The following is a 57671-nucleotide window of genomic DNA, read 5'->3' as shown; positions in this document are numbered from 1 at the left end:
GCCGGATCGAACGGCCCATGGGCGCGTAACCCGTAGCGCGTGCCGGGCTGCAAGTCCGGCACGAAGCCGAAGCGCACGCCCTCCTGCTCGCCGGGAAGGGGAAGGCGCTGGACCTCCTTGGTGCCGGTGTCGTCGAACAGGCAAAGCTCGACGCGGTCGGCATTGTGGGAGGTGACGGCAAAGCTGACGCCGCGCTTCTTCGGTGTCGCGCCGAGCCGCTTCGGCAGCCCGCGCTCGGAGGTGATCTGAAAGGTCATGGGGCGAGGTTAGCGACTTCGCCGCCGCGATGCCATCGGGGCGGGGGCCGTTGCGCATATGACAGTGCTTGCCGCTTCCCGGGCGACCCGGTCGCGATTTTGAAACAGGGTACTATGACTCTGTTTCAACAACGCGAGTCCGAAGGACCGGGATGAGTGCAAAGTCGACCGTCGGCATTTGCGAAGAGCGAAGGTGAAACGGACAGTCCACCGCATTCCCCGCTCGCGCTGTTCGGCAGCCTCATCGTTCGCGGGTTCTCGGGTTCGCTGATGCGCCGGAAAACGGGTGGGTGGGCGAGGCAGCCGCGTTTAATTGATGCGCTCCTTTCCTTCAGGAGTGCTGCCATGACACTGTTATCGAATAAAGTCGCCATCATCACCGGAGCCAGTTCCGGCATCGGCCGGGCGACCGCCAAGCTTTTTGCGGAAGAGGGCGCCCGTCTTGTCATCTGCGCACGACGAGCCGGACCTCTCGATCAACTCGCAGCCGAAATCCGGGATGAAGGCGGAGACGTGGTGGTCGTCGCTGGCGATGTCGCACATGAGCAAACGCATGAAGCCTGCGTCATCGCGGCCGAAAGCACGTACGGCTCGGTGGACATCGCCTTCAACAATGCCGGAACCGTTGGCATGGTGCGCCCGCTTGCCGAGCTGGCGTCGAGCGAGTGGGAGAATGTCCTTCAGACCAACCTCACGGCGGCCTTTCTGGGAGCGAAGGCGCAGGTGCCTGCCATGCTGAAACGTGGCGCCGGATCGTTGATCTTCACTGGCAGCTTCGTCGGCAATAGCGTCGGCCTGCCGGGAATGGCGGCCTACGGGGCGGCGAAGGCCGGCCTCATGGGTTTGGTCAAAGGGTTGACCGCCGATTACGGCGCGCAAGGCATTCGGGCCAATGCGCTTCTGCCGGGCGGCACGGCAACCGCCATGGCGGGGAACGCCGAGCAACGTGAATGGGCAGCAGGCCTTCACGCCATGAAGCGGATTGCGCAGCCGGAGGAAATCGCTCGCGCCGCCTTGTTCCTAGCCAGTGACATGTCGAGCTTCGTGACAGGCTCAGCCCTTTGGGCTGATGGCGGGAATGCCGCTGTAAAGATGTAAGCAGACGAGGCCTCCCACTTCTCTGACGGACGGAGAAGCGGGAGGCGTCCCCACAACCAGATGAATGGTGGTGGGTGCCTTCGAAGCTGCCGATCGTCGCGTCGTTGATTCTGAAACGGAATGAGCAATTCTGATTCGCCGGCCGGCCGTCGACCTGCGTGGCGGACGATCCCGCGGCCACTTGATGCGTCTACGGCAGTAATCACGCCGCGTGCCAATCGAGGAACTCCGAGCGATCTATGGCGCAGTGGTGATCGCTACCGATCGATCGGCGAGCGGTCCTGCCGGTCTTCGGCGTTCCGCTATCGAGGTGGGTTTGCAGAAGGCCTCACTGTGACGGGCGACACAGCGGCCCTGCGGGACAATCGGTAACGTCTGGTCATCGGCAGGCCAGACGGGCCGCCGGCAATCAGAGGGAAGCCGACCCGTGTTTAACAAATCCATCCTGCCGACCATCGCCTTTATCACGGCCGCTGCGATCACCCCCACCGGCGCCTCGGCCGCCATGGCCACCGCTCTGTCCACGGTTTCGGCCGCCACCGCCGCCGGCGAGCCGTCGATCGGCAGTCGCGTCTTCAACAATGGCGGCCGGCAGCAGAACCGGCGCGTCGAGATCGTCATCGCCAAGCCGTAGAGGTCTATCATCGGACCGCCGCGGGCTTTGGATATCTTCCATCGCCACGCCCGGTTCGCCGGAAGCCTTCGGGCAACAGCACCGGGGCACCGAAGCAACGAGGCCGGCGCTACCTTACGTCACCACGTCCGGTTGGCTCCGGCCGGTGCGCTTCTTGATCTCGCCGATGACGTCCGCCGTGTCGATCAACTCCTTCAGCGCCTCTTCGGGCGGCAGCGCGTGTTTCGCCGGATCGGATTCGAAGCGCTCGATATAGACGCGCAGGGTGGCGCCGCTGGTGCCGGTGCCCGACAGGCGATAGACGATGCGCGAGCCGCCGGAGAAGATGATGCGCACGCCCTGGCTGGTCGCCACCGAGCCGTCGATCGGGTCCTTATAGGAGAAGTCGTCGGCCTCCGAGACGACGAGGGTGCCGAAGCGCTGGCCGGCCATCGAGGCGAGGCGGTCGCGCAAAGACTCCATCAGCCCGTTGGCGGCCTTGGCGTCGATCTCTTCGTAGTCGTGGCGCTGGTAGAAGTTGCGGCCGAATTCGGCCCAGTGCTTCTGAAGGATCTCGGCGACGCTCTCGCGCCGCTCGGCGAGGATGTTCAGCCACAGGAGCACGGCCCAGACGCCGTCCTTTTCGCGCACGTGATCCGAGCCCGTGCCGGCTGATTCCTCGCCGCAGATCGTCACCTTGCCGGCGTCGAGGAGATTGCCGAAGAACTTCCAGCCGGTCGGCGTCTCGTAGATGCCGATGCCGCGCTTCTGGGCCACCCGGTCCGCCGCCTGGCTGGTCGGCATGGAGCGGGCGATGCCGGCGATGCCCTTGGCATAGGCCGGGGCGAGAGGGGCATTGGCGGCCAGGACGGCAAGGGAATCCGACGGCGAGACGACGACGCCCTTGCCGACGATCAGGTTCCGGTCGCCGTCGCCGTCCGAGGCGGCGCCGAAATCCGGGCCGTCCTCGGCCATCAGATGGGCAATGAGGTCGGCGGCGTGGACGGCATTGGGGTCGGGATGGCCGCCGCCGAAATCTTCCATCGGAATGTTGTTGACGACGCTGCCCGCCGGCGCGCCGAGCCGGTTTTCCAGAATCTCGGTGGCATAGGGCCCGGTGACGGCATGCATCGCGTCGAAGCGGAGGCCGAAGCCCGACGCGATCAGGTCGCGGATCTTGGAAAAATCGAACAGCTCTTCCATCAGCTCGGCATAGTCGGCGACGGGGTCGATCACCTCCACCACCATGTCGCCGAGCGTCGTCTCGCCGAGCTTCGAAATGTCCGGCGCCGTGGAGGCGAACACCCGGTAGCGGCTGATCGTCTTCGTCTTCTCGAAGATCTTTGCCGTCACGCTTTCCGGCGCCGGGCCGCCGTTCGCGCCGTTGTACTTGATGCCGAAGTCGCCGTCCGGGCCGCCGGGATTGTGGCTGGCCGACAGGATGATGCCGCCCGAGGCGCCGCGCTTGCGGATGAGGTTGGAGGCGGCCGGCGTCGACAGGATGCCGTTCTGGCCGACGACGACCCGGCCGTAGCCGTTGCCCGCCGCCATTCGGATCGCCATCAGGATCACTTCGCGATTGTAGAACCGGCCGTCGCCGCCGAGGACGAGGGTCTCGCCGCCGTCGAGCGGCAGGGCGTCGAAGATCGACTGGATGAAGTTCGCCGCATAGTTCGGCTGCTGGAAATGCGGGACCTTCTTGCGGAGCCCCGAAGTGCCCGGCTTCTGATCGTCGTATGGCGTCGTGGCGATCGTCTCGATCATCGTCTACTCTTTCATCAGATCGCGGTAGAGGCCCGCATAGATCCGCGCGCTCTTTTCCCAGGAAACGTCGGACTTCATAGCCGCGGCTTGCATGTTTCGCCAGACGCCGGCGTCCTCGTAGAGTTCGAGCGTCCGGTCGACGGCCGCAAGCAGCGATGCCTCGTCCGGTGGCGAGAAGATGACGCCGGTCGCAGCGCCCGCGGCGACCGCCGCATGGTTCGCGTCGACGACCGTGTCGGCGAGGCCGCCGACCTTGGCGACGACCGGGATGCAGCCATAGCGCAGCCCGTAGAGCTGGGTCAGGCCGCAGGGCTCGAAGCGCGAGGGAACGAGGATCGCGTCGGCGCCCGCCTGCACCCGGTGCGACAGCGGCTCGTCATAGCCGATCCTGACCCCCACCCGGTCCGGATGGCGGGAATGAGCCGCCTGGAAGGCACCTTCGATCATCGCCTCGCCCGAGCCGACGACGACGAGGCGAATGCCGCGCGAGACGATCTCCGAGCAGATCCCGGCGACGAGATCGAGGCCCTTCTGCCAGGTCAGCCGGCTGACCACGGCGAAGATCGGGCCATCCTCACGCCTGAGGCCGAACTCGCCCTCGATCGCCCGCTTGTCGTGGATTCTTGGCCGTATGTCGGTGGCCGAATAATTGGCGGCGATCGCCGGATCTGTCTCGGGGTTCCAGAAGGTCGTGTCGATGCCGTTGACGATGCCGACAAAGCGCGAGCCGCGCCCGCGCAATAGGCCGTCGAGCCCCATGCCGCCGCCGTCGGTGACGATTTCCTTAGCATAGGTCGGACTGACGGTGGTGACGACATCGCAGGCGTGCAGGCCGCCCTTCAGGAAGCCGACATTGCCGTAATACTCGACCCCCTCGATCGACCAGGTGGCGGTCGGAAGGTCGAGTTCGGGAAAGACCTGCGAGGGATAGTTACCCTGGAACGCGAGGTTGTGGATCGTCAGCACGGTCCGCGGGCGAGGGCGGTTCGAGGCGGCGAGATAGACCGGCGTCAGCGCCGCCTGCCAGTCGTGGGCGTGGACGATGTCGGGTCGATAGCCGGCGATCGCCCCTTGGGCGATGCGCGCGCCGGCCTTGGAAAGCGCCGCGAAGCGCCTCCAGTTGTCGGAAAAGTCATGACCGCCGCTGTCGGAATACGGGCCACCGAGGCGGTCGTACAATTGCGGACAGTCGAGGACGAAGAGTTTCAGGCCGGCAAGTTCGCAGGCGAGAATCCGCGCCTCGCAGCCGAGCACGGGGGCGAGCTGGAAGGCCTCCACCTCAGCCTTCGCCCGCGCGATCTCCTGCATCACGACGGGATAGCCCGGCAGCATGGTGACGACGTCGCAGCCATGGGCGGCGAGGGCGCCGGGCAGCGCACCCGCGACGTCGGCCAGGCCGCCGGTCTTGATCAGCGGAAAGACTTCCGAGGCAATCGAGAGAATGCGCATCTGTGGTCAGTAGCTCAGCCGGTCGATCATCGGCTTGGTAACAAGGCAGATCCCCGATTCGGTGCGGCGAAAGCGCTTGGCATCCAGCTCGGGATCTTCGCCGATCACCAGCCCGTCGGGAATGACGACACCGCGGTCGATGACGGCGTTCTTGACCCGCGCGCTGCGGCCGATGTGGCTGTGCGGCAGAGCGATGGCATGGTCGAGCTGGGAATAGGAATGGACCCGGACGCCGGTGAAGACCAGCGAACGATTGAGCGAACCGCCGGAGATGATGCAGTCGCCGGAGACCAGCGAGGAGATCGCCGTGCCGCGCCGTCCGTCCTCGTCATGGACGAATTTCGCCGGCGGATTGATCTCGGCATAGGTCCAGATCGGCCAGTCGCGGTCGTAGATGTCGAGCGGCGGCACGATGTCGGTGAGGTCGATATTGGCCTGCCAGTAGGCGTCGACCGTGCCGACGTCGCGCCAATAGGCCTCGTTGTCGGGCTCCATCGCCGAGCGCACCACCGAGCGGTTGAAGCGGTGGGCGACTGCTTTGCCATGCCGGACGATGTGCGGGATGATGTCCTTGCCGAAATCGCGCTGCGAGTTGGGATCGGAGGCGTCCCGGCGCAGCTGGTCCATCAGGAAGTTCGTCTCGAAGACATAGATGCCCATCGAGGCCAGCGCGACGTCGGGTCGCCCCGGGATCGCCGGCGGATCCTTCGGCTTTTCGACGAACTCGGTGATCTCGTAGTTCTCGTCGACATGCATGACGCCGAAGCCGACCGCCTCCATGCGCGGCACTTCGAGGCAGCCCACCGTCACGTCCGCACCCGAGTCGACATGCTGCTGGAGCATGATCTCGTAGTCCATCTTGTAAATGTGGTCGCCGGCGAGGACGACGATGTGCTTCGGCGCGTAGGACTCGATGATGTCGATGTTCTGGTAGACCGCGTCGGCCGTGCCGGCATACCACTGATCCTCCGAGACGCGCTGGCTGGCGGGGAGAATGTCGAAACTCTCGTTGCGGCCGGGCCTCAGGAAGTTCCAGCCGTTCTGAAGATGCCGGATGAGGCTGTGGGCCTTGTACTGGGTGGCGACGCCGATGCGGCGGATGCCGGAATTGATCGCATTCGACAGAGCGAAGTCGATGATCCGGGTCTTGCCGCCGAAATAGACGGCGGGCTTGGCGCGGCTGTCCGTCAGTTCGAGCAGCCGGCTCCCGCGCCCGCCCGCCAGGACATAGGCCATGGCGTCGCGAGCCAGGGGTGCGAACGGTCGTGAATCTGCCATTGTCCCTCCCTCGATGGCGAATTGCGCGCTCTCGCCGCGCTTCTTTTTGCTACCGCCTGCCCGAAACGGCCGGCGGGCGCCTTCGCCTCGTCAACTCAGAGTGAAGATAGGGCGGCGAGAGTCAAGGAGCATGGGGTCTGCGACGAACGAACATCGCCGCCGATCCTGCCGTTATGAAAGCTTTCGCTTCCTGCCGACGGCGCGGGAAAAGGCGCTCGCCGAAGATCCCACCCCGGCGACTGCCGCCACCACCGGCTTCAGCGCACCTTGCCGGGCCCCGCCTGCCAGATGTCCTTGGCATATTCCCGGATCGAGCGATCCGACGAGAACCATCCCATGCGGGCCGTATTGTGCACCGCCTTCGACTGCCACGCATCCTGCGTCAGGAACAGCCCATCGAGTTCCCGCTGGGTGTTCCAGTACGCTTCGAAATCGGCGCAGATCATCCACCAGTCGTTGTTGTAGAGGTTGGAGACGAGACTGTGATAGCGGGCCGGACTCTCGGGCGCGAAGACACCCGCGGAAATCGCGTCCAGCGCCTCGCGCAACAGCGGCGTCTCGTCGATGATCGAACGGCCGCTATGGGCCTCGCGCCGGCGCTGGGCGACCTCGTCGGCCGTCAGGCCGAAGATGAAGATATTGTCCTCGCCCAGATGTTCGAGCATCTCGACATTGGCGCCGTCGAGCGTACCGATGGTGAGCGCCCCGTTCAGCGCGAACTTCATGTTGCCGGTACCCGACGCTTCGAGGCCGGCTGTCGAGATCTGCTCGGAAAGGTCCGCAGCCGGCATGATGATTTCGGCGAGGCTGACATTGTAGTTCGGGATGAACACGATCTTCAGGAGATCGCGCACCGAGGGATCCGAATTGACGACCCGCGCGACGTCGTTGGCGAGATGGATGATCTCCTTCGCCTGGACGTAGCTCGGGGCGGCCTTGCCGGCGAAGATCTTGACGCGCGGCGTCCAGTCCTTCTCCGGATGGGCGCGGATCTGGTTGTAAAGGGCGATCGCCTCGATGATGTTGAGGAACTGGCGCTTGTATTCGTGAATGCGCTTGACCTGGATGTCGAAGATCGCACCCGGGTCGATGGTGATGGCGAGCCGGTCGGAGATGAGATCGGCGAGCCGCCCCTTGTTCGCCCGCTTCACGGCGGCGAACTTCTCCCTGAAGGCCGCATCGTCGGCGAGACCGTCGGCGTCCCTGAGCTTCTCGATGTCGTCGAGGAAACCGGGCCCGATCGCCTCGGTCAGGAGCCCTGTCAGGCCAGGGTTGCACTCCATCAGCCAGCGACGAGGCGTCACGCCGTTGGTCTTGTTCTGGATGCGCTCGGGATAGAGTTCGTGAAGGTTGCGGAACACCGTCTCCTTCATCAGCTCGGTGTGGAGGGCCGAGACGCCGTTGACCGCGTGGCTGCCGACGAAGGCCAGCTGCCCCATGCGCACACGCCGGCCGTTGCCCTCGTCGATCAGCGAGATCGCCGAGATCTGGGCGCCGTCGAAGCCGGTCTGGGAGGCCTCGCGAATGACGTCGGCATTGATCTGGTAGATGATCTGCATCTGGCGTGGCAAAAGCCGCTCGAACAGGTTGATCGGCCAGTGCTCCAGCGCTTCGGGCAGGAGTGTGTGGTTGGTGTAGCCGAAGGTCGCGCGGGTGATTTCCCAAGCCTTCGCCCACTCGTAGCCGTGGACGTCGACGAGCAGCCGCATCAGCTCGGCGACCGAAACGGCCGGGTGGGTGTCGTTGAGCTGGATCGCCACCTTGTCGGCGAGGTTGTCGAGACTGTCGTTCTCGCCGAGATGGCGGCGGATGATGTCCTGCAGCGAGGCGGCGGAGAAGAAATACTCCTGCCTGAGGCGCAGTTCCTGGCCGGCCTGGTGGGAATCGGCCGGGTAGAGCACCCGGGTGATCGCCTCTGCCTTGTTGGATTCGACCAGGGCGCCGATGTGATCGCCGGAGTTGAACGCGTCGAGCAGGATCGGATCGACGGCCTGGGCGCTCCACAGGCGCAGCGTGTTGACCTGGCTTCCGCGCCAGCCGACGATCGGCGTGTCGAAGGCGACGGCGAGAACCCGCTCGGCCGGCCGCCAGACGTGGCGGGGCGGCTTGCCCGGCTCCTGTTGGGTCAGCACCTTGCCGCCGAAGCCGATCTCGTAGCTCGAATCCCGCCGCTCGAATTCCCACGGATTGCCATGGACGAGCCAGGTCTCGGGCAGTTCGACCTGGGCGCCCTCGGCGATCTCCTGGCGGAAGAAGCCGTGGACGTAGCGAATGCCGTAGCCGACACCGGGCACGCCGGTCGAGGCCATCGATTCCATGAAGCAGGCGGCGAGCCGCCCGAGGCCGCCATTGCCGAGAGCCGCGTCCGGCTCCAGCAGCTCGACCATGTCGAGCTCGACATTGTAGCGCTTCAGCGCCTCGCGGATCGGGCCGGTCAGCTGCAGATTGTTGATCGCATCGCGCAGCATGCGGCCGATCAGGAACTCCATCGACAGGTAGTAGACCCGCTTGTCGCCGCTGTCGCGAACCCTGTCGGTCGAGGGAAACCAGTGATCGATGATCCGGTCCCGGACGACCAGCGTCACCGCCCGCAGCCAGTCGTATTTTCGCGCCTGTTCCGGGTGTTTGCAGATCGAATAGGTCAGCTTCTCGACGATCTGACGCGCGAGCGTGTCCGGGTCGTTCTGGCGCGGCTCGGGAACTTTCGCGCCGATCGGTTCGATCTTCGGTGTGGCTGACATCAGTGGTTCCTCATCGACTGGATTGCTGCGACGAGCCCGCGGGTGGAGCCGTCCCGGCCCTCGGCCGAGGCCTCCCCGGTGACGACCGGGACGAGATTATTCGCCAGTTCCTTGCCGAGTTCCACGCCCCACTGGTCGAAGGCGTTGATGCCGAAGAGCTGCGCCTCGACGAAGACCCGGTGTTCGTAGAGCGCGATCAGCGCCCCGAGCGTCGCCGGATCGAGCTTCGAATAGAGGATCGTGATCGACGGGCGATTGCCGGGAAACACCCGGTGAGGCGCGATGCGCTCGGCATCCTCGGGCGCGCGGCCGGCATCGAGAAGCTGCTGGCGGGCCTCCTCCAGCGTTCGGCCCTTCATCAGGGCTTCGCTCTGGGCGAGGCAGTTGGCGAGGAGGAGGTCTTGGTGAACCGCCATGTCGGCGCCCTCGTCGGCATTGGCACCGATCAGGAATTCGACGGGGATGACGTCCGTTCCCTGGTGGATCAGCTGGAAGAAGGCGTGCTGGCCGTTGGTACCGGGCTCGCCCCAGACGACGGGCCCGCTGATCGGAACCGCCTCGCCGTCGAGGCCGACGCGCTTGCCGTTCGATTCCATGTCGAGCTGCTGGAGATAGGCCGGGAAGCGGGCAAGGCGCTGGTCGTAGGGGATGATCGCCCGGGTCGGATGTCCCATCAGCGCCCGGTGCCAGTAGCCGACGAGGCCGAGAAGGACGGGAAGGTTCTCCTCCAGCGGCGCGGTCTTGAAGTGCTGGTCGATCTCGCGGGCGCCGGCGAGGAACGCCCGGAAGTCCTCCGGGCCGATCGCCAGCATCAGCGGCAGGCCGATCGCCGACCAGATCGAATAGCGGCCGCCGACCCATTCCCAGAAGCCGAAGGTCCGCTCCGATCCGATGCCGAAGGCGTCGACCTTGTCGAGGGCGGTGGAAACGGCGGCGAAATGGGCGCCCACCGCCGCTTCGCCGAGCGTGGCGACGATCCAGCGGCGGGCCGTCGCCGCGTTGGTCATGGTCTCGATGGTGGTGAAGGTCTTCGAGGCGATGACGAAGAGTGTCGTCTTCGGCTCCAGCCCCTTCAAGGTATCGGCCATGTGCGCGCCGTCGACATTCGACACGAAATGGGTGCGCGGGCCGTCGTGATAGGGGGCGAGCGCCAGCGTTGCCATCACCGGGCCGAGATCGGAGCCGCCGATGCCGATATTCACGACGTCGGTGATCAAGTCGCCGTCGGAACCGAGGATCTCGCCGTTGCGGACCTTGGTCGCGAAGTTCGACATTGCGGTGAGGACGCCCATCACCTCGGCGCTGACCGGATCGCCATCGGCGCGGTAGCCGTCGGCGGGTTCGGCCCGCAGCGCCATGTGGAGCACCGAACGATTCTCGGTGACGTTGATGCGCGCCCCGGAAAACATCGCGTCGCGTTTTTCCTCGACCTGGCGGGCTCTCGCCAGATCGAACAGCGCCGAACGGGTTTCGGCGTCGATGGCGGTCTTGGAATAGTCGAGGAGGAGGCCGGCGCCGCCGGCGGAAAACTCAGCGAAGCGGTTGGAGTCCGAGGCGAAAAGCTGCCGGATGCCAGCCGTCCGGGCCGCTTCGGCGCGCTCGGTCAGCGCGGCGAGACTTGCGGGAGAGGGGAAAGATGGGTTCGTGCTCATGCGACGGATCCGTTCGCTTGTCGATCGTCCCAGCCGGAACTTCGTCGGGCACCACTGACGATGCCCGCCGATCTCGACGTTGAATTTATGCCGTGAAAATAGGCAACCGGCAAGTCTGCCACGGAACTAGCCGGCCTGTACCATTCGAGTGCCCCTGCGAATGCCTGGATGCTTCTGGCGGCGATGAACCGACGAGGTCGGTCCATCCGAAGCAAAAAATAGGCTCCGCCATCGGCCCAGCTACCATGCGGGACTTGCATGTGCGTTGCGTCGTCGCGGCAAGTGCGACGTCGGGCACAGCGGGGCGGCCGCCGGGCAGTCGCAGGGTGGTCGACCGCTCAGTCGATCGTCACGGCCTTGGCGTTCATGAAGGCATGGATGCCTTCCTTCGACAGCTCCCGCCCGTAGCCCGAGCGTTTGACGCCGCCGAAGGGGAGCCGCGGATCGGAAGCGGTCATTCGGTTCACATGGGTCCCGCCGGTATCAAGGTCGCGGACGAAGCGCTCGATCTCGCCCGCCTCGTTCGTCCACACCGAGCCGCCGAGGCCGAAGTCGGAATCGTTGGACAACTCTATCGCCTCGTCGATCGAGGCGACCTTGAAGAAGATCGCGCAGGGACCGAACAGTTCCTCCCGATAGGCCGGCGCCTCCTTGCCGACGTTTTCGAGCATCGACGGCTTGAAGTAGAAGCCCTGCCCCTCGATCGGGCCGCCTGTCGTCAGGGTCGCGCCAGCCTTCACCGAGCGTTCGATCTGATCGCTCAAATCGTCGACGCCAGACTTCATCGCGACGGGACCGAGGTCGGTCGCCTCGTCCATCGGGTCGCCCACGGTCATCGCCTCGAGTTTCTCGCGATACCGAGCCGTGTAGTCGTCATAGACGTCGGCATGGACGATGAAACGCTTGGCCGCGATGCAGCTCTGGCCGTTGTTCTGCATCCGCGCGGTGACGCCGACGTCGACGGCCTTGCCAATGTCGGCCGAGGGCATGACGATGAACGGATCCGAGCCGCCGAGCTCGAGCACCGTCGTCTTGATCTCGGAGCCCGCCGTCGCGGCGACGGCAGCGCCGGCCGCTTCGCTGCCGGTCAGGGTCGCGGCGCGGATGCGGCGATCGCGCAGGATCGGCTCGACCTTCTTCGAGGAGATCAGCAGCGTCTGGAACACCCCTTGCGGCGCATCGGCCTCGAGCAGGATGTTCTCAATCTCGAGCGCGCACTGGCTGACGTTCGACGCGTGCTTCAACAGGCCGACATTGCCCGCCATCAGCGCCGGAGCGATGAAGCGGAAGCACTGCCAATAGGGGAAGTTCCACGGCATCACGGCGAGAACCGGGCCGATCGGCAGGTAGGCGACGTAGTTCTTCGAGGCGGGGCCGGGGCGTTCGTCGTCGGTGATCATCGCCTCGCCGTGCTCGGCGTAATAGCGACAGCCGACGGCGCATTTTTCCACCTCGGCGACGGCCTCCTTCAAGCGCTTGCCCATTTCGAGCGTGGCAATCCGGCCGAGTTCTTGCTTGCGCTGTTCCAGAATGTCGGCCGTGCGGCTGAGGAGCTCCGCCCGTCGGCTGAAGGGCGTCCGGCGCCAGTCCCGATAGGCGATTTCAGCGTTTTCCAGCGCTCGCTCGACGACGTCGTCGCCGTGCTCGGCGAAATCCTCGATGACTTCGCCCGTCGCGGGGTTGATGCTTTTCGGCATGATTGCTGTCCCGTCGCCGTTGCCCGCGGCTCTTCTTTGCCGCACGAGGGGCAAGTTAGGGTGCATCGCTCCGTGAGAAAGGCGGATGGATCAACCCGATGCCGCTTTCTCGCCCTGCGGCTTTCGTGCTGGGATCAATGCTGCCCGGCGGCAAGTCTGTCGGCGGCGCCCTTCAAGGATTTGACGGCGGCCTTGAACGGGGCAGGGTCGGCCTCTTCGGACATCCCGTGCTCGAGCTGAATGCGCCACGCCTCGATCGCGATCTGCTTCTGGGTTTCAGACAGCCTGTCGTCCGCCAGCAACTCGTCCGCAGAGCTGTAGGTGCCGAGCTGGGGATGTTTGTAGTGGGTGGCGGGGGGAAGCGGCGTCTGCATGTTCGGGTCTTCTTGTCGCCATTCGTCTGTCGTATCCGCGTCGATCGCCGAAAGGAGCGGACCGCGGCACCGAGATTTTTGATTTCATCTAGGCAGCAATGAGCTCGAAAACGTTGTGCCAAAATGCCGCAGCGCCTCACTTTTCTTTATCGACGGGCATTTCGCAGCAAGAAATCGGGGGTACATCCGCTTTGATCCTGCCATTTGCAACCGATTTCGAAGATTTTATTTATTTTGATTCTCTTAGGAGCTTTGAGTTGAAATAGTGGAATCCCGAATCTGGAAACTGAGGGAATTACCCTGAAGCAGTGAGAATGCTGGGGGTTGAGGATCGCGATTTTCATCAAGCCTCCGGTCAGGCCTCGAAAACCGCGATGTGCTCAACGAATGGCGCGTCGGCGTCCTCGTCTAATCGTATCAGATTTTGCCGGCGGCCAGCTTTGCGGCGGCGTCATCGAGCGATTTGCTGGTGGTCTTTACCTGCGGTGCATCGGGCTCGTTCAGCAGGACATGCTTCAAGGACGACCGCCATTCGTCCAGCACCGTGCGCTTTTCATTGTCGGTGAGGCGATCGTCGTTCAGAACCGCTTCAGGATTGTCGTAATTTCCGTGCGTCGGATGAGAGAAACGAGCGTATTTCATCGCTTCGGTTGCCACGGATCTGTCCTCCTTCTCTTGCCATTGCTTCTGCGTGCCAAGCCGATGCACGGCGAAGCATCGGGCACGCGGTCTCATGGGCTAACGAACGGGCTGGACGATGGTTTCGGCTCCCATCCGCGCCGGTGAGAAGCGCCGAATCCGGTCGGGCTCAGATCTCCAGCCGGCACCTTCTGTCGAGGCGGAACTCCTGCAGATTGTCGTCGCCGGCGCGGTCGACGACCAGGAAATCCGAAACGTCCTCGAGCGCCAGCAGCGGATGGTGCCAGACGGACCGGGCATAATTGACGCCCTGGGTTCCGCCCGCCAGAAAGGCGTGGATCTCGCCCGGACGGCCGGCATCGTCGCTCGCCACCACCACCAGCCACGGCCGGCCCGAGATCGGATAGAAAGCCTGGCTGGCGAGAGGGTGACGCTCGAACATCGCGATGTCCAGCGGCAGCCTCCGCGGCTTTGCCCGGAAGATCGAAATCGCCGGCCGACCGGCGTCCGGCGCGACGTCGACCTTGGCGAGGTCGTGAAAGCGCGTCGCCATGCCCTCGTTGATGACGAGTTCGTCGGCACCTTCGGTTTGGAGAACTTCGCCGAACCGAGCGAAGGCGGCCTTGGTCAAAGGCTGGGGCCGAATGATGTCCATCAGGCCTTCTTTCCGTAAAGGCGCAGGCGCGAGACGCCGCCATCGGGGAAGATATCGAGGCGGACATGAGTGACCGGCTGATCGAGCGGCGCAGCGTTGAACTTTTCGACGTGATGCGCCTTCAGCTTGGCCTCCTCGACGATCGCCGGCCAGGAGCGGCTGGCGGCGTCGATCGCTTCGAGCGTCGTCTCGTCGTCGAGCCGGCCGGCCCGCAAGGAAAAGCGGTCGGGGAAATTTCCCTTGAAGTGGTTCGTGTCGATGGCGATGCGTTCGATCCTGCCGGCCGTCCCGAGCTTCAGGACGCACCAGTCGTTGCCGGGGACCCGGCGGCGGGCGGTCTCCCAACCGTCTGCCATGACCGGCGCCCGGCCCGGCGCCAGCATGTTGGCGGGATGGCCGTAATGCGCGTCGTTCCAGGCGACGGCGGTGCCGCCGTTCTCCATCGCCGCGAGATCCACGGTCTCGTCCGGGGATACGAGGCTCCAGTCCTTTTCGATCGTGCCATAGACGCGCAGGCGCGCGACGCCGCCATCGGGAAAGATGTGCAGCTTCAGCCAGCGAACCGGCCGGTCGTCGGCGATGGGAAAGAGGTTGTGGCCGTCGCCCTTGAGGGCAGCGCGGGGAACGAGCGGGAACCAGTCCCCGTCGCCCGGCTCTTCCGCCGTGTCGGCGGCCTCGATCATGACTTCCGGCGGATAGTTGCCGGTGAAGAACGAGGTGTCGACGTCGATCGCCGCGATCCGGCCGCGCTGGCCGAGGCGGATGACGGCGTGGTCATGCCCGGCGGTCCGCTTGCGGCGGGACTCCCAGCCGTCCATCCATTTGCCGTGGTCGTCGAAGCGGTCCGGATAGAAGACCGGCGGCGCGGGATCGATCATCCGGGACTTGTCGGCGAAGAAGTCGTCGGTCGCGAAGGTGACCGTGGTGCCGAGCCGGGGTTGAGCGAGGTCGATGGTGCGGCGCGTGAGTTCCTCCGCCTCGGGCAGGGGCTTGGCGGTCAGGAAGCGTTCGGAACTCATGAATTGCGGCCTTCGAAGATGGAGTGGATGCGAAGCCGTGCGATCTTTTCCACCTCCCGGCAAGCGGTGGCGAATTCTTCGGTCGGCTCGTTGTCGACCCTCCGCTCGAAGGCGGCAAGGATTGCGGTCTTGTCGAGCCCCTTTACGGCGATGATGAAGGGAAAGCCGAAGCGCTCGACAAAGCGCCGGTTGAGTTCGGTGAAGTCGGCGAGTTCGTCCGGCGTCAGCCTGTCCAGGCCGGCGCCGGCCTGCTCGGCTTTCGACTGTTCGGTGAGGTCGCCGGCCAGCGCCAGCCTGCCGGCGAGGTCCGGATGCGCCTTCAGCACCTCAAGCCGTTCGGCCTCGCCGGCCTCGCGAAAGACGGCGTTCATTGCCCGGGAGAGGCCGGCCGGCGTGTCGTGGGCGTCGGCGAGGCCGGACTTGAACGCCCGTTTGGCGACGAAGGGTGAGTGCTCGAAGACGCCACCGAAGGTCTCGACGAATTCGGCCTTCTTCATGCGGCTTGGCCGGAACCGTGGGGTGTAGGGAAAGTGTTCGCGCCAGTGGTTTGCGATGTCGATCCGCCGCGCCACCCAGACGTCGGGCTTGGACTTCACATAGTCGAGGAAGCGGGCGAGGGCGGCGGCGCGGCCGGGACGACCGACCAGCCGGCAGTGCAGGCCGACATTCAAGAGCTTCGCCCGGCCGGCTTCGCCCTCCGCATAGAGCGCATCGAAGGCGTCCTTCAGATAGGCGAAGAACTGATCGCCCGAATTGAAGCCCTGCGGCGTCGCGAAACGCATGTCGTTGGTGTCGAGGGTGTAGGGAATGATCAGATGCGGCCCGTGCGGGCCCTCCACCCAAGAGGGCAGGTCGTCGGCATAGCTGTCGGAGGAATAGGCGAAGCCGCCTTCCTCCATCACGAGCTTCAGCGTGTTGGCGGAGGGCTTGCCCTGGTAGATGCCGAGGGGACGCGACCCGGTGACCGCCGTGTGGATGCGGACGGCATCCAGGATGTGCCGGCGCTCTTCCTCTTCCGAAAAATCCTTGTATTCGAGCCAGCGGAGGCCATGGCTGGCGATCTCCCAGTCCGCCTCCAGCATCGCCTCGACGGCTTCCGGATTGCGCTGGAGGGCAAGGGCGACGCCGTAGACGGTGACCGGCATGTCCCGTTCGGTGAACATCCGCCACAGCCGCCAGAAGCCGGCCCGCGAGCCGTATTCGTAGAGCGACTCCATGTTGAGGTTGCGCTGGCCGGGCCAGGGCTGCGCGCCGACGATCTCGGACAGCAGCGACTCGGAGGCCGGGTCGCCGTCGAGGATCGAGCTTTCCCCGCCCTCCTCGTAGTTGACGACGAACTGGACGCAGATCCTGGCATGGCCCTCGCCGGACGGGTTCGGCCATTGCGGATCGGGCGGCGTCCGGCCGTAGCCGATGAGATCGCGGGGATAGCGCTTCGTCATGGGGGATCGCTTCGTGGAATGTCGACCCGACAAGGGGTAGCGGCAGACGGGCGGCGGATCAATCGCGGAGGGCGACACCCTTCGCGTCGGGCGATCGCCGTCTCACTCCACCGGCTCGACCTGAAGCACCGCACTCTCGGCGCCGACGATCCGCACCCGCGTGCCCTGTGGAAGATCCGGCCCCGAAACGCTCCACCACGAATCCTCGATCGCCACACGTCCTCGGCCGGCGACGATCGCCTCTGACAATGTGGCCTCGCGGCCGATCAGGCGGCCGGTGCGGCGGTTGAGCGGCGGGCCCTCGTCCTTCACCGGCTCGCGCCCGTACCAGCGCCGGCCGAGATAGATGCAGACCGCAGAGACGACGATGAAGGCGATCACCTGCTGCGGCCAGTCGAACCAGGCGCCGACGAAGAAGGCGTTGGTGCCGACGATGAGGGCGGCGATGCCGAAGAAGATCAGATAGGCGCCGGGGGCCACGACCTCCAGGATCAGGAGGACCAGCCCGGCGATCCACCAGCCATAGTTCGCGAGGGTCTCGATGAGCGCATCCATCGCGGTCACCCGGCCGCGTCGGGCTCGCCCGTTCCGCTGGGCGGAACGGAGAAGCGTTGGCGGCCCTGCCGCGGCCGCGGAGCGGTCGGCGGGACAGTCGGGCCGGCGTCCTCGCCGAAGGTGGCGCGAGCGATCTCGGCGATGCCGGCGACCGAGCCGATCAGCGAGGAGGCTTCGAGCGGCATCAGAATGACCCGCTGGTTCGGCGCCGAGGCGAGCTTGGCCAGCGCTTCGGTGTATTTCTGGGCAACGAAGTAGTTGATCGCCTGGACGTCACCGGCGGCGATCGCCTCGGAGACGAGCCGCGTCGCCGTGGCTTCCGCCTCGGCCAGCCGCTCGCGAGCCTCGGCCTCGCGATAGGCCGCCTCGCGCTTGCCCTCGGCCTGCAGGATCTGGCCCTGCTTCTCGCCTTCGGCCCGAAGGATCGCGGCATTGCGCGAGCCCTCCGCCTCGAGGATCTCGGCGCGCTTCTCGCGCTCGGCCATCATCTGGCGGGCCATCGCGTCGACGAGGTTCTTCGGCGGGTTGATGTCCTTGATCTCGATGCGGGTGATCTTGATGCCCCAGGAGTGCGAGGCCTGGTCGACGACATGCAGGATCTTCTCCGAGATGGTGTCGCGGTTGGACAGAAGATCGTCGAGATCCATCGAGCCCATGACCGAGCGCAGGTTGGTCATGACGAGGTTGAGGATGGCGTTCTCGAGGCCCGAAACCTCGTAGGCCGCCGATTTGGCGTCGAGGATCTGGTAGAAGGCGACGCCGTCCGCCGCGACGGAGGCATTGTCGCGGGTGATCACCTCCTGGGTCGGAACGTCGAGTACCTGCTCCATCATGTTGATCTTGCGACCGACGCGCTCGATGAACGGAATGAGGACCGAGAGCCCTGGTTCAAGCGTCCGGGTGTAGCGACCGAAATTCTCGACCGTGTAATTGTAGCCCTGAGGCACGATCTTGATCGTCGACACCAGGACGACGACGGCGACGAACAGGACGACGATGAGGAGGATTGTGCCGGATGTGAGCATGAGGATCTCCCGAGCCGGCGGGTTCCGGCTGTCTTGCTTCGTGCGCCGGTCGACTATCGCCTGATCATGGAGGAACGCAAGCGCCGCCCCGATGAGGCGGCGCCTGATGGCGGGATGTTGATCCCTCGGCGGACGCGGCGACCTCCGGCGCTCACCGCGCCGTTCGTCAGAGGACGCTGCGCAGCACGACGAAGCCGAGGGCGGAAAGGACCGCCGCGACGGGGAGGGTGACCACCCAGGCGAAGGCGATCGGCTTCATCAGGTCCCAGTTGGTGTAGTTGTTGACGAGACCGATGCCGAGCACCGCGCCGATCAGGATGTGGGTCGAAGACACCGGCAGGCCGAGGATCGAGGCGAAGAGCACCACCGCCGAGGCGGAGAGTTCGGCCGAAAAACCCGAGGCGGGGTGGATGGTCGTGAGGTTGTGGCCGACGGTCTGGATGACGTTCTTGCCGATGAACCAGAGCCCGACGATCAAGGCGACGCCGAAGGTGATCATCGCGATGGTCGGCACGGGGGCGCTCTGGCCGACGGTGCCGGTGCGCAGGACGTCGAGAATCGCGGCGAAGGGGCCGATGGCATTGGCGATGTCGTTGGAGCCGTGGCTGAAGGCAAAGCCAGCCGCGGTGAAGACCTGCATCCAGGAGAACAAGAGGAAGGTGGCACGGCCGAGCTCGCGGTCCTTCAGCGAGCGGGCGAACACGTAGACGGCAAGCCAGACGGCGGCACCCACCATGGCGAGGATCAGCCCGTCCTGCAGCAGGCTGAGGTCGAGGTCGAGATTGCCGAGGCCCTTGGAGAGCAGCATGCCGGCGATCACCATCGCACCGACGGCGGCGATCGGCGGGATGAGGCTTTCGATCGCCCGGTGCGGGTGGAGCGCCTTGCGCTGGCGCTCGAACTGCCTGAGCTTGCGAAAATAGTCGGATTCGAGGTCTTCCGCCTCGAAGTCGCGGTCCGCCATGATGTGGGCGTCGCGCGCCATGGTGTGGGTGTAGGAGATCTGCTGGATTTCCGACAGCCGCTCGAAGGCTTCCTTGTGTCGGCGGGCATGCTCGCGCTTCTGCCGCCGGATCGCCTCGAGCTTTTCTTCCGCCGCGTCGTTGTAGGCGAGGACGTGCTTCTTGATCTCCCGGAAGAGGAAGTAGGCGATGATGCCGCCCAGCGCCGGCGACAGCACCCAGGAAATGACGATCTGCCCGACCTTGCCCCATTGGACGAGTGAAAAGGCGGTGTCCGAGCCGCTCGACAGGACCCCGAGGGTGATCGAGGAGCCGACGATGGCGCCGACGATCGAATGGGTGGTGGAAACCGGCCAGCCGCGATTGGAGGCGAACATCAGCCAGAGCGCCGCAGCGATCAGCGCCGACATCATGATGTAGATGAAATCCGCCGGCTCGACCGCCATGCGGGAGAGATCGACGATCCCGTCGCGGATCGTGTCGGTGACGCTGCCGCCGGCGATGATCGCGCCCGAAACCTCGAAGATCGCCGCGATCGCCAGAGCCTGCCGGATGGTCAGCGTGCCGGCGCCGACGCTGGTGCCGAAGGAGTTGGCGACGTCGTTGCCGCCGATGTTGAAGGCCATGAAGACACCGAAGATCGTCGCGAGCACGAGGACGATCGGGAAGTGACCTTCAGTGTAGCCGGACGCCCACCAGAGGAAGTAGGCCGTCACGCCGACGAGGAGGACGAGGAAGACGATCCCGAGACGTGATAGGTCGAACGTGCCGCCGGAGTCCTCGTTCGCCGCTTGAGCTTCTGTCGCCATTGACCGACCTTTCTCGGGTTGCACGACGCATGGTCCTGCAGAACCTCACCGCGCGAGATCCTTGCCGAGAAAGTTAATCAGCTTATTTTACAATCGCATGACGGAGTGCAGCTTGCCCTCCGCAGGCCTCGGCCTCAGTCGAGCCAGCCGCGCAGCTCGCGGCGCACCATCGCCTCGATGACGTCCATGCCGGCCTCCGAATCGTTGAGGCAGGGAATGTGCGAGAAGTTCTGGCCGCCCGCTTCGTGGAAGATCTCGCCCGCCTCGCCTGCAATCTCCTCCAGCGTTTCGAGGCAGTCGGAGACGAAGCCGGGATTGAGGACCGCGATGTTCTTCACGCCCTCCTTCGCCAGCTTTTCCACCGTCTTGTCGGTGTAGGGCTGCAGCCACTCCTCCGGCCCGAAGCGGGACTGGAAGGTGGTGATCAGCCGTCCCTTCGGCCAGCCGAGCCGCTCGTCGAGCAGCCGCGAGGTCTTCTGGCAGTGGCAGTGATAGGGATCGCCCTTGCGGAAATAGCTCTGCGGGATGCCGTGATAGGAGGCGATGACGTGTTCCGGCTCGAAATCGAGGGTGGCGAGATGGCTCTCGATCGAGCGGGCGAGGGCGTCGATGTAGACCGGCTCGTCGTGATAGGCCGGCACCGTGCGCACCGCCGGCATCCAGCGCTGGGCCATCATGTGCTCGAAGAACTTGTCGTTCACCGTCGCCGTGGTCGAAGCCGAATATTGCGGATAGAGCGGGTAGACGAGGATGCGGTCGCAGCCTTGGCTCATGAGATAGTCGGTGCGCTCGGCGATGGACGGGTTGCCGTAGCGCATCGCCCAGTCGACGACGATCTCGCCATGGCCGGCCATTCGCACGGCGAGCTTTTCGCCTTGGGCCCGCGTGAAGGTGCGCAGCGGCGATTCGTTGCGCTCCTTGTTCCAGATCTCGGCATAGGCGGCGCCGGACTTCTTCGGCCGGGTGTTGAGGACGATGCCGTAGAGGATCGGATACCAGGCGATGCGCGGCCACTCGATGACGCGCTTGTCGGAGAGGAACTCCTTCAGATAGCGCCGCATCGGCTTGAAATCGGTGCCGTCGGGTGTGCCCAGATTGACGAGGAGAACGCCGATCTTCGCCGTCTTGACCGGCGGGTGGCCGGCTGGAAGAGGGCCGGTCGCCCGTTCGGCGACGGTCTGTGTGAGAGCGTTCATCCTGCCATTCCGATCGATTGCGTTGTCCTCGGTCCGCGGCGGATAGACCGGCGATCGCCCGGCGCGACGAAACGGGACGTCGTGGGGCAAGCCGCCGAACAAGCGCGGAGCCTGCCTCGGGCCCTCGAAATATAGGGGGAGCGGGACGGAATTTGAACGAGAAGAAATGAAAAGACCGCCGCTTCGCGCCGAACGGTCCTCTCATGACGAAAAGGGCGAAGCCTCGGGGGGGGCTTCGGCCCGGCTCAGGCCCGCGAGAACTCGAAGCGCGTCCCGGTCGAGGAGGCGCAGGCGAGGCGATTGGCCTGGACGAGATTGCAGTTCGCCGACTGCTGCTGATTCGTCGTCCGCGAGGTGTAGAGGATGTTGATCTGGCCGGGGCCGAGATCGGAGTAGGTGCCTGTGGCGAGGACGCCCCCGGTGCCCTGTTCGACCGAGGCGAAGCGGCCGTTGTTGAAGGTCGCCGCATAGGCCACCGGCCCGCCGATGGCGTTCCACCGGCCCTCGACGCCCTGGGGCTGGGGCGCGACCGTGGCCCGCTCGCTCGTCGTGCAGGCACCGAGCGCCAGCGCGACGAAGGTGATGGCGACTGCCGTCTTGCGTGTCCGCATCAAAAAACCTCGTTCAGGACGGTCGGCGGCGACACGAGGCCGCATCGCCGCACTTGGCAGGACGGGGTCTCGTCTTTCCCGAGATCTCCCGCAAGTGTTTCAGAACGACACGCGGCGACGGTCAAGACGAAATCGACCACGCACCCGCGCTTTTTGCCGCGTTCCGATGAAAAACGGCAGCGTGGACGGCTGGTTCCGCCCCGTCAGCGGACCAGGATGTTCCTGAACTGCCAGGGATCCTTTTCGTCGATGTCCTCCGGGAAGAGGCCTGGCCGGTCGACTAGCGGATTCCAGTTGGTATAGAAGCCCTTGACCGGGCCAAGATAGGGCGTCTGCACTTCCAGGCAGCGCTTGTAGTCCATCTCGTCGGACTCGACGATGCCGGCCTCGGGGTTCTCCAGCGCCCAAACCATGCCGGCGAGCACCGCCGAGGTCACCTGCAGGCCGGTGGCGTTCTGGTAGGGTGCGAGCTCGCGGGTCTCCTCGATCGACAGCTGCGAGCCGTACCAGTAGGCGTTCTTCTCGTGGCCGTAGAGGAGGACCCCGAGCTCGTCGATACCGTCGACGATCTCGGTCTCGTCGAGGACGTGCAGTTCCGGCTGGATCTTGCCGGCGGCGCCGAAGAGTTCGTGCAGCGAGAGTACCGCGTCGTTGGCCGGGTGATAGGCGTAATGCGCGGTCGGGCGATAGGTGACCTCGCCGTCCTTATTGTGATGCGTGAAGTAGTCGGCGATCGAGATCGACTCGTTGTGGGTCACCAGGAAGCCGTATTGCGCCCCCGGGGTCGGGCACCAGGAGCGCACGCGGGTGTTGGCGCCCGGCTGCTCCAGGAAGATCGCCGCCTGGCAGCCCTTCTTGTGGCGGCTGGCGTTCTTCGGCATCCACTTTTCATGGGTGCCCCAGCCGAGCTCCGAGGGCTGCATGCCCTCCGACAGGAAGCCCTCGACCGACCAGGTGTTCCAGAAGACGTTCATCGGCTTCGGCGACTTGGCGCGCTGGGTGTCCCGCTCGGCAATGTGGACGCCCTTGACACCCGCCTTCTTCATCAGTTTGGCCCAGCCCTCGCGATCGTCGAAGGACGGCTCGTCGAATTCCATGCCGGTGTCCCGGGCGATGTCGACCAGCGCCTTCTTGACGAACCAGGAGACCATGCCCGGATTGGCGCCGCAGCAGGAGACCGCCGTCGTGCCGCCGGGGTTCTTCTTCTTCTCCTTGCGGACGGTTTCGCGCAGGGCGTAGTTCGTCCGCTCGGCGTTCGACATGTTCTTGTCGAAGTAGAAGCCGAGCCAGGGTTCGACGACGGTGTCGATGTAGAGGACGCCGAGCTGGCGGCAGAGCTTGATCAGATCGAGCGAGCCGGTGTCGACGGAGAGGTTGACGCAGAAGCCCTGGCCCTCGCCCTCGGTCAGGAGCGGCGTCAGGAGCTCCTCGTAGTTCTTGCGCGTCACGGCCTCGTTGACGAAGCGGATGCCCTTTTCGTCGAGCAGTCCACGGACGTTCGCATCGGGGTCGATGACGACCAGCCGATTGCGGTCGAAATCGAAATGCCGCTCGATCAGCGGCAGGGTGCCCTTGCCGATCGAGCCGAAGCCGATCATCACGACGGGGCCGGTGATCTTGGCGTGGACCGGATACTGCTTGTCGGCCATGTTCGCTTCAACTCCTTTGGCGCGGGTGAGGACGCCAGGCGGGGAGCCCGGACGCTCGCGTCGGGCTACGGTTGGCGCCGCGCTAGACGGTTTCGCCGTCAAATAAAAGCGAAATGTCGGCTTCAAGCCAAAAAGCCGATCGGCGGGATCGATCGCGCGGCACCGGTCCCCGTCCGGTGCCGCGTCTCCGCGGTCCCGCGCTCGTCGACTTGCCTCCGGAGAGGCCGGCCGCCGCTGCCGGAGAGGGCGGCGAACGGCGTCATGCGACATTTTTTCAAGACTCTGGCGGGACACACGGATTTTAATCGATTGGCATCCACCGCGTCGTCTGGACGCCGCGGCGTTATGCCTACAAAAGAAGCGGCAGGCATCGCTCCGCCATGCGTTCTTGTTTCCCCGTCGTTTGCCGAAGGACATCGATATCATGCTCAGAACTGAAGTCGTGCGGAACATTCTCTCCTGGTACGAAGGTGAGACCCCGGGGCTGAAGAGCAACCTTTCACGGCTCCTGATGCATGGACGCCTGGGCGGCACCGGCCGGGTCGTGATCCTCCCGGTCGATCAGGGCTTCGAGCACGGCCCGGCGCGCTCCTTCGCCCAGAACCCCGCCGCCTACGACCCGCATTACCTCTACGAACTGGCGATCGAATCAGGCGTCTCCGGCTATGCGGCGCCGCTCGGTCTGCTCGAACAGGGCGCCGACACCTTTGCCGGCGAAGTACCGCTGATCCTCAAGGTGAACAGCGGCAACGGTCTCGTCTCCAATCAGGACCAGGCGATCACCGGTACGGTCGAGGACGCGATGCGGCTCGGCTGCGTCGGCGTCGGCTTCACCATCTATCCGGGTGCCGAGGCATCCTACGACATGATGGAGGAATTGCGCGAGATCAGCCATGAGGCGAAGTCCCGCGGCCTGATCTCCGTCGTCTGGTCCTATCCGCGCGGCGGCAAGGTGACCAAGGACGGCGAGACCGGCCTCGACATCATCGCCTATGCGGCGCACATGGCCGCGCTGATGGGCGCGACGATCATCAAGGTGAAGCTGCCGACGGCGCATGTCGATCTCGACGCGGCGAAGCCTGTCTACGAGAAGAACGGGATCAAGGGCGAGACGGCGGCCGACCGGGTCCGCCACATCATGCAGGCTTCCTTCAACGGCAAGCGCATCGTCGTCTTTTCCGGCGGCGCGGCGAAGAACACCGAGGAGCTGCTCGAAGAGGTCCGCGGCATCCGCGAGGGCGGCGGCAACGGCTCGATCATCGGCCGCAACTCCTTCCAGCGCTCGAAGGAAGACGCGATCGCCCTGCTGAACCAGGTGATGGACATCTACGCCTGATCCTGCCGGGCAAGGCTGCGACCCGCTCCTCGGGTGCCGCAGTCTTGTGGGCGAGCTGATTTCGTCACGAACGCCGCGGCAGCTTCCTGCCGCGGCGTTCTTGGTTAAGATCGCCGGATGAAGATTGCGCGGCCCATTGACTGCAGGCGTATCGGACGGAGCTCGCCGGGCGCTTCGGGGCGGCGTTTTTCCGGGGCCCTCGTCCGGCGAATGGTGTTGCTGTCGGTGCTTCTCGTGCCCTTGCCGCCCGTCGCCTCGGCCGCCGAACTCCTGATGTTCGAGCAGCGGGGCTGCCCGTTCTGCCGAAAGTTCGACGCCGAGATTGCACCGGATTATCCGCAGAGCCGCATCGGCAGGATCGCGCCGCTGCGCCGGGTCGACATCTATGAGGACCGTCGCGGCGGCATCGCCGGTCTGACGCCGGCAGTCTTCACCCCCACCTTCGTTCTCGTCGGTGACGACGGCCATGAGGTCGGCCGGCTGGAGGGATATCCCGGCCAGCGGTGGTTCTATCCGGAGATCGAGGCGATCCTCGACGGCATGTCGGAAGAAGCCGGGACAGATGGCGGCAAGACGGGCGCCCTCGACAAGACGCCGGCAGCAGAGGCGAAATAGCGCCACCTTCATTCGTCGTCGACCTGTCGCGGCTCTTCGTATCGGCATGCCTGAGGCACAGCGAGGATTACGAAGGATCCAGACAGCTCCTCGATGCAGTCGCGGCGGCAGCTGCGGCCCCACGCCACATCTGATGACGAACTGCACAAAGTCATTGCATGCCTACCGATTGGTAACCGGGATGTGAACGGGAATGTCATCACTGCGACCGTTGGCACTCAACCCTCTGGCGAACCATGACTTTCGGGAATGGGGTCGAAAGCCGGGAGATCGAACTACCTTGCCCGGACTGCGCCAAGCAGGTCATTTCGACCAATACTGCCGCAGCGGCAGGTAATGGCGGGCTGATTGCGAGGCAGTCGTAGCAACCCGGCCACAGCAAAGCCGTGAAACCTGTGCTAGGTTGTCTGCGTTAGGGCAATGCGTGAGCAGCGGCCGCCCCATTCCTCCCATTGGGCACGGCTGCACATGCCCGAGTAGCAGACGGCCGCAACGGGTGTTGCCTCCCAGCGCCCTGGCCGTGATCCAGAGAAGAAGAAGAGCCCGGTGGTCTCCTCCCACACCGGGCTCTTCTTTTTGGTCCCGGGGCGAGAGCCGCCCGCATCCCGCGATCCTCGTTCGTTTGCAGCCGTAGCCGGTTTTCCGCGACGGCAGGCTGTGGCAATGGGTTCCCACCTTGCGTATGCTGCCGCCAAAACGACCGACCAGAGGGAGAAAGCCTTGAGCGACTACAATTCCGACATCGCCATTGCGCGCGCCGCGAAGAAGAAGCCGATCAAGGAAATCGCCGGGCGCCTCGGCATGTCGGAAGAGGACATCGTTCCCTATGGCCACGACAAGGCGAAGATCGCCGCGCCGTTCCTCAAATCGCTGGAAGGCCGGCCGGACGGCAAGCTGATCCTCGTCACAGCGGTGAACCCGACCCCGGCCGGCGAAGGCAAGACGACGACCACCGTCGGTCTCGGCGACGGCCTCAACCGCATCGGCAAGAACGCTCTCATCTGCATCCGCGAGGCCTCGCTCGGCCCCTGTTTCGGCGTCAAAGGCGGGGCGGCCGGCGGCGGCTATGCGCAGGTCGTGCCGATGGAGGAGATGAACCTCCACTTCACCGGCGACTTCCACGCGATCACCACGGCGCACAATCTGCTCTCGGCGATGATCGACAACCACATCTACTGGGGCAACGAGCTGCAGATCGACAGTCGCCGCGTCACCTGGCGCCGCGTCCTCGACATGAACGACCGGGCGCTGCGCCAGATCACGGCTTCTCTGGGCGGTGTCGCCAATGGTTTTCCGCGCGAGACCGGCTTCGACATCACCGTCGCCTCCGAGGTGATGGCGATTCTCTGCCTGTCGGAGGACCTGAAGGATCTGGAACGGCGTCTCGGCGACATCATCGTCGCCTATCGCCGCGACAAGACCGCGATCACCGCCCGCGACCTCAAGGCCGACGGCGCGATGGCGGTGCTCCTGAAGGACGCGATCCAGCCGAATCTCGTCCAGACGCTGGAGAACAACCCGGCCTTCGTCCATGGCGGGCCCTTCGCCAACATCGCCCATGGCTGCAACTCGGTCGTCGCCACCAAGGCGGCGCTGAAGCTCGCCGATTACGTCGTCACCGAGGCCGGCTTCGGTGCCGATCTCGGGGCGGAGAAGTTCTTCGACATCAAGTGCCGCAAGGCCGGGCTGAAGCCCGCCGCAGCCGTCGTCGTCGCGACGGTCAGGGCGATGAAGATGAATGGCGGCGTCGCGAAAGCCGATCTCGGCGCCGAGAACGTCGAGGCGGTGAAGGCCGGCTGCGCCAATCTCGGCCGCCATGTCGAGAACGTCAAAGGCTTCGGCGTGCCCGTCGTCGTCGCGATCAACCATTTCTCCGCCGACACCGAGGCCGAGATCGCCGCGGTGAGAGATTATGTCGCCACGCTGGGCTCCGAGGCGATCGTCTGCCGCCACTGGGCCGAGGGGTCGGCCGGGATCACCGGGCTTGCCGAGAAGGTGGTGGAACTCGCCGATGGCGGCACCGCCGATTTCAAGCCGATCTATCCCGACAAGATGGGCCTGTTCGAGAAGATCGAGACGGTGGTCAGGACGATCTATCGCGGCAAGGAGGTGACGGCCGACCAGTCCGTCCTCGACCAGCTGAGCGCCTGGGAGGAAGCCGGCTACGGCCAATTGCCGGTCTGCATGGCGAAGACCCAGTATTCCTTCTCGACCGATCCGACGAAGCGCGGGGCTCCCGAGGGCTTCAGCGTGCATGTCCGTGAGGTTCGGCTGTCGGCCGGCGCCGGTTTCGTCGTCGCCATCTGCGGACAGATCATGACCATGCCGGGCCTGCCCTCGCAGCCGGCGGCCGAATCGATCTATCTGAACGACAACGGCGAGATCGAAGGCCTGTTCTGACCCTTCCGGAGCGCGGATGACTGCCATTACCATCGCCGGTGCGCTGAAGCGCTTCGGCAGCGGCGTCGCGGTGGACGACGTCTCGCTCGACATCGCCGAGGGCGAGTTCGTCGCGCTGCTCGGGCCGTCTGGCTGCGGCAAGACGACGCTGCTTCGCCTGATCGCAGGCTTCGAGACGCTGAGTGCCGGCTCGATCTGCTTCGGCGACCGGCTGGTTGCCGGAGAGGGCGCTCACGTCCCGCCGGAAAAGCGCAAGGTCGCCATCGTCTTCCAGTCCTACGCCCTGTGGCCGCACATGACGGTGGCCGAGAACGTCGGCTATGCGCTGCGGGTGCGAGGGCTGGGCAAGGCGGAGCGCCGGATCAAGATCGGCGAGGCGCTCTCGGCGGTCGAACTCTCCGGCTTCGAGGCACGGCGTCCGGCCGATCTCTCCGGCGGCCAGCGCCAGCGGGTCGCGCTCGCGCGCTGCCTCGCCATGGATCCGGCCGTCATCCTGCTCGATGAGCCGCTGGCCAATCTCGACGTCCATCTGCGGGCCTCGATGGAGGAGACCTTCCGCGCCTTCCACGAGCGCACCGGCGCCACCATGGTCTACGTCACCCACGACCAGGCCGAGGCGATGGCCATGGCCGACCGCATCGCGGTGATGGAAAAGGGGCGCATCTTGCAGGTCGCGGATCCTGCGACGCTCTACGATCGGCCGACCAGCGAAGGCGTCGCCCGTTTCGTCGGCAATGGCCGGGTGGTGGACTGTGTCATCCTCGGGCCGGCAGGCGGGGACCAGAGCCGGGTCCAGCTGTTCGGCGCAGAATCTCTCGTCAGGGCGAGCATCGGTGCCCAGGCCTCCGGCAGCGGGCGTCTGGCGCTGAAGCCGGAAAGGCTGGCGATCGGCGAGTCGGGTTTCGCCGCCAGGGTCCGCAAGGCGGTCTTCAAGGGCTCGCACACCCTGTACGAGATCGAGCCGGAGGCGGCGCCGGGATTGCTCCTGCCGCTCCCGTCGAACGAGCGGCTGGCGATCGGCGAGGTCGTCCGTGTTTCGGTTCGAGGCGGCTGGCTGCTCCCAGCCGGTGCGGGTGCGGCGCCCCTTGCCGAGGCCGCCTGAACGCACCGCCTTCAGCCGCCGAAGCGCCTTCGGCGGCCCCCTCAATCCGCCCAGGGCAACACACCGCGCGGCAGCCGCCGCGCCAGCAGCGCCGTGACACCCATGATCGCGACGATCGCCACCACCGTCACCACCGCGACGGCCGAGGCGAGCACCGTGTAGCCGCCGTCGTCGAGATTGAAGACCACCACCCCGAGCGTCTCGTTGCCGGCCGACCAGAGCAGCGCCGAGACGGTCAGCTCGTTGAAGCTGGTCATGAAGGTCAGCACCGCGCCCGCCGCCGCGGCCGGGGCGAGCAGCGGAAACAGCACCGTTCGCAGCCGGAAGAGATAGCCGGCGCCGGTCATCCGCGCCGCCTCGTCGAGCCCCCGGTCGAGCTGCTGCACCGCGCCGACGACCGGTCTGAGCGACAGGGTCAGGAAGCGGGCGAGATAGGCGAAGAAGATGATCCAGATGGTGTTGTAGAGGCTGAGCCCGAAGATCGGCAGCGGCCGGATGAAGATCAGGATGGCGGCGATGCCGAGGACGATGCCGGGCAGCGCATAGGGCACCTCGGCCAGCATCGCGAGGCTCTTCAGGAGCCGCCCGCCCCGCCAGACAATCAGCGCCGCGAAGGGCACGGCGAGGAGCATCAGGAGGAGCGAGGCGCCGGCGGCGAGGAAGAAGGAGTTGCGGAAGGCCCTGACCGTCGCGTCCTGGCGAAACAGCACCTCGGCATAGTTGCCGAGCGTCATGGTCTTTTCCGACAAAGGGACCCCATAGGCGCTGACCAGCGAGGTCGCGAGGAGGGCAATAAGGGGAACGACCAGGATCAGGACGATGATCCCCCAGGCGCCTATCTCGACGGCCAGGCGCGCTGTGCCGAGCCGGTAGCGCAGCGCCTCCGACGGCGCGCCGACCGTGCGGAAGTCGCGCCTGCCAACGAAGAGCGACTGCGCCGCGAAGCCGAGACAGGCGAGGGCGCCCACCAGAATGGATAGGACGGCGACGTCGGAGATGATCGACGGGCCGAAGCTCGCCAGCCGCTGGTAGATCAGGGTCGGCAGGACCGTATAGCCGGCCGGGATGCCGAGGAGGGCGGGAATGCCGAAATTGCCGATGGCCGAGACGAAGGCGAGGGCCGATCCGGCGACGAGGGCCGGCGTCATCATCGGCAGGACGATGGTGCGAAGGACGAAGATCCGGCCGGCGCCGCAGGCCCTTGCCGCCTCGATCATCTCCCGCGGCAGGCCTCGCAGGCCCGCCCTGACGGAGAGGAAGACCAGCGGCGCATGCTGGATGCCGAGGAGCAGGATGATCCCCTCGGCACTGTAGAGCGGGTTCGGCGCGCCGAGCGGCGGGGCGAGGCCGAGGGTGATCAGGAGCGGGCTGGACGGGCCGGCGAGTTGCGCCCAGGACAGGGCCGTCACCTGCGGTGGGATCATCAGCGGCAGGAGAAACGCAAAGACCAGCGCCGCCTTGGCGCGGATGTCGGTGAGCGCGACCGCGAGCGCAAAGACGGTGCCGAGGATCAGCGAGATCGCCGTCCCGAAGAACGCCGTGACCAGTGAGTGCCACGTCGCCCGCCAGGTCGAGCCGGCCGACAGCACTGCAGAGAGGTTCGACAGGTCGAATTCGCCGCCCGGCGCGAAGGCCTCGAAGACGAGACGCGCGACGGGCAGGACCGAGACGAGGAGAACGAATACGACGAGGACGGCAAGGGCAATGCCCTCGCCGTCCAGCCTTGGCTTCAGGAATGCCCGCAAGATGTCGTCAGCCGCCGAAGATCTCGGAGAAGCGCTTCTTGTTCTCCTCCGCGTCGGCGAGCGCCTGATCGGCGTCGAAGGGCATCAGCTTGATCTGATCGCGCGAGGGAAAGCCCGCCGGCGGCTCGACGCCTTCGCGGGCCGGCAGATAGCCCTGGGTGGAAGCGAGCTTCTGGCCCTCCTCGGAGAGAAGGAAGTCGACGAATGCCTTGGCGGCTTCCGGGTTCTTGGCAGTCTTCAGGATCGCCACCGGCTCGGTGACCGCCGAGACGCCTTCGGTTGGGAAGACGAATTTGACCGGCGAACCCTTGGCCGCCTCGCGGATCGGCAGATAGTCGACGATGACGCCATAGGCGGTCTGGCCGCCGGCGACGGCCTTCAGGATGCCGCCATTGCCGCCGGCCGCCGTCGCGCCGTTCTCGGCGAGCGCCTCGACATAGGTCCAGCCGAGATCGGGGTTCTGGGTGATCGCCGCCAGATGGACGAGGGCGGCGCCGGAGGTCAGCGGGCTCGGCATCGTCACCTGGCCTTTCGCCTCCTCCTTGGTGAGGTCCTTCCAGGAGGTCGGCGTCATTTCGGCGCGGGTGTTGTTGACGATGCCGGTGGTGATCAACTTGGTCGAGAAATAGGTCTTGTCCTTGTCGTAGAGACCGTCCTCGAAGCCGGTGGTGTCGGCGTCCTCGTAGGCCATCAGGCGGTCGTCGCGCTTCAGGCCGGCCATGGTGACGCTGTCGGCGATGAGGAGGAGGTCCGGCTGCGGGTTGCCGGCGGCGAACTCGGCCTGCAGCTTCGCCATCACCTTGGTGGTGCCGTCGCGCACCCACTCGACGTCGACGTCGGGATTGGCCTTCTCGAAGGCGTCGACGGTCGCCTGGGCGTCCTCGTTCGGCTGGCTGGTGTAGAGAACGAGCTTGCCCGAGGCGGCAAGGGCCGGGGCGGCTGCGAAAAGCGCCGCCAGCGAGACGGCGAGGAGGCTGGTTTTGCGGATCATGGAAAAGGCTCTCCGGGTCGGTTCGGGATCGGCGCCTGGGGCATAGCACCGTTCGAACCTGCGGAGTAACCGCTGCGTCGTGACAGGCGCATGACACACGCGTGACCGGCGCGAAGCCGTCGGGCGATATGGCCTGAAGGCGGAAGCCGCTGACCGCTGTCAGGCCGCCTCCGTCGTACCGCGTTCGCTCGCCATCAGCCGGCCCATTCTCTTGAGGTCGGCAACGGCTCGATCAGTCGAGGAGGACGGGCAGACGTAGTCGGCGACCTCGTCCATCCGCTTCAGCGTCCGGCAATGGACGTCCTCCATCAGGATGTGGGCGAACTCGCCGTTCCGGCCGATGCTCCAAAGCCCGTCGATGCCGGTGGAACGGGCGAAGCGCCGACGATCTTCCTCATAGTCGAGCCGGTAGACGGGATAGGAGACGGGCGTCCTCATGATCCCGCCGGCGCCGAGATGTTTGCCGCGCAGATGCGGATAGATCGCGCAGATGCCGTCGAGGCAGAGAGCGGCCAGCGCGTCGTCCGGCATCGTCCAGCGTTCGTCGCCGACCGCGCAGCCGATGTCGGCGGTGATGAGCGTCTTTCCTTCCGGCGCGAGCCACGGCATCGAAATCGGCGTCTCGGTCAGCCGGAAGAACGGCATCGAACGATCGGGCACCCAGAGCATGGTGTCCGGTAGGTGATGACGGCCGTCGAAGTGCAGATTGACGAAGATCATCGGCCGGTATCGAAAACGGGTGAGATGATCGAGCGCGGTCGAGCCCTCGACGAGCTTCGGCAGGACGTTCACCGGAGCGGTCGAGATGACCGCCGAAGCCTCGACCGTCTCGCCGCGGACGCGCAAGCCGCGGACCGCGCCGTCCTCGACGAGAATCTTCTCCACCGGCGATTCGAGTTTCACCAGATCGCGGATCTGCGCGAGCGTCGGCTCCAGGAGCCGCGCGATGCCGCCCTCGGGATAGACGTGGTAGATGCCGGCATGTTCGGGGCGCTCGTGGGAATAGCCGATGCACACGGCGCGTCCGGTGAAGCGCGCGGCGGCCTTGAGGTAGAGGGTCTTGAGCGCACCGTTGGCCATCTTCTCGCCGACCGACGGGGCGAGTTTATGGGCCGCCGTGCCCGACCAGGCCTCGGCAATCGGGATTGCCACCGCTTCGGCGAGGGCGTCGCCGTAGTGATGGCGGAACCAGTCCTCGGCCGTTGTGATCTTGTGGTGACGGAAACGGCTTGCCATCGCGCCACGCAGGAAGCGCGGCGAACGCATCAGGCCGAACGGATAGCCGTAGGAGGTGCCGCCGAGATGCACCGCTTCGCCATAGTGCCTGACCGGCCGGCAGATGTCGGCGGCTCCGAGTGCCTCGGCCAGCCGGTTGTTCACGAAATGCGCGCCGAAATCGTAGGTAAACCCGGCCGAGTCCTTGAACGAGGCCATCATCCCGCCGACCGACTTGCCCGCCTCGTAGACGGTGACGGGGAGGCCGCGGCGCCGAAGTTCGGCGGCGGCCGTCAGTCCGGCGATGCCGGCTCCCAGAATCGCGATCGGATGCATCATCTGCCCCAGGCTGCACGACGAGGCCGTCCAGTGCCCGGAAAGCGTCGGCCATTCATGGTCGAGCGAGGGCCGGGCGTCGGCTTCGACAACGCAGTGACGATAAGGCAAACTTGTTTAATCGGCCGTTGCCATTCTAGGGGCAAGACGCGCGCGGCGAAACTGATTTTCGAAGCGTCAACAAAGGATTTACGCCCTTTGCGATGCGCGGAAAGTTGATCCGGCCCCCGCCCTGCGACGGCACGAATTCGCCGTGGCGGCTCGCCGAAGGTCACACCGCCACGCGATGGCCGATCAGGCTGCGGAATCGGGATCCGGGAGGAACTGGTAGAGCCAGGTTTCCGTCAGCGTCTGGTCGCCGCGCCTGAGATAGGCGCGAAGGTCGACCGGGTCGGCGTCTTCCGCCTTGAGGTCGAAGGTCATGCGCCAGGCGGTGCCGACCTTCACAGAGTAGCAGTCGATATTGGAAAGCTCGCCGCGCGAGGTCGAGACCACGGCCTTGACACCCTCGGTCTGGCGATCGAGCTTGGCGACGAAGCCACCGTCGAAATCGACCGCGAACTTGACGACACCCTTCGGCCGCGGCTGTCCGGCAATGCCGCCACGGCCGATGCGCGTGGCGGTGACGGCACTGACCTCGCCTGGATGCGGCTCGTCCTTCGCCCAGGTCAGGCGGTAGGAGAGGGAGATCTCGTCGCCCTTCTTTACGGGCTTTTCGGAGATCCAGTAGGTAACGATGTTGTCGTGGATCTCGTCGTCGGTCGGGATTTCGACGAGTTGCACCTCGCCTCGGCCCCAGTCACCCTTCGGCTCGATCCAGACGCTCGGCCGCTTTTCGTAGAAGACCCCGTCGTCCTCGTAATTGGAGAAGGCACGATCGCGCTGCAAAAGCCCGAAGCCTTTCGGGTTCTTGTCGGTGAAGCTCGAGGTGCGGACGACGGAGGGATTGTTCAAAGGCCGCCAGATCCGCTCGTTGCCGCCGGTGTGGATCGCCAGGCCGTCGCTGTCGTGGACCTCGGGCCGCCAGTCGACGCGGTCCGGCCTGTCCGTCTCGGAGAACCAGAACATGGAGGTCAGCGGCGCAAGACCGAGGCGCGCGATGTCGCCGCGGGCGAAGAACCGGCTGTCGATGTCCATCACCACCGGTCCGTGCTTGCCGACATCCATGCGGAAGACGCCGGTCATGCGCGGCGAATCGATCAGGCAGGTGATGACGAGTTCGTGGCCGGGCGTCGTCGAACGTTCGAGGAAATAGTCGGTGAAGCGTGGAAACTCCTCCGGCGTCGGCATGGCGACGTCGATGGCGAGGGCCCGCGCCGACAGGCCGAACTGGTCAAGTTCGCCCGACGAGCGGAAATAGGCGGCGCCGAGAAAGGCCAGCCAGTCGTTCTTCTGGTCGGGCGCCATCACCCGCAGGCCGGCATAGCCGATGTCCCTCGGCAGCTTGCGGGCCGGGCTGTCGGCGGGCATCTCGAAAACGGCCGGGTCGTACCGCAACCGCCGCGACTGGTCACCATCGACCACGTGGATGCCGACCGGAAGCTGGAAGTAGCGGCCGAGGTGGAACAGTCGGACCGGCGCCTCGCCGTCCGCGACCTTCAAGGTCGCCTCCGGCTTGTACTTGATCTTCCAGTGGGCGTCGAAGTCGATCTGGTCAAGCACCTCGGGGTCGCGCGGCTGCGGCGCGATGTAGGGCTGCATGGCCATGCGCCGGGCATGCTCGGCGAGGAGGTCGAAGGAGAAGGGCTTGGCGTTCTCGAAGGAGAGAAGGCCCTCCTCTGCGAAGGCCCGGCCGCCGACCGGCAACAGTCCGAGGGCAGCGGCCGCGGTGAGGAAGGTGCGACGGCTCAGGCCCGACCGGACGATCGAGATCGGGGGATCTGCAGGGCCGGCACGTCCTGCAGGGTCAGCCGCTCCATGCGGCAATTCACTACGCTTATGCATGAATGTCGTCCCTGGCTACAAAGCTCGCGGCATTGAATTGCTCGCATTGTGCCGCGAAGTTGGGGCGCATTTTGTCACTGATAAGGCAATAATTGCATAGAAGGTATACACTCACTGAACATGATGATGGAATCGGCAGGGGGCGGTCGCCGTCGCGTTGCGCCCGGCAATCGCCGATAGTTTTAACGGAACAACGGGTTGCCCGCATAGTGGCAGAACGACGCCGATGACGTCGAGGCTGACCGGATCAAGGCCGCCAGTCTCGGCACTCGAAGGATTTGGCGGTGTCCGACGCCGGCCATTCATCGCGTCTTCCGCCTCACCCCAATCAGTGGGTGCGGCATCGGCGATGAACGCGCATTAAGCGTGCCTTAAGGAATCAACCCGCTATCGTCAGCAAATACTGCCTGACGCTACGCTGATTCTTGAAGGTGTCCCATCGATTGGTCACCCTTTCAAGACATGGATGTAATTATCCTCAAACTGAGCGCGGAAGCGAAATATTTTTCGACATTGTAATGCGACATTAATTTACTGTTGACGGTTCGATGCTTGTCTCGTCGAGGGAAAAGGGCGTCGCAATGGCAAAGTTCATCGGCAATCTCGTTTCGACGAAACGACAGCAAACAGCAGCCCTTCTCGCAGGGCTTTTTGCCTTCGTACTGCTTTGCCTCTTGGTCGCCGGCTTTGCCAGCGAGGTCGGCGTCATTGCGCTCGAGCGGGAGAGCCGGCAGATCCTGCAGCCGCTGCTCGATCGCAAGATCCGGTTCCAGAAAGCTTTCGCCCTCTTGGAGAAGGATGCGAGGGCGGAGCCCTGCAGCCCGTTGTTCCTCGACCAGATGCGACGCATCGCGTTGCTGCCGGACGGGTTGCACGAATTTGCCTATGTCGGCGAGGCGGGAATCGCCTGTTCGGTGACGCAAGGCCGGCTGGCGAGCCCGGTGCCACTGCGTGCAGCCGATACGACCTTGTCGGGGCCGAGCGGGCCGATCGAATTTTGGGCGGAGCGGGAGATGGCGGACCTCGGTTTCAGCGGCGTCGTCAGTTCGATCGCCAAGCTCGGTCGCTTCGCGATTCTCTATCCCAAGCCGAAGGACGATCTGCCGCCGGTGAGTTGGCTTCGATACGAGTGGGGGCTCGAGGACGCCCGCGGCGCGTTCTGGCCGCGCGGCGGCGAGGCCGGCATCTACGACCGGAACATCGGCGCGCATGCCCTCGACGTCTTCTCGCTGTCGCCGGCCTTGCGGGGCACTCATTGCGACGTGCCGCAGGGCGGCATCTGCGTCGCGACCGTCGCCCCGATTCTGCCACTCCTGGCCAAGGGCTGGCCGATCGTCCTGGCAACGATATTCCTGGCCGCGCTCGCGGCTGTGGGCGTCGCGTGCCAGGTACGAGCTGCCGTTGCGCGATGGTGGTCGCTGAAATCGCGCTTCCTGCGAACGCTCGGGCCGGACACGATCCAGTGCCTCTACCAGCCGATCGTCGACATGAAGACGGGCGAGATCCAGGCGTGCGAAGTGCTTGCGCGATGGCGGGACGTCGACGGAGGCACCGTCTTTCCCGACTGCTTCATCCCGATCGTCGAAGAGAGCCGTCGCACCCTCGAGTTCACCCGTCTGGTCGTCGACCGGGCCTATCGCGAACTCTCGCAGATCGAGACGGGAAGCGCTCCGCTCTACGTCACCTTCAACGTCTTTCCGTCCGATCTTCAGGAACCAGGGCTTCCGGCCGTCTTTTCAGACTTCGTCGCCGATTCCGAGCGTTTCATTCCGGTGGCGGAACTCGTCGAAAGCGAGGCGATCGACGTCAAGACCATGCAGTCGCGTGTGGACATGCTGCGGGCTTCCGGCATCAAGGTCCTGATCGACGATTTCGGGGCGGGCTATTCCAACATCAAGAACCTCGTCGATCTGTCGGTCGACGGCGTGAAGATCGACCGGTCCTTCGCCATGGCGGCGGACGGAACGGTGGCCGCGCGGATGCTCGACCTCGCCGTCGAGATGGTCCGCGCAACCGGGCGGACGATCGTCGTCGAGGGCATCGAAACCGAAGAGCGGCTCCAGAAGCTGCGGCGGTATCATCCGGCCGTCGACTTCGTCCAGGGCTTCCACCTCTCCCGGCCCGTCGACATCGCCACCTTCGAAAGGCTTCGTGCCGGCGCCGAGCGGTCTTCGAGCCCGTCCTTGGCCAGATTTTCAAAGTCGATGGCCGGGGAAGCGAAGGCGGAGGCCTTCGCCTGATCGCCGGGCATCCGCGGGCAGGCTGTCCCAGTGCTCGGCCGGCTCGTCACTCTTCGGCGAATTGCTCTGCGACACCCGCGCTCTCGTCTTCGTCCGGCGCGTTCGGATCGACGAGCCGCTTGGCGCCCCAGCGATCGAGGACGGCGTTGATGTCGTCGGCCACGAAGAACCGCGCCGCGTCCCGGTCGTAGCCGTCGTCCATCAGCGCGTCGTAGTCCGTATGCTCGTGGCGGATGCGGGCGACGGCCGCGAGCCACACCGCCGTTTCCGGCGAAAGGCTGCGCATGCGCCGGGATCGGGCGGCCTCGCGGATCGCCTCGGCGTCGATGAACGGCGCCCGCGGGATCGTCGCCGTCACCGCCCGCATGATGCGCTTCTGTCGTTCCGTCGCCATGGCGCCGTCAGTCTTCCGCCGGCCTGTCGACCGAGGCGAAATAGGGCTTGATGTCGAGCAGCGGCGTTCCGTCGACGACGTCGATCGCGTCGAGGCGCAGGATGCCGGCTTCCGGGTCGAGAGCGATGATCCGCGCCAGATGCAGGCCGATCGGATTGGGCCGCGCCGGCGAGCGAAGGGAAAACGTGCCACGGGCCGTCTCGGCATGGCGGGGCTTCTGCAAGGCAAGATCGCGGCGGGCGCCGTGCAGCCAAGAGAGGCAGAAGACGTGATCGCCCACAGAAAGCCCGGCAAGCGCCTCGCGCCACGGTCGATCGATCTCGACGCTGCCACCGCCCCCGGCCTCCAGCGCGGCGCGCCGGTTTTTCGGGCAGCCGTCGAATTCAGCGAAGGGCGAGCGCAGCCGGCCGATGAAGACGAGGCCGGCATCGTCGGTCGCCGGCAAAGGCTCGGAGAAGAACGCCTCGCCGGGGCGGGCGGGACGCGGTTTGGGGGCGCTCAAGGCATGTCTCCAGGATTGGCCGCGGTTTCGGTCTGTCGCTTCGGGAGGAGGGGCATGACGGCAAGCCTTAGCGCCCTCGCCTAATGCGAAAAATCGATGGACAGATCACGAAAGTGCTTGCGTTCATTGTTGGCGTCACATAAACATATCTTTATATCGTAATCGAGTTAGCCATGCTGGACGTCCGCAAGTTTCCCTTCGAGCCCTTCGTCGATCTGCTGCGCGCCGCGGCCGAGCCGACGCGGCTGCGGCTGCTCGTCCTTCTCTCCGGCGCCGATCTCACCGTCAGCGAGCTTACGACGATTCTCGGGCAGTCGCAGCCGCGGATTTCGCGTCATCTGAAGCTGCTCGCCGAGGCCGGCCTGATCATGCGCTATCAGGAGGGGTCGTGGGCGTTCTTCCGGGCGTCCGATGATCCCGTCGCACTGCCGGTGATGCGGGCTCTCGTCGGATGGGTCGATCCCGCCGATCCGGTGCTCGCCCGTGATGCCGAGCGGTTGGAAGAGGTGCGGGCGCGCCGGGCCGAGCGCGCGGCGGATTATTTCGCCCGCAATGCCGCCGAATGGGACCGCATCCGCAAGCTCCACGTCTCCGACGCCGAGGTCGAGGCGGCACTGCTGCAGGCCCTCGGCAAGCGGCGGTTCGACACGCTCCTCGACGTCGGGACCGGGACCGGGCGGATGCTGGAGTTTCTCGCGCCCCGTTGCGAGCGGGCGGTGGGGATCGACTCCTCCCGCGAGATGCTGGCGGTGGCGCGGGCCAAGCTCGATGCCGCCAAGGTCGGCAATGCGCAGGTCAGGCTCGGCAGCGTCTATCATCTGCCGATCGAGCGCGGCGGCTTCGATCTCGTCGTCATTCACCAGGTGCTGCATTATCTCGACGATCCGGCCCGGGCCGTCCGCGAGGCGGCGGGCGCGCTCGCGCCGGGCGGCCGGCTCGCCATCATCGATTTCGCGCCACATGATCTGGAATTCCTGCGCAGCCAGCACGCCCATCTGAGGCTCGGCTTCTCGGACCAGACCCTTGCATCCTATGCCGAGACGGCGGGACTGAACGTCCGCTCGCTCGCGCATCTGGAATCGACGGCCACCGAGGCCGGCGAACTCACCGTCACGCTGCTCCTCGCCGAGGACCAGCGTCTCCTCGTCGCGGGCGAGGAGCGAGCCCGAACGTCAATGACAAGCTGAGGAAACAACGTCATGAGCCAGGTCAACGCCCTGTCGAATTCCGGCATCCGCGTCTCGTTCGAATTCTTTCCGCCGAAGAGCGACAAGATGGAGGAGAACCTCTGGCGCTCCATCGAGCGGCTGGCGCCGATGCAGCCGACATTCGTCTCGGTGACCTATGGCGCCGGCGGCTCGACCCGAGAGCGCACCCACCACACGATCTCGCGCATCCTGAACGAGACGAACCTGACGCCTGCGGCGCATCTGACCTGCGTCGACGCCTCGCGCGAGGACGTAAGCGAGGTGGTCCGCCAGTATCGCGACACCGGCGTGAAGCACTTCGTGGCGCTGCGCGGCGACAGTCAGGCCGGCGTTGGCGGCAAATACGTCGCGCGTGAAGACGGCTATCGCAACGCCGTCGAACTCGTTGCCGGCCTGAAGTCGATCGACGATTTCGAGATCTCCGTCGCGGCCTACCCGGAAAAGCACCCGGAGAGCCCGGATTTCGCCACCGACATCGACCTTCTGAAGCGCAAGGTCGACAACGGCGCGACCCGGGCGATCACCCAGTTCTTCTTCGACAACGACATTTTCGAGCGTTACGTGGAGCGCGTCCGCAAGGCCGGGATCTACATCCCGATCGTCCCCGGCATCGCGCCGATCCACGACTTCACCAAGATCGCCCGCTTCGCCGGCGCGACCGGCGCCAGCATTCCCGATTGGCTCGCCCGACGTTTCGACGGGCTGGAAGAGGACGAGCAGACTCGCTCGCATGTGGCGGCTGCCTTCTGCGCCGAGCAGGTTCTCGACCTGACGCGCCGGGGCATTTCCGACTTCCACTTCTATACGATGAACCGCGCCGATCTCGTCTATTCGATCTGCCACATTCTCGGCCTGCGCGCGGCGCAGCCCGAGAACGAGGAGAAGGCCGAGGCCGCAGCAGCGGCCTGAACAGAAACGCCGCAAGCGCTGCGAAGCGCTCTTTCGGGCGGGAGCCGCCGGCGCGCAATCGGCGGCCCGAAGACAGAGCGGTGCGAAGGTCGACGGGTCAAAAAAAGAGAAAGGCCGGGTCTCCCCGGCCTTTCGTGTTTCTTCCCGCTTCGAAGACGGGGAGCGGCTGCGGCGGGTCCTATGGTCGAGACAATCTTTGAAGGCCTCGACCTGGCCCGCCCCTTGCGCCTCCTGGCACTGGCTCAGGGCATGTAGCCTGCCACCATGGCTACGAGAAAGGCAAACGCCGCGCAGATCATGATGAGGTTGAGCGAACGCGTGAGATGCATGGCTATCGAGCTCCTCGTTGCATTCATCGTGACAGGTTAACGAACGGCTGCGATCCGTAAAGACACAATCGTCGCTGCACTGCCGCATGACTGCCATGGATCGGCCGCAAGTCTCTCGCAATGCAGAGGATGCAGCTGCGAAGAGGGCGACGTGATTTTTTGCCAATCGTCCCGTTTTGGCACAATGCCGCCAAGCCCGATCAGTCACAACTTCGTCACGATCCAGCGTTCTCAGGCGCCGCGATCATTGCCTGGAGGAGGCTCGCGACGTCGAGCGCCAGGGCGTCTCTGCCGAAGCGGGCGATGACCGAGACGCCCAGCGGCAGGCCGACGCTCGAGGCAAGGCCGGGCACGTTGACGACCGGATTGCCGGTCAGCGTCCACAGCTTGTTCATCAGCGCGTCGCCCGTGCTGGCAAGGCCGCGCGGCGCCGGCCCGAGCGCCGAGGGTGCGATCAGGACGTCGACGGTCTCGAACAGCGCCGAGGCGGCCTTTCGGCCGATCCGTGCCGTCCGGCGGGCTTCGTCGTATTCGGCCGGCTCGATCGTCGCGCCGTGATCGAGGATCGCGCCGAGATCGGCGCCGAGCCTCTGGCGATGGCGACGGAATTCGTCCGACAGCGCCATCACCGCCTCGAAGCTTTGGATCGTTGCGTGGCAGGAGCGGGCGGCGGTGAGCGAGGCCGGTTCCTCGACGGTGACGGTGGTCGCGCCAGACCGCTCCAAGAGTGTCGCCGCCTCCGCGACCGCGGCCTGCATGTCGGCCTCGACCTCGTCGTCGACGGCGCTCTTGTAGAACCCGACCCGCAGGCCTCTGCCATCGGCTCGCCGGCCAGCGCCGAAATCGCGGCCGGTGATCAGTCGGGCAGCGAGGGCCAGATCCTCTGCCGTTGCGGCGAAGAGGCCCGCCGTGTCGAGTGTGAAGGAGAACGTCTTCATGCCGACCGACGGAAACAGACGAAAACTCGGCTTGAAGCCGGCGACGCCGCAGAAGGAGGCCGGCCGGATCACCGAGCCGCCGGTCTGGGATCCGAAGGCGAGCGGCACCATGCCGGCCGCGACGGCCGCCGCCGAACCCGAGGACGAGCCGCCGGGCGTATGGGCGAGATTGCGCGGGTTGCGGGTGGGCGTCGGGTCGAGGCTGGCGAATTCCGTCGTCGTCGTCTTGCCGAGGATCGCCGCGCCGGCGAGCCGCGCCATCGAGACGAGCGAAGCGTCCGCCACCGGCCGGTGGCCGCGATAGATTTGCGAACCGTGCTCCGTCGCCATGTCGCGCGTGTCGTAGATGTCCTTCACGCCGATCGTGATGCCGGCGAGGGGACCATCCGACGCCGCCGCCGCCTGAAGGCTTTCGTCCGGCGCAAGGCGCAGAAAGGCGCCGACCTCGCCGTCGCTCTCGGCGATCCGCCGGCGTGCGGCTTCGATCTCTTTTGCGGGCGTCGAGCGTTGTTCCGCGATGGCGGAAACGATTTCGGTCAATTTCGAAGCGGCGGTCGAATGGCGGTCGAGCATTCTGCTATGGGTCCTTCGGTGGGCGCGGATTCGCGGCTTCAACGTCGGTACCGCTGCATTCGCCTCACCGGCAAGTACAAAGCCTCGTGCCGTCAAACGTCGGGCCGGTTAGACCTTGGCGCTCGCCGCCCCATCTTCCGCCGCGCCAACCTCTCGGAGAAGCCAGCTTGCAGAGCTATTCGACGGCGAAAGACGCCGCCCTGACCTTGCGCCCCGACGTGCCCGTCTACTGCTTCCGGCCGGAGGTTCTGGCGGCGGACGCCAAGGCCTTCATGGCGGCGTTTCCCGGCGAGACGGCCTATGCGGTCAAGACCAATGGCGAGCCGATGGTGCTGGAGACCCTCGCGAAGGCGGGGATCAAGATCTTCGACGTCGCCTCGCCGGGGGAATTTGCGGCGGTGAAGGCGGCCAGGGCCGATGCCGAGATGCTCTACATGCATCCGGTGAAGGCCCAGTCGGACATCCGCCTGGCGCTCGAAACCTACGGCATCCGGGTGCTGTCGCTGGACCATGAGGACGAGGTGGCGAAGATCCTGCGGATCGTCCGGGCGCTCGACATCGATCCGGGAACCGTGACGCTGTTCGTCCGCATCCAGACCAAGGGCCACGCCGCCTACGAATTGTCGAAGAAATTCGGCGCGGCGCCCGCCCATGCCGTCGAACTCCTGCAGCGCTGCCACAAGATCGGCTTCAAGGTCGGAATCTGCTTCCACGTCGGCTCGCAGATCGAGGATCCGGACACCTACGAACGGGCGCTCGCCTCGGCCGACTGGGTGCGCAACCGCGCGGACGTGCCGCTCGCCGGGCTCGACGTCGGCGGCGGCTTTCCCGCCGAATACGGCCATGATCCGCGCCGCAAGAAGAAGGAGATGCCAGGCTTTCCGGAGATCATGACGCGGCTCAACGCCGACATCGACGAATGGGGCTTCGGCGATCTGCCGCTGGTCGCCGAACCGGGCCGGGTGATCGTCGCACGGGCGTTTTCGCTGATCGTGCGGGTGCTGCTGAGAAAGGGCCGCCGGCTCTACATCAATGACGGCATCTGGGCATCGCTGTCGGATAGTTGGACCGGCAAGATCACGCTTCCTGCTCGCTTCATCCCCGATCCAGCGCGGGTGACCCGCAATGGCGACCCTTCGAAGATCGGCGCCTTCAAGGTCTGCGGCGCCACCTGCGATTCGGTGGACATCCTGTCGCGGCCGTTCTGGCTGCCCGAAACCGTCGACACCGGCGACTGGATCGAGATCGGCCACATCGGCGCCTACTCCCTGTCGCTGCGCACCCGCTTCAACGGCTTTTATCCCGACACCTTCGTGGAAGTGACGACGCCCTTCGACGCAGGCGACAAGGCCGAAGGCTATGCCAGCCTGGAGACGATGGCCGATTGACCGGAAGCCCGGCTATCGCCGGGTCTTGGCCTTCGGCGTGATGTCCTTCATCGGGCGGATGTCGCCGCGATCGTCGATCAGGCCGTCCTCGCCGAAATGATCGAGGATGATTGCGAGATTCTTCCGGTTGGCCTTGAAGAACAGGTCGAAGACATCGCCGACCAGCGGCACGGCGCCGAGGCCGAAGTCGAGCCCGACATTGCCGACCATCTTCGCCAGCTTGTGGCTCGGCATGCCGAGGCGTCGCGCCTCGTTGACGATCCAAAGCGAGACCATGGCGGTGCCCGCGTCGCCGATGCCCGGCACGAGGCCGACAATCGAATCGCCGCCGAAGCTGATGCCGGTGCCGGGAATGCGGATCGCCGTGTCCATCAGCCGCGCGACCTTCGCCACCCGGCGCAGCCGGCGAAGATGTTCTGTCCGGTCCAAGCCGTCCGTCTCGGCGTAAGTCGCGCTCATCTCTCGTCAATCTCCCGAACATCCCCGCAACGACTGCGGGATGATCCACCGGAACTTCATATGGTGAAGCGCGATCTCAGGAAAAAGATCCCGCAAGTCTTCGAAAAACGCCCCGATTTCTTGGCAGCCGGGGAGGCGCGGCACCGATCGGTAACGGTGAGCGCCCGAATGAATCGGCTTCGAAGCCGGAAAAATTCGCCGCGCCCTGCCTTTCGCCAAACCACGACCAATGTTCTGCCCCGTGATGGCGATCCCAATCGTCCAACTGGAGACCCGCTTGGAAGAGACGGCTGCCGCACACCACGTCGACCTCACCGTCATCGCCTTCGTCATCCTTGTCGCCGTGCTTGCCGGCCTCGGGCTGATGCGGCTGAAGCAGCCGCCGCTGGTCGGCTTCATCCTCGCCGGCGTCCTTCTGGGGCCGGACGCCCTCGGCTTCGTCTCCACCTCCGACGAGAACGTCACGGTGCTCGCCGAGATGGGCGTCCTGATGCTGCTTTTCTTCATCGGCATGGAGCTGTCGCTGAAGGCCTTCGTCGCAACGTTGCGGCCCGCGCTCCTGATCGCCGGCGGCCAGCTCGCCGCGGCCATGGCGATCACCTTCACCCTGAAGGCGATCTCCGACGCGACCTTTGCCGAGGCGCTGATCCTCGGCTTCATCATCGCCCTGTCGTCGACCGTCGTCGCCATGAAGATGCTGGAGGACATCGGCGAGCTTCGCGGCGAGCCCGGCCGGATCGCCGTCGGCGTCCTCATCGCCCAGGACATCGCCGTCGTGCCGATGCTCTTGATCTCGACGTCGCTCGGGGGCAGCGAGGAGATCGCCTGGACGAGCCTGATCGTGAAGATCACGATCGCCGTCGCCGTTCTCGCCGGTCTCCTGTGGTATCTCGGCCGGAGGCCCAAGCTGAAGCCGCGCTTTGCCGCGGCTGTCGAGGGAAACGTCGAGATCCTCGCCCTCGGTTCGCTGGCCTTCTGCTTTGCCGCCGCCTCGATGTCGGGCTGGATCGGTCTGTCGCCGGCCTATGGGGCGTTCATCGCCGGGCTCGTCGTCGGCGCTTCCACGCTGCGCTCGCCGGTCATCCACGTGGTCGAGCCGATCCAGTCGATCCTGCTCGTCGTCTTCTTCCTGTCGATCGGCCTGCTCATCGATCTCGAATACATCGTCGCCAACTGGCAGCTCGTCGCCATCGCCGCCGTCTTCGTCATTCTGGCGAAGACCATCCTCAACGTCGTCCTGATCCGGCTCGCCGGCCTGCCGCACAAGACGGCCGTCGAGGCCGGGCTTTCGATGGCGCAGATCGGCGAGTTCTCCTTCGTCCTTGCCGCGGCCGCCTATGCCTCCCAGGCGATCGGCGGCGACGTCTACCGGCTGGCACTGGCGGTGACGGCAATTACCCTTCTCGTCTCGCCGGCCTGGATGATCCTGATCCATCTGATCGAGGGCGAGGCGCGCTTCGGCTATCGCGAATTCCGCACGGCCCTCGCCGAGATCTACGAGGGGCAGGTGGAGAACGTCGAGGATTTTGGCTTCTGGCTGAAGGTCCGGGGCAGGGCGGTCCGCCGAGCCTATCGGCGCAGGCGTGCCGAGCGCATCGCGGAGCGGCGCCGGCCGGAGGGATTTGGAGAAGGCAAGGTTCCGGGCGAGTGACGCCGTTCCGCCGCACCTCCGGCGGCCCCGCCCGCTTGCCGTCGCTCCCGGCCTTGATTATCGGCTCTCCTCGTTCATAGTCCGGCGGCGATCGCCCCGGGGAAGGGATCGAATGGTCCCGGCGGGAGCCGTTCTGCGCCGTTCGTCCGCCCGGAGATCGATGTGGCAGGCCAGGGCGGACCCGCCGCAACATGCCGTCGAGGGGAGTATCGCCTGACATGACCGAGACGTCGGAGACGGCGCGAAGCGCTGCCGCGCAAGGCGCCGACTTCCGCAGGCACGTCTTCTACATCCATGGGTTCGATCCGCGCGGCACGCCGGTCTATCACGGCCATTTTCGCGCCGGGCTTTCGGCGGCCTCGGCTAGGTGGTCGCGCGACATCGCGGTCGTCGAGAGCGAGGAGGAGGCGCTTGCACGCGGCGCCTGGACCGTGACCTCGCGCGGCGCACCCGCCGGCCCGCGGGTCGAGACGCACTATGAGATGCTTCCGTGGACGAACATCGTCGGGCGCTACTGGTTTCCCCGCCAGCAGGTTAGGCTGGCGATTGAATCCTTCCGCTTTGCCTGGACGACATGGCGGCGCGGCATTCTGAGGCGGTTCTACCGGCCGGCCTGGGCGCTGTTCGTGGCGATCCTGATGACCCCGGCATTGCTCGTCCTGTGGGGCCTCGCCGCCGCTGCGGCAGTGGTGGCCGGCGCCGCGCTCGCCATGGCTCTCGGCACGGCTCTCGGCGCCCCGCCCTGGGTCGCGATCGCCGCGCCGCTCGCCGTCGTCCTCCTCGTTGTCGCGATGTTGTCGATGGGCTGGAACCGGCTGAAGTCCTGGCTGAACGTCTGGTGGGTGACGCGCTTTCTCGGCTATCTTCGCGGCTGCGCCGACGGCCGGTTCGAGCGGTCCCAGGACAGGGCGCATGAATTCGCGGGGCGGATGTTCGAGGTCTGGAAGGCCGGTGAAGTCGACGAGATCCTCGTCGTCGGCCACAGTCTCGGCGCTGTTCACCTGGTGCGGGCCGGGGCGCAGCTGCTGCGCCTGATTCCCGAAGGCGAGGACGGGCCGAACACCGTGCTCCTGACCCTCGGCCACACGGTGCCGCTCTACACCCTCCTCGGCGGCGACGAAGAATTTCGCCGCGATCTCGCCGAGATCGCCACCACCGATCGGCTGCGGCTTCTCGACGTGACCTCCGGCTCCGATCCCGGATCGAGCTGCCGCATTTCGCTCGTCGAGGGGATCGACCTCGGCGAAAGGCGGTCGCGGGTGATCTCCCGCGAGCCGGACTTTCACGATATCCTCGAGCCCGAGACCTTCCGCCGTATCCGCATGCGGCCGCTGGAATTCCACTTCCAGTATCTGAAACCCTCCGAGCGCGGCCACGGCTTCGACTATTTCGAACTCGTCACCCGGCCGCGCCCGATCGAAACGAGTGTCGCATCCCCATGAGCGAAGACTTTCGCCCCGTCCTGCCATCGGCCCAGGATACCCATCCGGCCAAGCCGCTCGAACGGATCAGGGGCCACCTGCGCTCGAGCCTCGGGCTGTTCCTGAAGGGCAGCTACGGCTTCATCGGCGTCAGCCGCCATCCGATCCCGAAGATCCCGCTGATGAGGCGGCGCACCCTCTACAACGTCCGCGATCCGGAGGTGATCCGCGACATCCTGATCAAGCGGTTCCGCGAGTTTCCCAAGGGCAAGCTCATGGAGCGGATGATGAAGAAGCTCTCCGGCTATTCCATCTTCGTCTCCAACGGCAAGGAATGGGAGCGCCACCGGCGCATCGTCGACCAGGCCTTCAATCACGCCGGCATCAAGAACGTCTTCCCGCTGATGCGCGACGCCTCGGATGCCAGCATCGCCCGCCTCGAAGCTCAGGCGGGCACGGGGCAGGAGGTCGCGATCGACGCCGAAATGACCCATTTCGCCGGCGACGTCATCTTCCGCACGATTTTTTCCGAACCGATGTCGGCCGAGGACGCCAGGCGCATTTTCTCCGCCTTCGACGAGTTCCAGGCGATCGCCTTCGCCCAAGGCATGATCGGCCTCGTCGGCGTGCCGATCCACTGGCTGTGGTCGAACCGCCGGGCGCGCAAGATGGCGAAAGAGATCCGCGACGTCCTGAACGGCCCGCTGCAGCGGCGGCTCAAGGCCGTGCGCGAGGGGCGGGCGGTGCCGACGAACGACATCCTGTCGGTGCTGATGACCGCCGAGGACCCCGTCACCAAAACGAAGTTCGAGGGCGAGGAGCTGCTCGACCAGATCGCCATGCTCTTCCTCGCCGGCCACGAGACATCTGCGGCGGGTCTCGCCTGGGCGCTCTATTGCCTTGCCAACCGCAGGGACGTGCAGGCGGAACTCAACGCCGAAGCGAAAGCCGTCCTCGGCGACCGGAAGCCGGAATTTTCCGACATGAAGCGGCTGGAAAAGACCCGCGACATCTTCCGCGAGGTGCTGCGGCTCTACCCGCCGATCGCCTATCTGTCGCGTGATACGCAAAAGCCGGAAAAGCTGCTGGAACATGACGTTCCGACCGGATCGCCGGTCGTCGTGCCGATCTGGCTGATGCATCGGCACACGGAGTATTGGCAGAACCCGAACGATTTCCAGCCGGAGCGTTTCACCCTTCCCGAAACCCGCGAGGCCCAGCGCACCGCCTACATGCCGTTCTCGATGGGGGCCCGGGTGTGCGTCGGGGCGGCCTTCGCCATGCAGGAGGCGACGCTGGTGCTGGCCGAGATCATGCGGCGGTTCGAGCTGCGCCCGGTCCCCGGCCACGAGCCCCAGCCGGTGTCGCGACTGACGGTGCGTTCGGAGAACGGTATCCGCCTCTTCGTCGATAAGATCGGCTGATAATTGTTGCGAAAGACAATGATTTTGAAGACGAAATCCATCGCCTGACCGATCGACTTCGCAGAAAAGCCGGATCCCTTGCGGAATCTCCCAAATTCCAACATGATCTTCGCACAAGCGAAAGATCATTCACTGGGGTTTGGCTTTCAGCCGCAAGGGAGAACAGATGGCCGAAGCGGAGACGTTCCATCTCTTTTTCGTCAAGCCGACCCACTACGATGACGATGGCTATCCGCTGCAGTGGCGCCGCTCCACCATCCCGGCCAATTCGCTCGCCTGTCTCAACGGCATTGCCCAGGACTGCATCCGCCGCAAAGTCCTCGGCGACGCGAAGGTCGTGATCCACACGATTGACGAGACGAATACTAGGATCAGGCCGAAGAAGATCATCGAAATGATCAAGGCGGACGGCGGCAGGGGCATGCTCGCCCTCGTCGGCGTCCAGTCCAACCAGTTTCCCCGCGCCGTCGATCTCGCCCGCCCGTTCCTTGCGGCCGGCATTCCGGTCTGCCTCGGCGGTTTTCACGTCGCGGGCTCCCTCGCCATGCTCGACGACGTTCCGCCGGAGATCGAGGATGCGAGCCGCATGGGCATCTCGATGTTCGTCGGCGAGGCCGAGGGCGGCCGCCTCGATCAGGTGCTGCGCGATGCCCAGGCCGGCAAGCTCCAGCCCTATTACCGCCACGACGCCGAACTGCCGAACCTCGAAGGCTCGGAAATCCCGTTCCTCGACCGGGCGCAGGTGGAGAAGACCTTTGGCCTTTATTCGAGCTTCGACATCGGCAGAGGCTGCCCGTTCCAGTGCTCCTTCTGCACGATCATCAACGTCCAGGGCCGCGTCAGCCGCTTCCGCTCGGCAGACGATCTGGAAAAGATCGTCCGCGCCAACTGGGCGATCGGTGTCGACCTGTTCTTCGTCACCGACGACAACCTCGCCCGCAACCGCAACTGGGAAGCCTTCTTCGACCGGCTGATCCACCTTCAGGAGACGGACGGGATCAAGATCCGCATGCAGATCCAGGTGGACACGCGCTGCCACAAGATCCCGGGCTTCATCGACAAGGCGGTGCGCGCCGGCGTCGACCAGGTCTTCGTCGGGATGGAAAACATCAATCCCGACAACCTCATCGCCGTGAAGAAGAACCAGAACAAGATCATCGAATATCGCGAGATGTTTCTCGAATGGAAGAAACGCTCGGTGATGATCACGGTCGGCTACATCATCGGCTTTGCGAACGACACGCGCGAATCGATCCTCCACGACGTCGACGTCATCAAGCGCGAGCTGCCGATCGACCTCATCTACTTCACCAACCTGACGCCGCTTCCCGGCAGCGAGGACCATCAGAGGCTCTTCAAGCAGGGCGTCTGGATGGACCCCGACCTCAACAAATACGACCTCAACCACCGAGTCACCCATCACGAGAAGATGTCGGATGAGGAGTGGGACCAGGTCTATTCGGAGGTCTGGGGGCGGTTCTATTCCTGGGATCACATCGAGACGATCATGAAGCGCATGCGGGCAATGGGCTCGACCCGCAAGATGATGCTGCTCTTCCGCATCCTCGGCTATCGCAACTACTACATGGTCTATGGCTGCCATCCGCTCGAAGGCGGCTACATGCGGATCAAGTCGCGGCGAGATCGCCGCCACGGCATGGAGCCCGAGAACCCACTGACCTTCTACGCCCGCTACGCCTTCACGGAGGCGCGGGCAGTCGTCCTGATGTTCCGGGACTATCTTCGGATGAAGCGGATGGCCGACCGGATCTGGGCCGATCCCGCCGCGGCGGAGTACCGCGATCTGGCCATCACCCCGCCGGATGCCGACGAATTGAACTTGGCGCTCTATTCCGAAACGCGCGGGACGTCGGCGGAAATCGCTCGCATGCGCCGACAGGAAACAGTGATCCGAGATGCGAGGACGAAGAAGGTCGAGGCGGCCTGAAACGAAGTCCGGTCTTCGCAACGTTCCGCTCGGATCACCGGGAGTTCTCGTTGCACGGTGCGCCGCTCCGGCTATTCCTGCCGCGGCGTTGTCACGGCGGTTCGAAACAGAGTTGACGTGAAAACAAAAGCCTAGCACGATAGCTCAATTGAAGCGCATGCCTTTCGTTTGTGCAGCGGGGCAGGTTTTCCCGTTCGTCCTTTGCTTGGATGGATTCTTCTGTCGAGGTTTCGGCGTTCCGCTGCGATTGTCCAAGCGACCGTGAATCTCCGGTCGTTTCATCGCGGAAAGGACGCCCCCGCATGTCTCTCACCATGAAGATCCTGATCGGAATGCTTGCCGGCGTCGTCGTCGGTGCTGCGATCAACACGCTCGACAACGCCTTCGTCAGCGACGTCGTCGTCGGCGGCTTCTTCGCCATGATCGGCACGATGTTCGTCAATGCGTTGAAGATGCTGGTCGTGCCGCTGGTCTTCTTCTCGCTGGTCTGCGGTGTCGCGGGGATCGGCGACATCCGAGTCCTCGGCCGCGTCGGCACCAAGTCGTTCGGGCTCTACATCTTCACCACCGCCGTCGCGATCGCCACGGCGATCCTGCTCGCGCTGGTGATCGGCCCGGGGCAGGGCTTCGAGATGCAGGGCATCGACGCCAGCGGCATCACTGCCAAGGAGGCGCCGTCGGTGTGGGAGGTTTTCGCCAACATCGTCCCGACCAATCCGATCCAGGCATTCGCGTCCGGCGAGATGCTGCAGATCATCTTCTACACGATCATTCTCGGCGTCGCCGTCGTGATGCTGGGGGACCAGTCGGCCTCCTTCGTCCGCGCCTGCGAATACATGAACGAAGTGATGATGAAGATCGTCTCGATCGTCATGGCCTTCGCGCCCTACGGCGTCTTCTGCCTGATCGCCAAGACCTTCGCCGAGCAGGGGATCGACCTGTTCGTGCCGGTGCTGGCCTATGTCGGAACCCTCGTCGGCGCCCTGTTCCTGCATCTCTTCGTGACGCTGATGATCCTCCTGAAGCTGACGACCGGCCTCAATCCGCTCACCTTCATGAAAAAGATGCGCTCGGCGCAGATCTTCGCCTTCTCGACCGCCAGCTCGAACGCCACCATTCCCGTCACGCTGCAATGCATCACCGAGCGCATCGGCGTGAAGAACTCCGTCGCCTCCTTCACCATCCCCTTCGGCGCGACGATCAACATGGACGGCACGGCGATCATGCAAGGGGTCGCCACCGTCTTCCTCGCCAATGTCTATGGGATCGAACTCGGCATCAGCGGCTATCTCATGGTCATCGCCATGGCCGTCCTCGCCTCGATCGGCACGGCGGGCGTTCCCGGCGTCGGGCTCGTGATGCTGACGATGGTGCTCAACCAGGTCGGCCTGCCGATCGAAGGCATCGCCCTCATTCTCGGCGTCGACCGGTTGATGGACATGATCCGCACGGCGGTGAACATTACCGGCGACGCGGTGGTCTCAACGATCGTCGCCAAGCTGGAAGGCGAGTTCGACCCGGCGGTGTTCGGCGATCCGAATGCCGGCATCGAAAGCGAGCGCGATCTGGAGATCGACCCGGCGGCTGAAGAGCGTCTCGCCGGCGCGGCGCGGCCGCACCCCCGTCCGCAACCGGCCGAATAGGCGACGGTCCCGCTGGGCCGGCTGTTATTTTCAGCCGGAGCTCCGGCGCCGTCCAAGCTTGCGCCGGTTCGGCCGCGCGACTATGGAACTCTCGCGCCGCGGCGCATCAGCGGATGGACGAGAGCAGGATGTCGGCGATGGATTTCGAAACGGCCCGCACCAGGATGGTCGACAATCAGATCAGGACGACCGATGTCACCAGCCACGCGATCCTGAGGGCCTTTCTCGAGGTCCCGCGCGAGGAATTCCTGCCGGCTTCGCGCCGTCCGCTCGCCTATGTCGACGACGACGTGCCGCTCGGCGACGGGCGCTACGTGATGGAGACCTCGCCGCTCGCGAAGCTTCTGCAACTGGCCGCCATCGACAAGGACGACGTCGTCCTCGATGTCGGCTGCACCACCGGCTATTCCTCGGCGATCATCTCGCATCTCGCCGGTTCGGTGGTCGCGCTTGAAGAGGACCCGGCCCTTGCCGCCGCGGCGACCGACAATCTCGCCCGGCTCGACTACGTCACCTGCGCCGTCGTCGAAAACGCCCTCGTCGAGGGTTGCCCGGCCGAAGCTCCCTACGACGTGATCATCTTCCAAGGCTCGGTCGAAACCCTGCCGACGACGTTCTTCGACCAGATGAAGTCCGGCGGCCGGATGGTCGTCGTCCGGGGCTCGGGCAATTCCGCCGAGGCGCTGCTCTACGTCAAGGACGACGAGGGCGTGGTTTCGGAGCGATTCGCATTCAACTGCTCGATCAAGCCGCTGCCGAGCTTCCGCCGGAAGGCGGAATTCGTTTTCTGAACATTTGAGACGGTGCGTTGCAGATTTGCCCCGGTCGGCGGAAAACCGGCGCTGTTGCCTCAATGTGAGACGAGTTCATTCATTGGTTGGGCTATTAGCTTTGGCCAGGCGGTTCTGCGCCCACTCATCGTCATGACGATGTCGCGGCCCGGACCGGATCGCGTTCCAGCCCGGAGTACAGATTGGTGCTGAAGAAGTTTACCCTCCTCGCGCTCCTGTCGGCGTCCGTAACGCTCGCAGCGATGCCCGACGTTAGCGCCGAAACCTTGTCGGGAGCTCTCGCCAAGGCCTATTCGAACAACCAGGATCTCAATGCGGCGCGCGCGCAGCTTCGGGCGACGGACGAGACGGTTCCCCAGGCGAAGGCAGGCCTGAGGCCAAGGGTTTCCGGTGTCGCTTCCCTCAATGCCTCGCGCAGCCGGACAACGTCCGGTGACGGTATCTCGCCGGCAAATTCTGAGCTCCTATCGTCAAGGGCAGGAGTCCAGATCAACCAGACGATCTTCGACGGCTTCCAGACCCCCAACAGCGTCCGGTCGGCAAAGGCGCAGGTGAAAGCCGCCCAGTTCAACCTTTTGAACACGACGCAGAATACGCTGCTCAACGCCGTCACCGACTACATGAACGTCATTCGGGATCGGAAGATCGCGGATCTTCGGCGCCAGAACCTCAATTTCCTCAGCGAGCAAGTGCGGGCCGCGCGGGCGCGGTTCGACGTCGGCGAGGGTACGCGCACCGACGTCGCACAGGCCGAATCGCAGCAGGCCCTGGCGACCGCGCTTCTCAACAGCGCTCTTTCTGCGGTGGCCCAGAGCGAAGCCGCGTATTTCAACGATATCGGGGACGCCCCAAGCAATCTTGCACCGGCGAATGCGCCTTCGCGGTTGCTGCCACGTTCGGTGGCTACGGCCTATACGATGTCCCAGCGTCAGCATCCGGCGATTTTGGCGACGCTCTCTTCTGTCGACGCGGCGGCCTATCAGGTCAAAGTCGCAGAGGGCGCGTTCCTGCCGCAGGTCACCGTGTCCGGCGAAGTGGCCAATCAGTACTCTATGAGCGATACCGGCGGCGGCGATCTGCCGGGCGTGAACACTTCGGCTGGCAGACCTGACGTCATTACCCAAAACGAGGTTTCCGCGACGGTCGGCGCCCAGATCACCATTCCGATCTATCAGGGTGGTGCGGCGAGTTCCCTCGTTCGCCAGTACAAGGAGACGCTCGGTCAGCGGCGCATCGAGGTCGATGGTACCCGCGATCAGGTCCGGGCCGCGGTGGCGTCCTCCTGGGCGCAGCTCGAGGCGGCCAAGGCGAACATCACCGGTTACGAGGCGCAGGTTCGCGCCGCCCGCCTGGCGCTCGAAGGCGTCATCGAGGAGCGCAATGTCGGCCAGCGCACGACGCTCGACGTGCTCGATTCCCAGGCCGACCTGATCTCGGCGCAGATCCTGCTCGTCGGTTCGCAGCGCGACGAGGTGGTCGCGGCCTACACTCTGCTTTCCTCGGTCGGGCTTCTGTCGCTCGACACGCTGAAGCTCGCGGCGACGAAATACGAGCCGAACGATCACTACATCGAGGTCGAGGACAAGTGGTTCGGCCTGCGCACGCCGGATGGCCGCTGAGGGGCATCGGACTTTCCGCGCCCTGTCGCCGGGCCGACGGCAGGGACTGTGGTGACGACGGCGACGTCGGCGGATCTTCGCTTGCAGTTTTCCGGCCGCGGGCTTCGAAACGTCGCGCGACCGGCGCAGAGGGTGAATGATCCCGTCTGCCCTCTTCAAGGTCGCACGACTCGCCGTCGGGGCAGATGAATCTGAAAATCTGGTGAAACTGTCGCTGGTGGAGCGTCGTGGGATTCACGCCGCCGGATGAAGGACATAGGCTTCGCGCATGATTCGGGCGATACCAACGGATCGTCGCCAAACCTGCGGGAGCCTTTCATGAGCAACGCGCTGCCGGCCCGAGACCAGTCGATGGACGAAATCCTCGCCTCGATCCGCCGTATCATCGAGACAGGAGACGAGCGTCTCGGACGCACTTCCGCAACCGGCGGGAATGCGGTGCGAGCAATCGCCGGAGCTCCGGCGGAACCGGCAATCGGGGGCGTTTCCGCGGCTCAGCCGCAGCGCGAGACGACACCCAGGGCCGACGACATCGCCCAGGCCCGGCGTCGCGCGGAGCAGCTCGCCACGGCGGGCGAGCAGCCGGTCCATGATGATGCAGCCTCGTCCAACGCCGTTTCGGACGCCTCGCGGGTTTCCGCCAACGCGCCCCGCACCATCCGTCGCCAGGCAGCCGGATCCGAGGCCGAAATGCCGGAATGGCCCCAGGCGATTGCCGCCAACGACCGTTATGTCGAGGTCGCGGCCGAAATGTTCGTCGAGGAATTCGACGAGAAGGGCTTCGCCGACGAATTGCTTCGTGGCGCGATCGTCGGAGAAGAACACGCCGAAGTCGCCGCGGATGCGCTCGACGGAGAGGACCCGGAAGACGCGACACCGGCAGCGCATTTTCGGTCGAGTTTCGATCCGGAGCCGGCCACGGAAGCCGAGCCGGTCGTCGCCGCGCCGCTCGAGGATGAGATCCAAGTCGCCCATGCCCTCGTTTCCCGCGAATCCGGCGAGCGGGTCGCCGCGTCCTTCTCCGATCTCGCCGCTGCGATCCGCGACGAGCATCTTCGCGACGCCGATCAGGTCGTGCGCGAAGTGGTTCGGCCGATGCTGCAGGAGTGGCTGGACGAAAATCTGCCGCGGCTCGTCGAAAACCTCGTGCGCGAGGAGATCGAGCGGATCGCCCGCGGCAACGCCCGCTGATCGGCTGATCCGACGAAACTTTTGAAGGCTTGCGGGGCGGTCGCGGAAACGCGCGGCGCCCCGCTTCGCGTTGACAGGCACGAGTTCCGGTGGCTAACCGGAGGGCGACGCGAGAAACGCTTTCTGGACATCCGATGATCGACAAGACCTATGACGCGGCCGCGATCGAGCCGCGGATCGCCGCCCGCTGGGAAGACGCCGATGCCTTCAAGGCCGGCGCCGGAGCCAAGGAAGGGGCGGAGCCCTATTCGATCGTCATCCCGCCGCCCAACGTCACCGGCTCGCTCCACATGGGGCATGCGCTCAACAACACGCTTCAAGACATCTTGATCCGCGTCCAGCGGATGCGCGGGCGCAACGTCCTCTGGCAGCCCGGCCTCGACCACGCCGGCATCGCAACGCAGATGATCGTCGAGCGGCAGATGGCTGCGTCGGGCGAAAACGTCACCCGCCGCCAACTCGGCCGCGAGGCCTTCATCGACCGCGTCTGGCAATGGAAGGGCGAGAGCGGCGGCACGATCCTCGGCCAGCTTCGCCGGCTCGGCGCCTCCTGCGACTGGTCGCGCGAGCGCTTCACCATGGACGAGGGCCTGTCGAAGGCCGTCCTGCACGTGTTCGTCGAGCTCTACCGCAAGGGCCTGATCTACAAGGACAAGCGGCTTGTCAACTGGGATCCGAAATTCGAGACCGCGATCTCCGACCTCGAGGTGGAGAACCGCGAGACCGCCGGCCACATGTGGCATTTCAAATACCCGCTGGCCGGCGGCGAGACCTACGAATACGTCGAAAAGGACGCCGACGGGAACGAGATCCTGCGCGAGACGCGGGACTACATCTCCATCGCCACGACCCGGCCGGAGACGATGCTCGGCGACGGTGCCGTGGCGGTCCATCCGGACGACGAGCGCTACGCGCCGATCGTCGGCAAGCTCTGCGAGATCCCCGTCGGACCGAAGGAACACCGTCGGCAGATCCCGATCATCACCGACGAATATCCCGACATGAATTTCGGCTCCGGCGCGGTGAAGATCACCGGTGCGCACGACTTCAACGACTATCAGGTGGCGCGGCGGAACGACATTCCCTGCTACCGGCTGATGGACGAGAAGGCGGCCATGCGTGCCGACGGCGATCCCTATGCAGAGGCGGCGGCTAGGGCGGCGGAGATCGTCGCATCCGGCGAGACGCCGGATGCGTCTGTCGTCGACGACATCAACCTCGTGCCGGACGAGTATCGCGGCCTCGACCGCTTTGCGGCGCGCGAAAAGGTCGTCGCCGAGATCGACGCCGAAGGCCTGATGATCGCCGTCGAGGACAAGACGATCATGCAGCCCTTCGGGGACCGCTCCGGCGTCGTCGTCGAGCCGATGCTGACCGACCAGTGGTTCGCCGACGCCAAGACGCTCGCCGAGCCGGCGATCGCGGCCGTGCGCGAGGGGCGGACGAAATTCGTCCCCGAGAACTGGTCGAAGACCTATTACCAGTGGATGGAGAACATCGAGCCCTGGTGCATCTCGCGCCAACTCTGGTGGGGCCACCGCATTCCCGCCTGGTACGGGCCGGACGGCTCGGTTTTCGTCGAGAAGAGCGAGGAGGAGGCGGTCGCCGCCGCGCTCTCGCATTATGTCGTGAACGAGACGATCACCGACGAGGAAGCCCGCGAGATGGCGGCCGATCCCGCCAAGCGCGACGGCTTCCTGCACCGCGACGAGGACGTTCTCGACACCTGGTTCTCCTCGGCGCTGTGGCCGTTCTCTACCCTCGGCTGGCCGGACGAGACGAAGGAGCTCTCGACCTACTATCCCACCTCGGCGCTGGTGACCGGCTTCGACATCATCTTCTTCTGGGTCGCCCGGATGATGATGATGGGCCTC

44 protein-coding genes and 1 pseudogene (2 of these 45 cut by a window edge) are annotated in these 57671 nt (G+C 65.3%); 19 read left to right on the top strand and 26 right to left on the bottom strand.

Going from position 1 to position 57671, the window contains the following annotated elements; translation table 11 throughout:
- Positions 1–257, bottom strand: partial view of a glycogen debranching protein GlgX gene (gene glgX, locus GTK09_RS12265; RefSeq protein ID WP_163463441.1) — the start only. It extends 1795 nt beyond the left edge of the window; the window shows 257 of its 2052 coding nt (coding positions 1–257); the start codon lies at positions 255–257; its stop codon lies beyond the left edge, outside the window.
- A 345-nt stretch (positions 258–602) separates the two neighbouring features.
- On the opposite strand from glgX, the gene GTK09_RS12260 reads away from it, so the two are divergent.
- Both GTK09_RS12260 and GTK09_RS12255 read left to right on the top strand, forming a co-directional pair.
- Positions 603–1355: an SDR family oxidoreductase gene (locus tag GTK09_RS12260; protein WP_163463440.1), complete on the top strand. Its 753-nt coding sequence runs from the start codon at positions 603–605 to the stop codon at positions 1353–1355.
- 427 nt (positions 1356–1782) lie between these two features.
- A complete protein-coding gene (locus GTK09_RS12255) occupies positions 1783–1989 on the top strand; it encodes a hypothetical protein (protein ID WP_163463439.1) in 207 nt (68 codons plus the stop codon).
- 114 nt (positions 1990–2103) lie between these two features.
- Here GTK09_RS12255 and GTK09_RS12250 read toward each other — a convergent pair whose 3' ends face one another.
- From GTK09_RS12250 to GTK09_RS12170, 17 genes are all read right to left on the bottom strand, one after another.
- A complete protein-coding gene (locus tag GTK09_RS12250; RefSeq protein ID WP_163463438.1) occupies positions 2104–3732 on the bottom strand; it encodes an alpha-D-glucose phosphate-specific phosphoglucomutase in 1629 nt (542 codons plus the stop codon).
- A 3-nt stretch (positions 3733–3735) separates the two neighbouring features.
- The gene (gene glgA, locus GTK09_RS12245; RefSeq protein WP_163463437.1) at positions 3736–5181 is read right to left on the bottom strand and encodes a glycogen synthase GlgA; all 1446 of its coding nucleotides are present in this window, start codon (positions 5179–5181) and stop codon (positions 3736–3738) included.
- Positions 5182–5187: 6 nt separating this feature from the next.
- Positions 5188–6459: a glucose-1-phosphate adenylyltransferase gene (gene glgC / locus GTK09_RS12240; protein ID WP_163463436.1), complete on the bottom strand. Its 1272-nt coding sequence runs from the start codon at positions 6457–6459 to the stop codon at positions 5188–5190.
- Positions 6460–6716: 257 nt separating this feature from the next.
- Positions 6717–9200, bottom strand: coding sequence for a glycogen/starch/alpha-glucan phosphorylase (locus GTK09_RS12235; protein WP_163463435.1), 2484 nt, complete (start codon positions 9198–9200; stop codon positions 6717–6719).
- Positions 9200–10852: a glucose-6-phosphate isomerase gene (gene pgi, locus GTK09_RS12230; RefSeq protein WP_163463434.1), complete on the bottom strand. Its 1653-nt coding sequence runs from the start codon at positions 10850–10852 to the stop codon at positions 9200–9202. Before pgi ends, GTK09_RS12235 begins: the two co-directional genes overlap by 1 nt.
- A 338-nt stretch (positions 10853–11190) precedes the next feature.
- Entirely contained in the window at positions 11191–12549 is a 1359-nt protein-coding gene (locus GTK09_RS12225; protein WP_163463433.1) for an NAD-dependent succinate-semialdehyde dehydrogenase, read from the bottom strand.
- Positions 12550–12683: 134 nt separating this feature from the next.
- The gene (locus tag GTK09_RS12220; protein WP_163463432.1) at positions 12684–12923 is read right to left on the bottom strand and encodes a hypothetical protein; all 240 of its coding nucleotides are present in this window, start codon (positions 12921–12923) and stop codon (positions 12684–12686) included.
- A gap of 417 nt (positions 12924–13340) precedes the next feature.
- The gene (locus GTK09_RS12215; protein WP_163463431.1) at positions 13341–13580 is read right to left on the bottom strand and encodes a hypothetical protein; all 240 of its coding nucleotides are present in this window, start codon (positions 13578–13580) and stop codon (positions 13341–13343) included.
- A gap of 151 nt (positions 13581–13731) precedes the next feature.
- Complete coding sequence (locus tag GTK09_RS12210; RefSeq protein WP_163463430.1) at positions 13732–14217, bottom strand: ureidoglycolate lyase; 486 nt, start codon at positions 14215–14217, stop codon at positions 13732–13734.
- Positions 14217–15236 (bottom strand): allantoicase, encoded by a 1020-nt coding sequence (gene alc / locus GTK09_RS12205; RefSeq protein ID WP_163463429.1) that lies wholly within the window; start codon positions 15234–15236, stop codon positions 14217–14219. The genes GTK09_RS12210 and alc overlap by 1 nt, the downstream gene beginning before the upstream one ends.
- The gene (gene puuE, locus GTK09_RS12200; RefSeq protein ID WP_163463428.1) at positions 15233–16678 is read right to left on the bottom strand and encodes an allantoinase PuuE; all 1446 of its coding nucleotides are present in this window, start codon (positions 16676–16678) and stop codon (positions 15233–15235) included. Before puuE ends, alc begins: the two co-directional genes overlap by 4 nt.
- 102 nt (positions 16679–16780) lie before the next feature.
- Entirely contained in the window at positions 16781–17233 is a 453-nt protein-coding gene (locus tag GTK09_RS12195) for an NfeD family protein (protein ID WP_163463427.1), read from the bottom strand.
- A gap of 5 nt (positions 17234–17238) precedes the next feature.
- Entirely contained in the window at positions 17239–18258 is a 1020-nt protein-coding gene (locus GTK09_RS12190; RefSeq protein ID WP_246217866.1) for an SPFH domain-containing protein, read from the bottom strand.
- A gap of 166 nt (positions 18259–18424) precedes the next feature.
- Complete coding sequence (locus GTK09_RS12185; protein ID WP_163463426.1) at positions 18425–20029, bottom strand: inorganic phosphate transporter; 1605 nt, start codon at positions 20027–20029, stop codon at positions 18425–18427.
- Positions 20030–20163: 134 nt separating this feature from the next.
- Positions 20164–21225, bottom strand: coding sequence for a ferrochelatase (hemH, locus tag GTK09_RS12180; protein WP_163463425.1), 1062 nt, complete (start codon positions 21223–21225; stop codon positions 20164–20166).
- 245 nt (positions 21226–21470) lie between these two features.
- Positions 21471–21836 (bottom strand): Omp10 family outer membrane lipoprotein, encoded by a 366-nt coding sequence (locus GTK09_RS12175; protein ID WP_163463424.1) that lies wholly within the window; start codon positions 21834–21836, stop codon positions 21471–21473.
- A gap of 203 nt (positions 21837–22039) precedes the next feature.
- A complete protein-coding gene (locus GTK09_RS12170; RefSeq protein WP_163463423.1) occupies positions 22040–23485 on the bottom strand; it encodes a homospermidine synthase in 1446 nt (481 codons plus the stop codon).
- A 424-nt stretch (positions 23486–23909) separates the two neighbouring features.
- Between GTK09_RS12170 and GTK09_RS12165 the strand changes: the two genes are divergently transcribed.
- From GTK09_RS12165 to GTK09_RS12150, 4 genes are all read left to right on the top strand, one after another.
- Complete coding sequence (locus tag GTK09_RS12165; RefSeq protein WP_163463422.1) at positions 23910–24821, top strand: class I fructose-bisphosphate aldolase; 912 nt, start codon at positions 23910–23912, stop codon at positions 24819–24821.
- A gap of 210 nt (positions 24822–25031) precedes the next feature.
- The gene (locus GTK09_RS12160) at positions 25032–25436 is read left to right on the top strand and encodes a thioredoxin family protein (RefSeq protein ID WP_203560993.1); all 405 of its coding nucleotides are present in this window, start codon (positions 25032–25034) and stop codon (positions 25434–25436) included.
- 720 nt (positions 25437–26156) lie between these two features.
- Positions 26157–27836 (top strand): formate--tetrahydrofolate ligase, encoded by a 1680-nt coding sequence (locus tag GTK09_RS12155; RefSeq protein WP_163463421.1) that lies wholly within the window; start codon positions 26157–26159, stop codon positions 27834–27836.
- Positions 27837–27852: 16 nt separating this feature from the next.
- Positions 27853–28938 carry an ABC transporter ATP-binding protein gene (locus tag GTK09_RS12150; RefSeq protein ID WP_163463420.1) on the top strand — a complete coding sequence of 362 codons (1086 nt, stop codon included), beginning with the start codon at positions 27853–27855 and terminating at the stop codon, positions 28936–28938.
- Positions 28939–28979: 41 nt separating this feature from the next.
- Here the strand turns inward: GTK09_RS12150 and GTK09_RS12145 are convergent, their stop codons facing one another.
- From GTK09_RS12145 to GTK09_RS12130, 4 genes are all read right to left on the bottom strand, one after another.
- Positions 28980–30683, bottom strand: coding sequence for an ABC transporter permease (locus GTK09_RS12145; RefSeq protein WP_246217865.1), 1704 nt, complete (start codon positions 30681–30683; stop codon positions 28980–28982).
- A 7-nt stretch (positions 30684–30690) separates the two neighbouring features.
- On the bottom strand, positions 30691–31674 hold the full coding sequence (locus tag GTK09_RS12140; protein WP_163463419.1) for an ABC transporter substrate-binding protein: 984 nt from the start codon (positions 31672–31674) through the stop codon (positions 30691–30693).
- 159 nt (positions 31675–31833) lie between these two features.
- The gene (locus GTK09_RS12135) at positions 31834–33228 is read right to left on the bottom strand and encodes a protoporphyrinogen/coproporphyrinogen oxidase (protein ID WP_246217864.1); all 1395 of its coding nucleotides are present in this window, start codon (positions 33226–33228) and stop codon (positions 31834–31836) included.
- A 291-nt stretch (positions 33229–33519) separates the two neighbouring features.
- The gene (locus GTK09_RS12130) at positions 33520–35169 is read right to left on the bottom strand and encodes an OpgD/OpgG family glucan biosynthesis protein (protein ID WP_163463418.1); all 1650 of its coding nucleotides are present in this window, start codon (positions 35167–35169) and stop codon (positions 33520–33522) included.
- Between the two features lie 581 nt (positions 35170–35750).
- Between GTK09_RS12130 and GTK09_RS12125 the strand changes: the two genes are divergently transcribed.
- The gene (locus GTK09_RS12125) at positions 35751–37409 is read left to right on the top strand and encodes an EAL domain-containing protein (RefSeq protein WP_163463417.1); all 1659 of its coding nucleotides are present in this window, start codon (positions 35751–35753) and stop codon (positions 37407–37409) included.
- A 46-nt stretch (positions 37410–37455) separates the two neighbouring features.
- On the opposite strand, the gene GTK09_RS12120 is transcribed toward GTK09_RS12125, so the two are convergent.
- Positions 37456–37803, bottom strand: a complete 348-nt coding sequence (locus tag GTK09_RS12120) for a DUF2293 domain-containing protein (protein ID WP_163463416.1) — start codon at positions 37801–37803, stop codon at positions 37456–37458.
- A 7-nt stretch (positions 37804–37810) separates the two neighbouring features.
- Entirely contained in the window at positions 37811–38305 is a 495-nt protein-coding gene (locus GTK09_RS12115) for an SAM-dependent methyltransferase (protein WP_246217863.1), read from the bottom strand.
- A 173-nt stretch (positions 38306–38478) separates the two neighbouring features.
- On the opposite strand from GTK09_RS12115, the gene GTK09_RS12110 reads away from it, so the two are divergent.
- Complete coding sequence (locus tag GTK09_RS12110) at positions 38479–39492, top strand: ArsR/SmtB family transcription factor (RefSeq protein WP_163463415.1); 1014 nt, start codon at positions 38479–38481, stop codon at positions 39490–39492.
- A gap of 12 nt (positions 39493–39504) precedes the next feature.
- Positions 39505–40422: a methylenetetrahydrofolate reductase [NAD(P)H] gene (gene metF, locus GTK09_RS12105; protein WP_163463414.1), complete on the top strand. Its 918-nt coding sequence runs from the start codon at positions 39505–39507 to the stop codon at positions 40420–40422.
- A 544-nt stretch (positions 40423–40966) separates the two neighbouring features.
- Here the strand turns inward: metF and GTK09_RS12100 are convergent.
- The gene (locus GTK09_RS12100) at positions 40967–42262 is read right to left on the bottom strand and encodes an amidase (protein ID WP_163463413.1); all 1296 of its coding nucleotides are present in this window, start codon (positions 42260–42262) and stop codon (positions 40967–40969) included.
- Positions 42263–42429: 167 nt separating this feature from the next.
- Here GTK09_RS12100 and GTK09_RS12095 point away from each other — a divergent pair, with 167 nt between their 5' ends.
- The gene (locus GTK09_RS12095) at positions 42430–43650 is read left to right on the top strand and encodes an alanine racemase (RefSeq protein ID WP_163463412.1); all 1221 of its coding nucleotides are present in this window, start codon (positions 42430–42432) and stop codon (positions 43648–43650) included.
- Between the two features lie 12 nt (positions 43651–43662).
- On the opposite strand, the gene GTK09_RS12090 is transcribed toward GTK09_RS12095, so the two are convergent.
- Positions 43663–44109 (bottom strand): DUF4112 domain-containing protein, encoded by a 447-nt coding sequence (locus GTK09_RS12090; RefSeq protein WP_163463411.1) that lies wholly within the window; start codon positions 44107–44109, stop codon positions 43663–43665.
- A gap of 277 nt (positions 44110–44386) precedes the next feature.
- On the opposite strand from GTK09_RS12090, the gene GTK09_RS12085 reads away from it, so the two are divergent.
- The 9 genes and pseudogenes from GTK09_RS12085 to GTK09_RS12045 form a co-directional block, all read left to right on the top strand.
- Positions 44387–45760, top strand: coding sequence for a cation:proton antiporter domain-containing protein (locus GTK09_RS12085; protein WP_246217862.1), 1374 nt, complete (start codon positions 44387–44389; stop codon positions 45758–45760).
- Between the two features lie 218 nt (positions 45761–45978).
- On the top strand, positions 45979–47202 hold the full coding sequence (locus GTK09_RS12080; protein ID WP_163463410.1) for a hypothetical protein: 1224 nt from the start codon (positions 45979–45981) through the stop codon (positions 47200–47202).
- Entirely contained in the window at positions 47199–48605 is a 1407-nt protein-coding gene (locus tag GTK09_RS12075; RefSeq protein WP_163463409.1) for a cytochrome P450, read from the top strand. The genes GTK09_RS12080 and GTK09_RS12075 overlap by 4 nt, the downstream gene beginning before the upstream one ends.
- Positions 48606–48771: 166 nt before the next feature.
- Positions 48772–50553 carry a B12-binding domain-containing radical SAM protein gene (locus tag GTK09_RS12070; protein WP_163463408.1) on the top strand — a complete coding sequence of 594 codons (1782 nt, stop codon included), beginning with the start codon at positions 48772–48774 and terminating at the stop codon, positions 50551–50553.
- A gap of 302 nt (positions 50554–50855) precedes the next feature.
- A complete protein-coding gene (locus tag GTK09_RS12065; RefSeq protein ID WP_163463407.1) occupies positions 50856–52196 on the top strand; it encodes a dicarboxylate/amino acid:cation symporter in 1341 nt (446 codons plus the stop codon).
- Positions 52197–52333: 137 nt separating this feature from the next.
- A complete protein-coding gene (locus GTK09_RS12060; RefSeq protein WP_163463406.1) occupies positions 52334–52987 on the top strand; it encodes a protein-L-isoaspartate O-methyltransferase family protein in 654 nt (217 codons plus the stop codon).
- Positions 52988–53229: 242 nt separating this feature from the next.
- A complete protein-coding gene (locus GTK09_RS12055; RefSeq protein ID WP_163463463.1) occupies positions 53230–54606 on the top strand; it encodes a TolC family outer membrane protein in 1377 nt (458 codons plus the stop codon).
- Between the two features lie 987 nt (positions 54607–55593).
- Positions 55594–55797 (top strand): annotated as a pseudogene (locus tag GTK09_RS28245) (PopZ family protein); the annotation flags it as partial.
- A gap of 134 nt (positions 55798–55931) precedes the next feature.
- Positions 55932–57671: the 5' portion of a valine--tRNA ligase gene (locus tag GTK09_RS12045; RefSeq protein ID WP_163463404.1), read on the top strand. 1131 nt of this gene lie beyond the right edge of the window; only the first 1740 of its 2871 coding nucleotides appear in the window; its start codon is at positions 55932–55934; the stop codon falls past the right edge of the window.

Origin of the sequence: Jiella pacifica, assembly GCF_010500815.1 — a bacterium.
Taxonomy (GTDB): Bacteria; Pseudomonadota; Alphaproteobacteria; order Rhizobiales; family Rhizobiaceae; genus Jiella; species Jiella pacifica.
This window is presented reverse-complemented; position numbering and strand designations above follow the sequence as displayed.

What these genes read in the sequence shown, in the direction of transcription:
- GTK09_RS12055 (WP_163463463.1), top strand. Translation starts at nt 53,230, where the DNA reads ATGCCCGACGTTAGCGCCGAAACCTTGTCGGGAGCTCTCGCCAAGGCC.
- GTK09_RS12140 (WP_163463419.1), bottom strand. Translation starts at nt 31,674, where the DNA reads ATGATCCGCAAAACCAGCCTCCTCGCCGTCTCGCTGGCGGCGCTTTTC.
- GTK09_RS12110 (WP_163463415.1), top strand. Translation starts at nt 38,479, where the DNA reads ATGCTGGACGTCCGCAAGTTTCCCTTCGAGCCCTTCGTCGATCTGCTG.
- GTK09_RS12100 (WP_163463413.1), bottom strand. Translation starts at nt 42,262, where the DNA reads ATGCTCGACCGCCATTCGACCGCCGCTTCGAAATTGACCGAAATCGTT.
- GTK09_RS12120 (WP_163463416.1), bottom strand. Translation starts at nt 37,803, where the DNA reads ATGGCGACGGAACGACAGAAGCGCATCATGCGGGCGGTGACGGCGACG.
- GTK09_RS12175 (WP_163463424.1), bottom strand. Translation starts at nt 21,836, where the DNA reads ATGCGGACACGCAAGACGGCAGTCGCCATCACCTTCGTCGCGCTGGCG.
- GTK09_RS12075 (WP_163463409.1), top strand. Translation starts at nt 47,199, where the DNA reads ATGAGCGAAGACTTTCGCCCCGTCCTGCCATCGGCCCAGGATACCCAT.
- glgA (WP_163463437.1), bottom strand. Translation starts at nt 5,181, where the DNA reads ATGCGCATTCTCTCGATTGCCTCGGAAGTCTTTCCGCTGATCAAGACC.
- GTK09_RS12070 (WP_163463408.1), top strand. Translation starts at nt 48,772, where the DNA reads ATGGCCGAAGCGGAGACGTTCCATCTCTTTTTCGTCAAGCCGACCCAC.
- GTK09_RS12225 (WP_163463433.1), bottom strand. Translation starts at nt 12,549, where the DNA reads ATGCCGAAAAGCATCAACCCCGCGACGGGCGAAGTCATCGAGGATTTC.
- puuE (WP_163463428.1), bottom strand. Translation starts at nt 16,678, where the DNA reads ATGACGAAGCGCTATCCCCGCGATCTCATCGGCTACGGCCGGACGCCG.
- hemH (WP_163463425.1), bottom strand. Translation starts at nt 21,225, where the DNA reads ATGAACGCTCTCACACAGACCGTCGCCGAACGGGCGACCGGCCCTCTT.
- GTK09_RS12190 (WP_246217866.1), bottom strand. Translation starts at nt 18,258, where the DNA reads ATGCTCACATCCGGCACAATCCTCCTCATCGTCGTCCTGTTCGTCGCC.
- GTK09_RS12060 (WP_163463406.1), top strand. Translation starts at nt 52,334, where the DNA reads ATGGATTTCGAAACGGCCCGCACCAGGATGGTCGACAATCAGATCAGG.
- GTK09_RS12090 (WP_163463411.1), bottom strand. Translation starts at nt 44,109, where the DNA reads ATGAGCGCGACTTACGCCGAGACGGACGGCTTGGACCGGACAGAACAT.
- GTK09_RS12250 (WP_163463438.1), bottom strand. Translation starts at nt 3,732, where the DNA reads ATGATCGAGACGATCGCCACGACGCCATACGACGATCAGAAGCCGGGC.
- metF (WP_163463414.1), top strand. Translation starts at nt 39,505, where the DNA reads ATGAGCCAGGTCAACGCCCTGTCGAATTCCGGCATCCGCGTCTCGTTC.
- GTK09_RS12170 (WP_163463423.1), bottom strand. Translation starts at nt 23,485, where the DNA reads ATGGCCGACAAGCAGTATCCGGTCCACGCCAAGATCACCGGCCCCGTC.
- GTK09_RS12125 (WP_163463417.1), top strand. Translation starts at nt 35,751, where the DNA reads ATGGCAAAGTTCATCGGCAATCTCGTTTCGACGAAACGACAGCAAACA.
- GTK09_RS12195 (WP_163463427.1), bottom strand. Translation starts at nt 17,233, where the DNA reads ATGGATGCGCTCATCGAGACCCTCGCGAACTATGGCTGGTGGATCGCC.
- pgi (WP_163463434.1), bottom strand. Translation starts at nt 10,852, where the DNA reads ATGAGCACGAACCCATCTTTCCCCTCTCCCGCAAGTCTCGCCGCGCTG.
- GTK09_RS12160 (WP_203560993.1), top strand. Translation starts at nt 25,032, where the DNA reads ATGGTGTTGCTGTCGGTGCTTCTCGTGCCCTTGCCGCCCGTCGCCTCG.
- GTK09_RS12135 (WP_246217864.1), bottom strand. Translation starts at nt 33,228, where the DNA reads ATGATGCATCCGATCGCGATTCTGGGAGCCGGCATCGCCGGACTGACG.
- GTK09_RS12130 (WP_163463418.1), bottom strand. Translation starts at nt 35,169, where the DNA reads ATGCATAAGCGTAGTGAATTGCCGCATGGAGCGGCTGACCCTGCAGGA.
- GTK09_RS12210 (WP_163463430.1), bottom strand. Translation starts at nt 14,217, where the DNA reads ATGGACATCATTCGGCCCCAGCCTTTGACCAAGGCCGCCTTCGCTCGG.
- GTK09_RS12080 (WP_163463410.1), top strand. Translation starts at nt 45,979, where the DNA reads ATGACCGAGACGTCGGAGACGGCGCGAAGCGCTGCCGCGCAAGGCGCC.
- GTK09_RS12065 (WP_163463407.1), top strand. Translation starts at nt 50,856, where the DNA reads ATGTCTCTCACCATGAAGATCCTGATCGGAATGCTTGCCGGCGTCGTC.
- GTK09_RS12260 (WP_163463440.1), top strand. Translation starts at nt 603, where the DNA reads ATGACACTGTTATCGAATAAAGTCGCCATCATCACCGGAGCCAGTTCC.
- GTK09_RS12220 (WP_163463432.1), bottom strand. Translation starts at nt 12,923, where the DNA reads ATGCAGACGCCGCTTCCCCCCGCCACCCACTACAAACATCCCCAGCTC.
- GTK09_RS12150 (WP_163463420.1), top strand. Translation starts at nt 27,853, where the DNA reads ATGACTGCCATTACCATCGCCGGTGCGCTGAAGCGCTTCGGCAGCGGC.
- alc (WP_163463429.1), bottom strand. Translation starts at nt 15,236, where the DNA reads ATGAGTTCCGAACGCTTCCTGACCGCCAAGCCCCTGCCCGAGGCGGAG.
- GTK09_RS12185 (WP_163463426.1), bottom strand. Translation starts at nt 20,029, where the DNA reads ATGGCGACAGAAGCTCAAGCGGCGAACGAGGACTCCGGCGGCACGTTC.
- GTK09_RS12165 (WP_163463422.1), top strand. Translation starts at nt 23,910, where the DNA reads ATGCTCAGAACTGAAGTCGTGCGGAACATTCTCTCCTGGTACGAAGGT.
- GTK09_RS12235 (WP_163463435.1), bottom strand. Translation starts at nt 9,200, where the DNA reads ATGTCAGCCACACCGAAGATCGAACCGATCGGCGCGAAAGTTCCCGAG.
- glgC (WP_163463436.1), bottom strand. Translation starts at nt 6,459, where the DNA reads ATGGCAGATTCACGACCGTTCGCACCCCTGGCTCGCGACGCCATGGCC.